Source organism: Allobosea sp., from assembly GCF_051860145.1.
Taxonomy (GTDB): Bacteria; Pseudomonadota; Alphaproteobacteria; order Rhizobiales; family Beijerinckiaceae; genus Allobosea.
The window spans coordinates 1-55,499 of the sequence record NZ_JBHYEM010000012.1 but is presented as its reverse complement, the minus strand read 5'-3'; the positions used below and the strand labels follow the sequence as shown (position 1 = coordinate 55,499).

Below are 55,499 nucleotides of genomic sequence, written 5' to 3'. Positions count from 1 at the left end.
GGTTTTTTGTCTTGGACTGAGCCGGAGCGGCGCGCTCTAGTCGCGCGGGCCGAATAGCGCTTTGGGAGAACGCCATGCCGCTCTTGCGAATCGAGCCGGTCGAGGATCCGCAGACCGGGCGCTACGCGATCGAGATCTTCTATCCGGCCGATGCGGAGCGCCCGCTGGTGACGACCGCGCCGCGCTACAAGAGCGCCGCCGCAGCCGAGCAGGACACGCTCGCGATCCTGGCCGCTGCCGCCAACAACCCGCCGCCGGCCGAGCCGCCTAACCGGCGCTGACGCCGTCGCGCAGCGCGATCTCGCGGCCCGTCCGCGCCGATTCCAGGATGGCGAGGCAGGCCGCCAGCGTCGCCATGCCCCATTCGCCGGAATGCAGCGGCCGCTCCCCTCGCCTCACCGCGGCATAAAGCTCATCGACCACCTCGGCGCGCGGCACCTGCGGCGCCGCCAGCGGCTCGAACCGCCTCGTCTCGTCGGCATAGATCATGACGCCATTGGCCACGGGGCGGAGATCGGCCTTGTCGCAGGAGACGACGATCGGGCCGAAATGATTATGCGCGGCCAGCGCCGTCGCGGCTGCCGCCGTGCTCTTCGCGACGCCATAGGCACGGGTGTTCTTGAGGGCCGCCTCCTCCTCGGGCGACGCGACTGCGGCGAGGCCGCGGCGCGCGGCGCCGTAGCTCTCGGGATCGCGGCTCTGGCCGAGTTCGCCGATCCAGCCGAGCTGCTCGTCGCTGTCGTAGCGGCCATAGCCGCTATAGGTCAGGCTGGCGCTGGCGCCGTTCGCGAAGGTGAGGAAGGCCTGATAGGCGCCTTCGGTCGGGCGTGAGGGGTCCCACCGCCCGGTGATGGCGCGCAAGGTCGCGATCTCGCTGCCGGCAAGGAGCCTGACGACGTCGAGCTGATGCGCCGCCTGGCTGAAGACGACACCACCGCCCTGCGCGGTGTCGAGCTCCTCGGGCCGGCGCGGGCGATAGAGGAAGTCAGTGAAGTTGAGCGCCGTGATCATGCGGACAGCGCCGAAATCGCCGCTGCGAACGAGCTCGGCGGTCCGCAGATAGGGCGCGTCATAGGAATGACTGTGGCCGACCAGAAGATGGATGCCGGCCTCGCGCGCCGCAGCGATCATCGCGGCGCAATCGGCAAGCCGCAGCGCCATCGGCTTCTCGACCAGGATGTGCTTGCCGTGCCGTGCGGCGAGACGGACATGCTCGACATGGAACTGATGCGGCGAGGCGATATAGACCGCCTCCACCGACGAGTCGGCGCAAAGCGCTGCGACGTCGTTGAAGCCCTGCGCCGAGAACTCCGTCTCGAACCGCGCCCGCGCCTCCGGCCGCGGATCAGCCGCGGCGACCAGCCGGACGCGCGGATGCTGCGCCAGGGTCGGCAGCATCAGCATGAAGGCGCGGCCGAGGCCAATGACGCCGAGACGCAGCGGTTCGTCCATGACCTCGGCTCCTAAAGGTCCAGCACCAGCTCGGACGATTTCGCCCGCGAGACGCAGATCATGATGTTGCGGGCCTTCTCATGCTCGGACAAGGCAAGGTCGCGATGATCCGCCTCGCCCGAGACGAGCTTCGTCCTGCAGGTGCCGCAGGTGCCGCTCTCGCAGGAGCTCGGCAGCGCCTTGCCGGCCTCGCGCAGCACCTCGAGGATCGACTTGTCGACCGGCACGTCGAAGCTTTCGCCGCTCCTGGCCAGCTTCACCGTGAAGGGCGTGTTGTCCTCGGGCCGGGCCTTGGCCGCGCCGAAATCCTCGAAATGCACGGCGGAGGAGGACCAGTGCCCGGTCATGTCGCGCACCGCCTCCATCAGGCCGCGCGGACCGCAGCAATAGAGATGCGCGCCTTTCGGCTCCTCCAGCACGGGCCAGAGATCATAGGCCTTGTCCGGATCGCCGCCATCGTGATGGATCACCACCTTGCCGCGGAACTCCGGCCCTGAGAATTCCTCGCGGAAGGCCATCATCTCCGGCGTGCGGGTGAAATAATAGAGCTTGAACGGCTTCGCCCGCGTCGCCAGCAAATGCTGGATCATGGCGCGGATCGGCGTGATGCCGATGCCGCCGGCAATGAAGATGTAGCTTGCAGGGCCGGGCTTCAGCTCGAAATCGTTGCGCGGCGCGGTGATCGCGATCTCGTCGCCGATCTGCGCCTGCTCGATCAGGCTGACCGAGCCGCCGCGCCCGCCATGCTCCTTCTTGACCGCGATGACATAGCGCTCGGTCTCGGCCGGGTCGTTGCAGAGCGAGTATTTGCGCGTCTCGCCATTGGGGACACGAACGCCGAGATGCGCGCCGGGCGTGAAAGGCGGCAATTCGCCTCCCGCGAGCGGTTGCAGCTCGAACATGCAGATGTCTTCGGCGATCAGCCGCTTATCCGTGATCCTGACCTGAACGGTCTGCGCTTCGTCCGCCATTTACGTGCCTCCGCTCGCCTCTCTCGACAAGCGTTTCGAACCCGACTAACCTCAGACTTAGATAACTAAGTAATTTGGCGCTGGCTAGAGCCCGGGCGCCATCGGGACGGAGGCCGCCATGCTGAACCATGAAGAGAACGAGCTCCTCTGCCGCGTCGAGGGCGATGCGCCGATGGGGCAATTGATGCGCCGTCACTGGGTGCCGGCGCTGCTGTCGGAGCAGCTCATCGAGAGCGACGGTGCGCCGGTCCGCGTCCGGCTCTTCGGCGAGGATCTGGTGGCCTTCCGGGACACTGACGGGCGCATCGGCGTGCTTGGCGAATATTGCCCGCATCGCAAGGCCTCGCTGTTCTTCGGCCGGAACGAGGAATGCGGGTTGCGCTGCCTCTATCATGGCTGGAAGTTCGACGTGGACGGCAAGGTGCTGGAGATGGTCTCCGAACCGGCCGAGAGCGGTTTCGCCGACAAGGTGCAGCACAAGGCCTATCCGACGCAGGAGGCCGGCGGCTTCATCTGGGTCTATATGGGCCCGAAGGAGGCCATGCCGGAATTCGAGGCTCCGCCCTGGGCGCCGACGCCGGAGGCCAGGGTCTCGATCGTCAAGATCGACCTGCCCGTCAACTGGGCGCAGATCATGGAAGGGCAGATCGATTCCGCCCATTCCTCCAGCCTGCACTCCTCCGACATGAAGCCGGCGCGCGTCGCCACGGCCGGCGCGACAGCGACGCACTGGACGCGGCCCTCGACCGACAAGAACCCGCGCATCCAGGTGCAGCTCACGAATTACGGCTTCCGCTACGCCGCGATCCGCCGGCCGATCACCAATGCGCAAACGCATGACTACATCCGGCTGACCGTCTTCGTCGCCCCGTTCGCGGCGCTGATCCCGCCCAACGCCTCCTACAATGTCGCGACCGTGATCGTGCCCAAGGACGACGTCTCGAGCTATTTCCACTTCATCGCCTGGGGCAATGACGACTGCATCGACCAGGAGGCCTGGCGCAAGTTCTGCGTGGCGCAGGTCGGCATCGACCTCGACAAGACCTACAAGCCGATGCTGCGCCACAAGGCCAACAACTACCTGCAGGACCGCAAGGCGATGAAGCTCGGCGACTTCACCGGCGTGCCCGGCATCCCGAACCAGGACATCATGATGTGGGAATCGATGGGGCCGATCGCCGACCGCACCAGCGAGCGGCTGGGCGCCAGCGACATCGCGATCGTGCAGTTCCGCCGCGTGATGATCGATGCCGCCCGCAAGCATGCCGAGGGCGGTGAGGCGATCGGGCTGATCACGCCGCATCTGCCGCAGGCGCAGCTGCGCTCCTATCAGGGCATCGTCCCGAAGAGCGAGGACTGGCGAAAGCTCGGCGCCTCGAACGAGGAGATCGCCATGCTCGACGGCATGGAGCAGGACGAGACCGAGGCGGAGATGGCCGGCGCGGCCGGCGGCTGATCCCGCCGAAAGCTTTCGGCATCGGACTTCAAACGGGAAAGTCTTGGAGGCCGCCGCGATCATGCAGGATGGTGCGGCGGAACGCCCGAACAGGCTGAGGTGAGAACATGCTCGACAAGCCCGCTCCCGCAGGCCGCAGCCTCTATTTCGGCGGAACCTGGCATCATCCGGTCTCCGGGCTCTATGCCGCGACGCTGAATCCCGGCCTGAACCAGCCGATCTGCGAGGTCGCCGAGGCCGGCGCGGCCGATGTCGACGCCGCCGTCGCGGCCGCGCGAGCGGCCTTCAGGGATTGGCGCAAGGTGCTGCCGCTGGAGCGCGGTCGGCTGCTCAAGGCCATCGCCGAGATCGTCCGCAAGAACGCGCGCGAGCTCGCGGCGCTCGACGCCGCCAATTGCGGCAATCCGGTCAGGGAAATGGTGGGCGATGCCGCGATCGCGGCCGCCCAGCTCGATTTCTTCGGCGGCCTCGTCACCGAGATGAAGGGCGACACCATCCCGATGGGGCCGGACGCGCTGAACCTGACGCTGCGCCAGCCGCTCGGCGTCGTCGCGCGCATCCTCGCCTTCAATCATCCCTTCATGTTCTGCGCCGGCAAGATGGCGGCCCCGCTTGCCGCCGGCAACACGATCATCGTCAAGCCGCCCGAACAGGCGCCGCTCTCCTCCCTGCGGCTGGCCGAGCTGCTGGAGGGGCTGCTTCCTCCCGGTGTCTTCAACGTCCTGCCCGGCGGGCGCGAGGCGGGTGGCGCGCTGGCGAGCCATGCCGGCGTCGACAAGGTCGCGATCATCGGCAGCGTCAATGCCGGGCGCGCCGTGATGCGGGCGGCGAGCGAGACGACCAAGCCGGTGCTGCTCGAGCTCGGTGGCAAGAACGCGCTGATCGCCTTCGCCGACGCTGATCCCGACGCGATCGCCGACGCGATGGTCGGCGGCATGAACTTCACCTGGTGCGGCCAGTCCTGCGGCTCGACCAGCCGCGCCTTCGTGCATGAGGCGATCTACGACGCCGTCCTGGCGAAGCTGCCGGGGAAGGTCGCGCGCTTCGTGCCCGGCCTGCCGACCGACGACGCCACGACCATGGGCGCGATCATCAGCGGCGTGCAGCATGAGCGGATCATGGGCTTCATCGCCTCGGCGAAGAGCGAAGGCGCGAGGCTGATCAGTGGCGGCAAGACCCCCGACGATCCGAAGCTCGCCGGCGGCTTCTATGTCGAGCCGACGATCTTCGCCGACGTCACGCCCGCCATGCGGATCGCCCGCGAAGAGATCTTCGGCCCGGTTCTCGCCGTGGCCTCCTGGTCGGACGAGGTCGCCATGCTCGATCAGGTCAACAGCGTCGAATACGGCCTGACCTGCTCGATTTGGACCCATGATCTCGTCAAGGCGCACCGCACCGCGATGGAGGTCGAGGCCGGTTTCGTCTGGATCAACGAGGTCTCGAAGCATTTCCTCGGCGCACCCTTCGGCGGCTGGAAGCAATCGGGCATCGGGCGCGAGGAATGCCTCGGCGAGCTCATCTCCTTTACCCAGGAGAAGAACATCCATGTCAGCCTGAAACAGGCGAAGGCCTGACCGACGCCCAAAGAAATCGAGTTGGCTGCCAAACCCAATCTCGGCGTTCCGGCGGCGGCGCGGCTGTGGGATCAATGGAAGAACCGGCTCGCGCCCTGACGCAGCCAAGCGACAAGACGGGCCCGTGAGGACGCCATGACCGATTCCCCCCTGACCGGCATCGACGCGCCGGTTCCCGCCAGCGACAACGGCGTCTGGGGCAGCGATGTCGTCGCCCATATGCTGCGCGCCCTCGACATCCCCTATGTCGCGCTCAATCCCGGATCGAGCTTCCGTGGACTGCATGACAGCCTGGTCAACCATCTCGGCAACGAGCGGCCGCAGATGCTGCTCTGCCTGCACGAGGAGCATGCGGTCGCGATCGCCCATGGCTATGCCAAGGTGACCGAACGCGCCATGGGCGTGATCCTGCACAGCAATGTCGGGCTGATGCACGGCACGATGGCGATCTATAATGCCTGGTGCGACCGCGTGCCGATGCTGATCCTGGGCGCGACCGGCCCGGTCGACGCGGCCGAGCGCCGGCCCTGGATCGACTGGCTGCACACCGCCAAGGACCAGGGCGCGCTGATCCGGCCTTACGTGAAATGGGACGACCAGCCGGTCTCGGTCACGGCCGCGATGGATTCGCTGATCCGCGCGGCCAACCTCGCCCGCATTGCGCCGCGCGCGCCGACCTATGTCTGCCTCGACGTGTCGATGCAGGAGAAACGGCTCGACGAGATGCCGGCCTTGCCCGATCCGGCGCGCTTCGCCGTCGCGTCCGCGCCGGTGCCAGCAGAAAAAGACATCGAAGCCGCCGCCGCCCTGCTGCGCGAGGCCAAGAACCCGCTCATCCTGTTCGGCCGCGTCTCGCGCAGCCCACGCGACTGGGCGCGGCGCGTCGCGCTGATCGAGGCGCTGAAGGCGCGCGTGCTCACCGACATCAAGACCGGTGCGAGCTTCCCGACCGACCATGCGCTGCACGTCACCAAGCCCGGCTTCTTCCTCGACGAGGCGGCGGCCGACGCGATCCGGGCCGCGGACGCGATCCTGGCACTGGACTGGGTCGATCTCGGCGGCACCTTCCGCCAGGCCGGCGGCGTGCCGAAGGCGAAGGTCGTCAATGTCTCGCTCGACCATCATCTCCACAATGGCTGGAGCATGGACCATCAGGCGCTCGCCCCGGCCGATCTCCATCTCGCCTGCGAGCCCGATGTCGCGCTGCATCTGATCGCGGACGCACTCGAGGTCGGCCCGGGCACCGAACCGCAGGCCCTGCCGGCGCGGCCGGCTCTCGCTGTCGACGACGACCGCCCGCTCGATGTCGTCTCGCTGGCGGCGGCAATGGGCGTGGCGCTGCGCGAGGAGGTGATCTCGCTGGTGCGCCTGCCGCTCGGCTGGGCCGGCGATGCCTGGCATTTCCGCCACCCGCTCGATTATCTCGGCATCGATGGCGGCGGCGGCATCGCGGCCGGCCCCGGCATGCTGGTCGGCGCGGCGCTGGCGCTGAAGGGAACGGGCCGTCTGCCCGTCGCGGTGCTCGGCGACGGCGACACGCTGATGGGCATCTCGGCGCTGTGGACGGCCGCGCATTACAAGCTGCCCTTCGTCGCCATCGTCTCGAATAACCGCTCCTTCTTCAACGACGAGATCCACCAGGAGCGCGTCGCGAAGCAGCGCCAGCGGCCGGTCGAGAACAAATGGATCGGCCAGCGCATCGCCGAGCCCGATATCGACATCGCGGCAATGGCGCGCGCGCAGGGGCTCACCGGCATCGGGCCGGTGACGACGACGAAGGAACTCGCGGCGGCGGTGGCGGAGGCCGTCAGCGCGGCAAAGGCCGGCGCCTCGGTCCTGATTGATGCGCGTGTGAAGCCCGGCTACAATCCGGCGATGGCGGCGGGCATGACGCGCCATGGCGGCGAGCCCGCCAAGGGCTGATCAGCCATCCTCGTCGGCGGCCGGCTCGGGCTGGAGCTCGGCCAGATTGCGCTGCACCGCCGCGAGATAGCCGAGGAAGCGCACGCGATCCTCGGCGGAGAAGCCCGCCGTCGCCTGCTCGATCACCTCGGTCGCCAGAGGCAGCAGCACCGCCTTCAGCGCCCTGCCCTTCGGCGTCAGCAGGACATTGAGCTTGCGCCGGTCGCTTTCGTGGCGTGCGCGGGTGACGAGGCCGATCTTCTCCATGCTGGCGATCGCGGTCAGCGTCGTCGGCTCCATCGTGCCGATCCGCCGCGAGAGCTCGCGCTGGGTCAGCCCGTCCTCCTGCCAGAGCGCGCGCAGGAAATACCACATGCCCGGTGTGACGCCGTGGGGCTCGATCTTGGCCTGCAGGTAGCGCTGCGTCGCGCGATTGGCCATGCGGATCTGGTAGCCGACGCTGTTCTCGAAAGGCAGTTCATGCTGCTCCGCGGCCTGCTCGGTCGCGATGATGTCCTTCGTCCCGGCCATGGCGATCCCGCATCCGCGCCTCGTCGCGCGAACTCAGTATAGCGACGCCGCCCGGCCGCGTATCCCCGCACGTGAGCCGCCTGAAGATTCCGCCCATCTGTAAAAGTTTGACAAGGCCAAGCGAGATAATCTTGGACCTTCACGCGCCCGGCCCGCTACCTTCGGATCATACAGGCCGCCACATCAGAAGAGCGGCCGCTTTGGGGACGACAGAGATGCCGCCGCGTTCGACGGAGCTTGAGGCTCGCACAGGTTCGGGCCGCGCCTTGCGCTCAAGGCACGGAACGCGCCTGCGCCGGCAGGCCCGATGACCGGCGATCAGCCCGAGGACGACAGCTTCATGGCCGCTTCCACCGCCAAACTGCGCCTGGCCGCGCAACGCAGCGAGACCGATCTCGTCATCGACGACGTGACCATGCGCTTCGATACGCGCGAGGGCACCGTGACGGCGGTGGACGGGGTGTCTTTCACCGTCGAGCGCGGCGAGTTCGTCTCGATCATCGGCCCGTCCGGCTGCGGCAAGTCGACCCTGTTCAACATTCTCGGCGGACTTGTCGGCGGCTATCAGGGGACGGTCAGCGTCGCCGGGGAGACGATCTCGGGCCCGCATCCCTCGATCGGCATGGTCTTCCAGGAGGAATCGACCTTTCCCTGGCGCTCCGTCATCGACAATGTCGCCTTTCCGCTCGAGATCAAGGGCGTGGCGAAGACGGAGCGTCATGCGGTCGCGCGCAAATTCATCGACATGGTCGGGCTCGGCGGCTTCGAGCAGCGCTATCCGTCCGAGCTCTCGGGCGGCATGCGTCAGCGCGTCGCCATCGCCCGGACGCTGGTGTTCGAGCCCAAGATCCTGCTGATGGACGAGCCTTTCGCCGCGCTCGACGAGCAGACAAGGCTCCTGCTCGGTGACAAGGTGCTGACGATCCAGCAGGAGCTGAAGCAGACCACGCTGCTGATCACCCACAACATCACCGAGGCCGTCCAGCTCTCGGACCGGGTGGTGATCATGACCTTCCGCCCCGGCAAGGTGAAGCGCATTGTCGATATCCGCCTGCCGCGCCCGCGCCGCGGCGACGTTGTCGGCAGCGACGCCTTCGGGCGCTATGTCGCGGAAATCTGGAACGACCTGCGCGAGGAGGCTTCGCGCGGAATGGCCGAGTCGGAAAAGGGCGCGCTCGGGCGCGCCGGGCACTGAGCCATGCCGCGCTTCGGCTTTCCCCCGATCCTGGTCGGCCTGGCGAGTGTCGCGCTGTTCCTCGGCCTGGTCGAGGTCCTGCTGCTGCTCAAGGTCCTGAACCAGTTCGTGATCCCCTTCCCGTCGGCGGTACTCGGCAGCTTCGGCCGGCTCTTCGCCGAGGAGGAGCTGTTCCACCGGCTGATGCTGACCGGGGCCGAGGCGCTGGCGGCGAGCCTGCTCGTCAGCATCGTCGGCATCTCGCTCGGCGTGCTGCTCTACAAGCAGCGGATCCTGCGTCTCGCGACCGAGCCCTGGGTCGCGGCGGTGGCGGCGGCGCCGATCGTGCTGGCCTATCCGCTCTTCCTGGTGATCTTCGGGCGCAGCGCCGTGACCATCGTGGCGATGGGTTTCGTGGCCGGGCTCGGACCCGTCATCCTGAAGACGCTGGAAGGGCTGACCGGCGTGAAGAAGAGCCTCATCAATGTCGGGCGCAGCTACAACCTGACGCCCTCCCAGCAATTCTGGAAGATCCTGCTGCCGGCGGCGGTGCCGACCATCTTCGTCGGCGTCCGGCTCGGGCTGATCTTCGCGCTCATCAACCTGATCGGCGTCGAGTTCCTGATCAATTTCGGCGGCCTCGGCCAGCTCATCAACGATCTCGCCGAGCGCTACGACCTGCCCGGCATGTTCGCGACGATCATCTTCGTCATCCTGGTCAGCGTCGTGATCTTCGCCGCGCTGGAACGCATGGAACGCTGGTTCAGGCCCGTCCGGTAGAGCGCGCGCAGCCGCCTGCGACCGAAGCGCATGCCGGCGAGCCTTGTTGGCGGCCGGGACGCGTCCCATAGTGCCTGAAAGCAAGAGGCGCCCCGGGAGGCCGCGATCAATCTCAGACAGTTACGCTACTTCGTCAGGATCGCAGAAGTCGGCAACATCACCCGGGCGGCGGAACAGCTCAATGTGGCGCAGCCGGCGCTGGGCCTGCAGATCCGCCAGCTCGAACAGGACCTGCGGACAGAGCTCCTGCTGCGCCATTCGCGCGGCGTCGTCCTGACCGAGGCCGGAAAGCTCCTGCTCGAACGGGCGCGCCGCATCCTCCAGGAGGTCGAGGATGCCAGGCGCGACGTCCAGGCGCTGTCCGGCAGCGACCAGGAGATGCTGGCGCTCGGGCTCACGCCCAGCATCATGCTGCAGATCGGCCCCGACCTGCTGCTCGACGCCAAGGACGTCATTCCCTCGGTCTCGCTCAGCCTGGTCGAGGAGCTGAGCCACGGGCTCGTGCTCGCTCTCGAACGCGGCGAGATCAATGCCGCCTTCGCCTATGGCGTCGACGAACCGCGCGCCGGAATCGAACGCCGGGCGATCTTCGAGGAAGAGCTGCTCTTCGTCACCGCCGCGACCGGCGAGACGCTGCCGCCGACGATCACGCTGGCGGAGGCGCTGAACCACGACCTCGTCCAGGCCGGAGAACGCGACATGGTGCAGAGGCTGCTGAAGATCGCGGCCGAAAAATTCTCGATCCCGCTGCGCGTCCCCTACGAGGCCCAGTCGATCCCGGCGATGCGCACGCTGGTCGTCAGAGGAGCCGCCGCCAGCGTGATGCCCTACGGCACCGCGATCGAGGAATTGCGCGCCGGCAAGCTCGTGGGGCGGCGCATCTCCGACCTGCCGGTGAAGCGGACGCTCTATCTGATCAAGGCCAGCAACGCCCCGGCGCTGCGCCAGCAGGAGGCGATCGACCAGTTCCTCGAGACGATCACCGAGCATCTCCTGGAGTCGCTCGGGCCTTTGGCTAGGCGGGTGGGTACCTAGCCTTCTGGGAATTGGCCACCCGCCAGCCATACCGGCGGCGTCTCACTCTCATTTCGCGGAAGTCTTTGTCGCGGCGGCCGGGCGGCGGCATCCTCCCATCAAAATCGCATGGCGCATTGCGCGCCAGCCGGGAGGAAGGCTTGTCGAACCTGCGCCTGTCCGTCGCCATCGGCGACTATGACCGCAACCGTCCGCTGATCGACGGCACTGTCCAGATCGACGGCGTCGATCCGGTCTTCATGAAGCTCGCGCCGGAGGAGATCTTCTTCCGCGCCTTCCGCCATGCCGAGTTCGATGTCTGCGAGGCCTCGCTGTCGAGCTTCACGGTCAAGACCGCGCAGGGCAGCAACCCCTATGTCGGCGTGCCCGCCTTCCTGTCGCGCGCCTTCCGCCATACCGGCATCTTCATCCGCACCGATCGCGGCATCGCGCGGCCCGAAGACCTCAAGGGCAAGCGCATCGGCTGCCCGGAATACCAGCTCACCGCCTGCGTCTGGATCCGCGCCATGCTGGAGGAAGACTATGGCGTGAAGCCCTCCGACGTGATCTGGGTGCGCGGCGGCATCGAGCAGCCCGGCCGGGCCGAGAAGATCTCGGTGCAGCTTCCGCCGGAGATCCGGCTCGAGCAGGCGCCCGCAGACCGCTCGCTCAACCAGATGCTGGCGGCCGGCGAGATCGACGGCTTCATCGGCCCGCGCTCGCCCTCCTGTTTCGACGAGGGCCATCCGGATATCGGGCGGCTCTTTGCCGAGCCGACGGCGGCGGCCTCCGACTATTATCGCCGCACCGGGATCTTTCCGATCATGCATGTGCTTGGCGTGCGCCGGAGCATCGTCGAGCAGCAGCCCTGGCTGCCGGCGGCGCTGCTCAAGGCCTTCGAGCAGTCGAAGGCGGCGGCGCTCGTCAAGCTCGGCGACACCTCGGCGACCAAGGTGACGCTGCCCTTCATCGAGGAGCAGCTCCAGGCGGCGCGCGCGCTGATGGGGCCGGATTTCTGGTCCTACGGCGTCGCGCCGAACAAACATGTGCTCGATGCCTTCCTGAAGGCGCATCATCGCCAGGGGCTGTCGCCGCGGCAGCTCGGCATCGAGGAGCTGTTTCATCCGTCGACGCTGGAGGGGTTCAAGATCTAGCCTCAGGCTGGATCGGATCGACGCTGCAGGCCCGTCGACAGAAGCGGGACGCGGCGAAACGGGACAAAAGCCGGCCTGACCGGCGCGATCAACGGGAGGATCACATGAAACGCTTCGGACAATTCGGGCTGGCGCTGGTGGCGCTCGGTCTCGCGATGAGCCTGACGCAGGGCGCGCAGGCACAGGACAAGCTCAAGCTCGCCATCGGCCAGCGCGGCAACTGGGACACCTCGGTCGCCGAGATCGGCACCCGCCTCGGCATCTTCAAGAAACACAATATCGAGCTCGAGATGCTCTACACCCAGGGCGGCGGCGAGACCCAGCAAGCGGTGCTCTCCAACAGCGTCGATATCGGCGTCGCCGGCGGCATCATGGGCGCGCTCTCCGCCTTCTCGAAAGGCGCGCCGATCCGCATCATCGGCGCCGAGACCACAGGCGGCCAGGACCTGTTCTGGTATGTGAAGGCGGATTCGCCGATCAAGACGCTGCAGGACTTCAACGACAGGACAGTCGCCTACTCGACCAACGGCTCCTCGACCCATGGCGTCGTCAACGCCTTCGTCAAGGAGAATGGCCTGAAGACGCGGCCGACCGCGACGGGAGGCCCGGCGCCGACCCTGACGCAGGTCATGTCCGGCCAGATCGACGTCGGCTGGTCGGCGCCGCCCTTCGGTCTCGAGCAGCTCGACAAGAAGGAGATCCGCGTCATCGCCACCGGCAATGACACAAAAGCCTTCAAGAGCCAGACGGTGCGGCTGCTGATCACCAATACCAGCGTGCTGCAGAACAAGAAGCCCCTGGTCGAGCGCTTCATGCAGGCCTATCGCGAGACGATCGACGCGATGTATGCCAGCCCCGAGGCGATCAAGGCCTATGCCGCCTTCGTCGGCATTCCGGAGAAGATCGCCCTGCGCACCCGCGACGAATTCTTCCCCAAGGCGGCGCTCGATCCCGACCAGATCGTCGGGCTGGAGACGATCGTGCCGGACGCGGTCGCCTTGAAATACACGGCGCAGGCCATGACCAAGGAACAGCTCGCCGAGCTGATCCAGATTCCGCCGCGCAAGTGACGGGCCGGCGCTGGTGAAGGACATAAGGCGATGAGCATGACCGCGACCGCCAAAGGCACGGCAACGCGCCGGACAGGGGACGAGGCGCGCGCCGTGCTGCTGACCCGGCTCGGCATCGTCGCGGCCGTGCTCCTCTGCTGGGAGGCGATGGCCCGCTCGGGGCTGCTCTATCGCGACGTGGTGCCCTCGCTGGTCCGGATCGTCCGCGAATTCGCGCTGCTCTTCGTCGAGCGCGCCTTCTACGCCAATCTCGCGATCACCGCCGGCGAGGTGCTGCTTGCGATCGCGATTGGCGGCGGAGCCGGCATCGCGACCGGCATCCTGCTCGGGCGCAGCCGCTTCCTGCAGCGCGCCTACGAGCCCCTGCTGCATTATCTCGGGCCGACACCGAAGATCATCTTCTTCCCGATCATGATCATGTGGTTCGGGGTCGGGCCGGGCTCGAAGGTGGCGATGGGCGCGCTCTCCTGCTTCTTCCCCGTCGCGATCAGCGTGGCGAGCGCGATGCGCGAGATCGACCAGGTACTGATCCGCGTCGGCCTGAGCTTCCGGCTCAGCAGCGCCCAGATGGTCCGGCTGATCTATCTGCCGGCGATGCGCGCGCCCGTGATCAACGGCATCCGGATCGGCCTCGGCGTCGCCATCATCGGCACCTTGCTGGCCGAGACCAAGCTCGCCAATCAGGGCCTCGGCTATGCGGTGATCCAGACCTACGCCACCTTCAACATGCCGCGCATGTATGCGCTGCTCGCCGTCGTCTTCATCCTGGCCGTCGGCGTGAACACGGTGCTCGGGCGCTATACCGAGCTGCGCACGGTCCGGTCCGGAGCATGAGCACGGCCGGTCAGCCCCGATCCGCCCCACCCGCACAAGCCGGCACCGCGCCTGCCGCGCCGGCCTCCGCCTACCTGCTCGCCGTGCTGCCGCCGTTGTTCTGGTCGGGCAATTTTCTCTTCGCGCGGCTGATGCGCGACCAGATCCCGCCGATCCAGATGTCGTTCTGGCGCTGGACGCTGGCGCTCATCATCCTGCTGCCGTTCTGCCTCGCGCCGCTCCGGACCGACTGGCCGCGCATTCGCGGCAATCTGCCCTTCCTCGCCCTGCTCGGCGCGATCGGCGTCACCGCCTTCAACTGCTTCGTCTATGCCGCCCTGCATTACACCACCGTGGTCAACGCGGCGCTGGTGAACTCGCTGCTGCCGATCGTCACCTTCCTGCTCGCCTATCTGATCCTGAAGCAGCGATTGTCGGGCCTGCAGATCGGCGGAATCCTGGTCTCGCTCGCCGGAGCGGCCGTGGTCATCGCGCGCGGCGATCTCGGCACGCTGTTGCGCCTCTCGATCAATCACGGCGACCTGCTGGTCTTCGCCGGGATGAGCTTCTGGGCGCTCTATACGGTGCTGATCCGCTGGCGTCCCGCGGGCCTCAATCCCATGGCCTTCCTGGGCATCACCGTCGCCTTCGGCGCGGCGTTCCATCTGCCCTTCGTCGCCTGGGAATACGGCCTGCGGGGCGGCTTCGCGCTGACGCCGCAGACCGCTGGCGCGCTCGCCTATTTCGCGGTCTTCCCGTCGATCCTCGCCTATATCTTCTGGAACCGCTCGGTCGCCGTGCTCGGCCCCGGCAAGACCGGCATGTTCATGCATCTCCTGCCGATCTTCAGCGCCATTCTCGCGACGCTGTTCCTGGGCGAGCGGCTGGCGCTCTATCACGCGATCGGCTTTGCGCTCGTGGTCGGCGGCATCCTGCTGGTGACGCACCCGAAGCGGGCGGCATGACAGGCCGGATCAGACCGGCGCCTCACAGCACCGAGAGCATGCCGCCATCGACATAGATGATCTGGCCGTTGACATAGTCCGAAGCCGGTGAGGCCAGGAAGACCGCCGCGCCGACGAGCTCCTCCGGCCTGCCCCAGCGCCGGGCCGGCGTGCGGCCCTTGACCCAGGCGTCGAATGCCGGGTTCTCGATCAGCGCCTGGTTCATGTCGGTGATCATGTAGCCGGGGCCGATCGCATTGGCCTGGATGCCATGCTCCGCCCATTCCGCCGCCATGGCGCGGGTTAGCATCTTGATGCCGCCCTTAGCGACCGTGTAGGGCGCGACCGTGGCGCGGGCGAGCTCGCTGGTCAGCGAGCCGATATTGATGATCTTGCCGGATTTGCGCGCGATCATGCGCTTGGCCGCCTCGCGCCCGATGACGAAGGCGCTGGTGAGATTGGTGTCGATGACGCGCTGCCAATCGGCCGTGTCGAGCTCGACCATCGGCTTGCGGAACTGGATGCCGGCATTGTTGACCAGGATGTCGACCGCGATGCCGGCCGCGTCCAGTTCCGCGAAGGCGCGGACGACCTCTGGCTCGGAGGTCACGTTGAAGGCCGCGGCATCGGCCTGATGCCCGGCCGCCCTGAACTCCTCCACCGCAGCGGCGACGCGCGCCGGGTCGGTGCCGTTGATCAGCAGCCCGGCGCCGGCCTTCGCCAGCCCCTCGGCCATGGCGCGCCCGAGGCCACGCGACGAGCCGGTGACGAGGGCGGTGCGCCCGGCCAGGTCGAACAGGGGATTGGTCATATTGCTCCCCTCAAAGATTGCTGCGCCGGACGGTCAGGTCCGGGCGCTCATAGACGGCGGGTAGCAGTTCGAGGCCGAGGCCCGGCCCCTCCATCGGATAGACATAGCCGTCCTTCATCACCGGGATCTCGGTGACCAGCTCCTTGTACCAGCCGGTATAGAAGGCGCGCACCGATTCCTGGATCAGCGTGTTCGGCTGGCTGAAGGACGCATGCACCGCCGCCGCGAAGCCGACCGGGCCGATGCAGTCATGCGGGGCGAAGGGGCGATGATAGGTCTCGGCCATGGCGGCGATCTTGCGCCCTTCGGTCAGGCCGCCGGTCCAGCACAGATCGGCCATGACGATATGCATCGCATCGCGGTCGAGCATGTCCTTGTAGGGAAAGCGCGAGCCGAGCGTCTCGCTGGCGCAGACCGAGACGGTGGTCGAGCGCGCATATTCGGCGAGCGCCTGCGGCGAGTTCATCCGGATCGGGTCTTCGTACCAGGTCGGAGCATAGGGCTCGAGCGCCCTGGCGATCTTGATGGCGGTCGGCAGGTTCCAGAGCGAGTGGAACTCGACCATGATCTCCATCCTGTCGCCGACCGCCTTTCGGATCTTCTCGAAGGGTTCGATCGCCTTCCGCATCTGCTCGGCCGAGATGAACAGCCCCTGGTTTTCGATCGCGGGGGGATCGAACGGCCAGATCTTCATCGCCGTGATGCCGCTTTCCAGCAGGCTTTCGGCCACCGCGTCGGCCCGGTTCATGAAACCGTCCAGATCCTCATAGGGACCCGTCGCCTCGCCCAGATTCCAGGTCGAGACCGGCTTGATGTTGTGCGAACGGACATATTTGTAGCCGGCGCAGGTGTTGTAGATGCGCTGCTTGTCGCGGCACAGGCCGCCGAGCATCTGATGGACCGGCTGGCCGCAGACCTTACCGAAAATGTCCCAGAGGGCGATGTCGACGGCCGAGGTCGCGCGCGACTCCACCCCGGTCGAGGATTGCGCCATCGGCAGGTTGGTCATCTCCCGATGCAGCGCCTCGATATGCAGCGGGTTCTTGCCCAGGAGGCGCATCGCCAGCGTGTCGTGGAGATGGGCCTCGACGGCGCCGGCGCCATAGAAGGTCTCGCCCAGCCCGATCACCCCGGCATCGGTATGGACACGAACCCAGAGGACGTTCGCGAATTCCTCTGTCCGCAGGGTCTCGATCGCGGTTATCTTCAAGGCCTGCCTCCCTTTGGCGGCGCCGCGCCCATCGCCAGACTGCGCTGGCTGGACGCTTGTGTTTCTTGAGGTTCTGCTCGCTCCGGGCTGTATCGCCGCGCCCGCCACGGGACCATATGGAGTCTTGTAAAATATCACAACATGTTTATGGTGACCTCAAGATGGCACCGCTCAACGAGTTCCATCACGGGAGAATGCGCGAGATGGCCAGGTCGAAAAGCCAGCCAACACTTGTCGAGGTCACGGAAAACGACGTCCCGAGACGGCGCAACCGCATCAATTTCTTCGAGCTCGCCTATCAGCGGATCGAGGAGATGCTGGTCACCTGCGCGTTGCAGCCCGGGCGCTTCCTGACGATGCAGGACCTTCAGGATATGACCGGCTTCGGCCGCACGCCGGTCCACCACGCCGTCAACCGCCTGGCCGCCGATACGCTGATCGTCATCCGCCCCCGGCACGGCCTGCAGATCGCGCCGATCGACCTCGCCCGCGAGCGCGTCCTGCTCAGGCTGCGCCGCGACATCGAGCGCTTCGTCATCCGGCTCGCGGCCGAACGGTCCGGGCCGTCGCATCGCAACCAGATGCTGCATATGGAGCGGCTGCTGCGCGACAAGCGCGACAGCCTGACGCTCGCCGAGTTCAACACGCTCGACCGCCGGATCGACCAGATGATCCTCGCCGCCGCCGGCGAGCCCTTCCTCGAGCACACGCTGCGGCCGCTGCACACGCTGTTCCGGCGCATCGGCTTCATCCATCACAGCTATATGGCCGGCGATGCCAGGCTGGACGGCACCATCGACTGCCATATCGCGGTGCTCAACGCCGTCGCCAACCGGCATGTCGAGCGCGCGGTCGAGGCCTCCGATACCCTCATCGCCTTCGTCGATGGGATGTTCGACGTGATGGAGACCCGGATCGACCCTTCTCTTTTAGACTGCAGCGTCGAGCCCCTGCTCGGCGCCTGACCCGACGAAAGCCCGCCTAGACCATGCGCATCATCTTCCACGGCGAGAATGCCGCTTCCTTCAGCACAGGCTTCGCCGAGCTCATCGGGCCGAAGGCCGATATCCGCCTCCTGCCCGACGCGCTCGCGCCGGGCGCCGACCAGCGCAGCTATGCCGAGGCCGACGTCATCATCGGCACGAAGTTCAACGCAACCCTGCCCACCCCCTCCCGGCTGAAGCTCTTCCACGTGCCCGGCGCCGGCTATGACGCGGTCGATCTCGACCGGCTGCCGGCGGGCGCCGCCGTGTGCAACTGCTTCGGCCACGAGCAGGCCATCGCCGAATACGTGATGAGCGCGCTCTTGGCGCGCCATGTGCCGCTCGCGGATGCCGACCAGCGGCTGCGCAAGGGCGACTGGGCCTATTGGGCCGGCGCGCCGGAGCGCATCCATGACGAGATCGCCGGCAAGAGCATCGGCCTGCTCGGCTTCGGCCATATCGGCAAGGCGATCGCGGCGCGCGCCAAGGCCTTCGAGATGCAGGTGCATGTCGCCAACCGCAGCGCCGTGCCGAAGTCCGGCCTGGTCGACCGCTCCTTCACGCTCGACCAGCTCGGCGAATTCTGGGGCAGCGCCGATTTCATCGTCGTCTCGGTGCCGCTGACGCCCGACACGCAGGGCATCGTCGGCACGGAAGCCTTCGCCGCCATGCGCCCGGGCGCGGTCGTGGTCAATGTCGGGCGCGGGCCGACCATCAATGAGGCGGCGCTGTTCGAGGCGCTCAAGACCGGCAGGATCGGCGGCGCGATCATCGACACATGGTATCGCTACCCCAGCGCCGGCCAGCCGGATATCCTGCCCTCCGCACTGCCCTTTCACGAGCTGCCCAACGTGGTGATGACGCCGCATATGTCAGGCTGGACCAGCGGCACGATCCGGCGCCGGCAGCAGACCATCGCCGACAACATCAAGCGAAGCTTCGACGGCGCGATACTCGAGAACGTCGTGCGGGAAGGACGACCCACAGCCTGATCTTCAAGCAACCGGCCGCACGAAGCCGGGCCAACAACGACGCGCGCAGTCCGCGAAACAAGGAGACGACCCATGAACCTGTTCAAGCATCTGAGAATCGCGGCCGCCATCCTGGCGCTCGGTGCCGGCGCGCTCGCGGCCGGCCAGGCCGCCGCCCAGTCGGTCACGGACATCATCAAGCGCGGCTCGGTCCGCATCGGCGTGCTGATCGGCGCCCCGCCCTATGGCTCTGTCGACTCGCAGGGCAACGCGATCGGCTATGATGCCGACGTCATTGCGCTGATCGGCAAGTATCTCGGCGTCAAGGTCGAGCTGGTGCAGCTGACCCCGCCGGCCCGCATCCCGGCGCTGGAGGCCAACAAGGTCGATTTCCTCGTTGCGACGCTGGCCCCGACCCCCGAGCGCGCCAAGGCGGTGATGTTCTCCATCCCCTACAGCGCCTTCCAGACCGGCATCTACGCCAAGAAGAACGTCGCCATCAAAACCTGGGAGGACCTCAAGGGCCGCAAGGTCGGCGTCAATCGCGGCTCGAGCGTCGAGCGCGAATTCACCAACCGCGAGAAGGAGCTGAACCTCACCATCCTGCGCTTCGAGGATGACGCCACCACCATGCAGGCGCTGTTCTCCGGCCAGGTCGAGGCGATCGCCGGCCCCGACGCCCAGGCCAACGCCGCCATGAAGGCGCGCGGCGAAACCGAGACCGAGCTCAAGTTCGTCTTCGGCCTGCAGCCGAATTCGATGACGATGCGCAAGGACGCCTACGAACTGCGCCAGTGGCTGAACAACTTCATCTACTACGTCAAGCAGAACGGCGAGCTGAACGCGATCTCCGAGAAATGGGTCGGCGGCCCGCTGCCGGCGCTCCCGACCTTCTGATCCGACTGGAGGCCGTACGGAAACACAGCCCTCATCCTGAGGAGGCCGCGTAGCGGCCGTCTCGAAGGATGATCCAGCGCCCTCTGAAACATCCTTCGAGACGCGATCTGCGATCGCTCCTCAGGATGAGGGCTCCGGGGCTTTCGATCACCCAATCACCGGCGCGACATACGCGATGTCGCGCCGGTCATCCTCGACCTCGCAGGCCGAAGGAACGCGCCGTTGCTCTTCCAAGACGTCATTTCAAAATGGCCGATGATCCTGAACGGGGTCTGGCTCACCATCGCGCTCTCCTTCGTCGCGATCGTGCTCGGCCTCATTCTCGCGACGCTGATGAGCGCGCTGCGCAGCCTCGCGGGCAGCTGGGCCGGCACCATCGTCGACGCCTATGTCGAGCTGATGCGCAACACGCCCTTCCTCGTGCAGCTCTTCATGATCTTCTTCGGGCTGCCCCAGATCGGCATTCGCATGAACGGCCTCGAAGCCTCGCTGCTGGCGATGACGCTCAACCTCGCAGCCTATGCGACCGAGATCATCCGCGCCGGCGTCGACTCGATCCACAAATCGCAAATCGAAGCTGGGCTGTCCCTGGCGATGAGCCGGCGCCAGGTCTTCCAGTATGTCGTGCTGCAGCCGGCCTTCGCCCGCGTCTGGCCGGCCCTGTCGAGCCAGTTCGTGCTGATGATGCTCGCCTCCAGCATCTGCTCCTTCGTCTCGGTGCAGGAGCTCTCCGGCACCGCCGCGATCATCGAGCAGGACACGTTCCGCAGCTTCGAGACCTATATCATCGTCACCGCGATCTACCTCGTGCTGGCGCTCTCGCTGAAGCTCTTCCTGAACTGGCTCGGCCGCAGGATCTTCCCCCAGGTCTCCGGGCTCGCCGGCGTCACCGATGCGCATGGAGAGGCCGCCTGATGCAGACCTTCGGTTGGCCAGAGGCCTATTTCATCCTCCGAGCGGCGGGCTGGACGCTGGCGCTCACCGCCATCGCCTTCGGCATCGGCGGCGTCATCGGCGGCATTTTCGCGATCATGCGCCTGTCGCGGATCAGGGCGCTGCGCCGTTTCGCGGCGGGCTACATCCTGGTGATCCAGTCGATCCCGGTGCTCATGGTGCTGTTCATGAGCTATTACGGGCTCTCGGCCATCGGCATCGCGTTGCCGCCCTTCCTGGCGGCCTCGGCCTCGCTCGCGATCTATGTCTCGGCCTATCTCGCCGAAATCTGGCGCGGCTCGATCGAGTCGGTGCCGCGCCAGCAATGGGAGGCCTCGGCCTCGCTGGCGCTGACACGCGGCCAGCAATATCGCTACATCATCCTGCCGCAGGCCGCGCGCATCTCGCTGCCGCCGACGGTCGGCTTCCTCGTCCAGCTCGTGAAGAACACCTCGATCGTCCAGGTCGTCGGCTTCGTCGACCTGATGCGCGCCGGCATGCTGGTCAACAACGCGACCTATCAGGCCTTCCAGATCTTCACCCTGGTGGCGGCGATCTATTTCGCCATCTGCTTCCCGCTTTCCAGGCTCAGCCGACATCTCGAAAAGGTGATGAATGCCAGCCGTAGTCATTGAAGACGTCCACAAGAAGTTCGGCAATCTCGAAGTCCTGAAAGGGGTCTCGCTTTCGGTGGAGGCCGGCCAGGTCGTCGCGATCATCGGCCGCTCCGGCTCGGGCAAGAGCACGCTGCTGCGCTGCATCAACGGGCTCGAGGTCTTCCAGTCGGGGCGCATCGAGGTGGTCGGGCACAATCTCGACCAGGATCCGGACCATCTGCGCAGCCTGCGCAAGGATGTCGGCATCGTCTTCCAGAGCTACAACCTCTTCCCTCATTTGACCGTCGGCCAGAACATCATGCTGGCGCCGCGGATCACCAAGGGCGTCTCCAACGCCGAGGCGAAGAGCCTCGCCGACGAGGTGCTGGCCCAGGTCGGCCTGTCCGAGAAGATCGACAGCTATCCCGACAACCTTTCCGGCGGCCAGCAGCAGCGCGTCGCGATCGCGCGCTCGCTGGCGATGCGGCCGAAGGTCATGCTGTTCGACGAAGTGACCTCGGCGCTCGATCCCGAGCTGACCGGAGAGGTGCTGCTCGTCATGGAAAAGCTCGCCGAGGGCGGCATGACCATGCTGCTGGTCACGCATGAGATGAGCTTCGCGCGGACGGTGGCCGACACGACCGTCTTCATGCATCAGGGCAAGGTCTGGGAAGCAGGCCCGTCCAGCGAGCTCTTCGCCGCGCCGAAGACGCAGGAGCTGCGCAACTTCATCGGCGCCAGCAAGCACTGAGCCCAAGCCGGAATCCAAGCCGCGCTCAGCTATAGGCCAGCCGAAGCCCGGCCTCGTGGCAGCAGGCCTTCAAGGCCGTGAGGATCGCCTTCTCATCGGTGCTGACGCCGTGCCGCTGCAGGCAGGGCACCAGGATCGCCGCCTGGGCATGGCCCGCCGGCCCGATCACCGGGCAGGCGATGTCGGTGACCGCGAGAATGTCCCGGCTCGGGGCGATCTGATGGCCCTGCTCCCGTATCCTGGCGAGCGCCGCCATGGTCTCGAGACTATCGAGACCGGCCCGCTCGGCCGGCGCGGCGTCGTTCATCAGGACCCTGCGCCGCGTCTCGGACTGGAAGGCGAGGATGAGCAGGCCGGAATTGGCCTCGAGCGCCGGGCGGCCATAGCCCGGGCGCACGGTGACGGTCGCGTCGAGATGGCCTGACGTCGTCGCGAGCACCACGGTCTGCGCCCGGCTCAGCACGACGAGATGCGCCGCCTGCCCGCTCTCCTCGCTGAAGCGCTCCATCAGCGGCAGCACGACCGAGGTGAGCTGGCGGCCGCTCGGCGTCCTGATGCCGAGGTCGAAGAGCCGCCGCGACAGCGCCAGCCGGTCGGTACCCGCCTCGCGGGCGAGATAACCGCGCTGCTGCAGCACGAAGACCATGCGGAAGATCTCGCTCTTCGAGCGCTGCAGCCGCTCGGCGATAGTGCGCGTCGAGAGCGGCTCGCCGACCTCCGCCAGCAGCTCGAGGATGTCCAACCCCTTCTCCAGGGCCGGAGCGGAATAGGAGGCTTTTTCGCCGTCATCACTGTCGAGGGGATCGGACATGCCGCGTCGTTTCATATGTGAAGCTTGACATCAAATAAGAAGCCAACCTAGCCTCTTGTAAAGGGGAGGCTCAATGACAGCAGCGCTGACCGGTCCGTCGCATTGTTGCGCACCTGCCGTCACGGCGCGCGCCGGCATGACGGCCCGAGCGCGATGAAATACGGCCTCCAGTTTCGCGACGTCTTTGCGGCCTGGGAGTCGCTTCTCGACGGCGTCTGGATCACGCTCCTGCTTTCGGCCTGCACGATGCTTGGCGGGCTCGTCATCGGCGTCGCCTGCGCCGCGGCCCGCGTCTACGGGCCGGGCTGGCTGAAGCGGATCGTCGGCGGCTATGTCGAAGTCATCCGCAACACGCCGCTGCTCGTGCAGCTCTTCCTGATCTTCTTCGGCCTGCCGGGCTTCGGCGTCCGGCTCGACGGGCTGACGGCGGCGATCATCGCGCTCGTCATCAATCTCGGCGCCTATACCACCGAGATCGTCCGCGCCGGGCTGGAAGCCGTGCCGAAGGCGCAGACCGAGGCCGGCCATTCGCTCGGCCTCTCCGGCCTGCAGGTCTTCCGCTATATCGTGATGTTCCCGGCGCTGAAGGCGATGTTCCCCGCGCTCGCCAGCCAGTTCGTGCTCCTGATGCTGGCGACGAGCGTGGTCTCGCAGATCTCAGTCGAGGACCTGTTCCACGCCGCCTCGATCGTGCAGTCGCGCACCTTCCGCGATTTCGAGGTCTATACGGTGATCGGCGTGCTCTATCTCGCCCTCGCCCTCGCCTTCCGCGGCCTGTTCGCCGGCATCTATTACTGGGCCTTCGTCAGACGATGATCCGCTCCTTTGGCCTCATCGATGTGATGTATCTCGTCGCCGCGGCGCGCTGGACGCTGGCGCTGACCGCGACCGCCTTCACCGGCGCGGCGCTGATCGGCATCACGATCGCGATCGCCCGGATCCTGCCGGTCGCGCCGCTGCGCTGGCTCGCGGCGGCCTATATCCACATCGTCCAGGGCACGCCGCTCCTGGTCTGGCTGTTCCTGATCTTCTTCGGCCTGCCGCTGATCGGCATCTCGGTGAATCCGTGGCTGGCGGCCGCCGTCGCCTTCTCGATCTATGGCAGCGCCTTTCTCGGCGAGATCTGGCGCGGCGCGCTGGTCTCGATCGCCAAGACCCAATGGGAGGCCGGGGCCTCGCTCGGCCTGTCGCTCTGGGAGCAGCTGCGCCACGTCATCGTGCCGCAATCGATCCGGGTCGCGATCCCGCCGACGGTCGGCTTCCTCGTCCAGCTCATCAAGAACACCTCGCTCGCCGCGACGATCGGCCTGGTCGAGCTCACCCGCGAAGGCCAGCTCACGGCGGCGGGAACCTACAAGCCCTTCGCCGTCTACATCACGGTCGCCGCGATCTATTTCCTGATGTGCTTCCCTCTCACGCAATGGAGCCGCTCGCTCGAGCGGAAGCTCGATGTCGCTCGTTGAAATCAAAGGGATCAGCAAGAGCTACGGCTCCGTGCAGGTTCTCAAGAATGTCTCGCTCGACATCGCCAAGGGCGAGGTCGTCGCCGTGATCGGCCGCTCCGGCTCGGGCAAGAGCACGCTCCTGCGCTGCGTCAACGGGCTGGAGCCGATCCAGGCCGGCTCGATCAGCGTCGACGGCGTCCAGGTCAACGATCCCAAGACCAACCTGCGCAAGCTCAGGCAGGAGGTCGGTATCGTCTTCCAGAGCTTCAACCTGTTCCCGCATCTCTCGGTCAGCGACAACATCACGCTGGCGCCACGCGTGGTGAAGAAGCAGGCGCCCGACGCCGCGCGCGAGATCGCCCGCGACGTGCTGCGCCGCGTCGGGCTGGAGGAGAAGCTCGACGCCTATCCTTCTGAGCTCTCCGGCGGCCAGCAGCAGCGCGTCGCCATCGCCCGCTCGCTGGCGATGCAGCCGAAGCTGATGCTGTTCGACGAGGTCACCTCCGCGCTCGATCCCGAGCTGACCGGCGAGGTGCTGAAAGTGCTGGAATCGGTGGCGCAGGAGGGCATGACCATGATCCTCGTCACGCATGAGATGGGCTTCGCGCGCCGTTTCGGCTCGCGCGTCGTCTTCATGCATGAAGGGCGCATCCACGAAGAAGGCCAGGCCGCGGCGGTGCTCGCCGAGCCGAAGACGCCCGAACTGAAGACCTTCCTCAGCGCGGTCCTGCACTGAGGAAGCGTAGCCAGAAGTTTAGCCAGTCCAGTTGCTCAACGAGGGGAGACGGAACATGCGTTCACTGTTTGCAGGCCTGGCCGCCTTGGCCATCGCGGTCGTCGGCGCAGCGGAAGCCCGCGCCGACAAGCTCCAGGACATCCTGTCCAAGGGCGTGGTGCGCATCGGCGTGCCGCTCGACGCGCCGCCCTTCGGCGCGCAGGACGAGAACCGCAAGCCCATCGGCTTCGACATCGAGATGGCCGAGATGGTCGCCAAGGGCCTCGGCGTGAAGCTGGAGATGCAGCAGATCACGGGAGCAAACCGCATCCCGTTCCTGCTCACCGACAAGGTCGACATCGTCATCTCGGTGATGGGCCTGACGCCGGAGCGCGCCAAGCAGATCATGTTCACCGCGCCCTATGCCAACACCTTCCTCGCCGTCTACGGCCCGAAATCCTCGACGGTGACGAGCCCCGAGACGATCGGCTCGGCCCGCGTCGCCGCCGCCAAGGGCACGACGCAGGAGCTGGCGATCTCGGCGAGCGCACCGAAGGCGAGCCTGATGCGGACCGAGGACGACGCCACGGCGGCGGCGGCCTATATCACCGGCCAGGCCGACCTGCTCGCGACCAACTCGATCGTCGCCCAGGCGCTCGCCAAGCAGAACCCGAGCAAGGAGTTCGAGCGCAAGTTCACCATCCGCCGCAGCCCGGCCCATATGGGCGTGCAGATGGACCAGCATAACCTGGTGCGCTGGCTCGACGGCTTCATCTTCTTCAACTCGATGAATGGCGAGCTCGACCGGCTGCATCGCAAATATCTCGACATGCCGATGGACCCGCTGCCGACGCTGTAAGCGGAACACCCGTCATTCTCGGGCGAAGCGAAGCGCAGACCCGAGAATCTCAGGACGAGAAGCGCCTTTGGAGCATCATTCGGCCTGAGATGCTCGGGTCAAGCCCGAGCATGACGGCCTGTCCTACCCCTCTCCTTACAGGAGAGGGGTTCCCCGCGACCTTTCCTGAAATCCTGAGCCCAACTCCACCGAGCCCCGCCATGACAAGCCCCCGCGAGAAGTCCCCGCCCCGTCCCTCCGCCGCCTTCCTCACCGTCGATCCGGACAAACACGGCAAGCAGGTCGGCTTCGTCATGATCCCGCATTCGCCGCATGACGATGCCTGGGGCGCGACGCGGATCCCGATCGCGATCATCAAGAACGGCTCCGGCCCGACGGCGATCCTCGAAGGCGGCAATCATGGCGACGAGTACGAGGGGCCGATCGCGATCTGCGACCTGATCCGCGACCTCGATCCGGCCCGTGTGCAGGGCCGGCTGATCCTGATGCCGGCCAACAACTCGCCGGCCGTGGTCGCGGGGCAACGCACCTCGCCGGTCGATGGGCTGAACTTCAACCGCACCTTCCCGGGCGATCCGCGCGGCACCATCACCCAGCAGATCTCGGCCTATGTCAGCGATCATATCCTGCCGCTCGGCGACGCCTTCCTCGACCTGCATTCCGGCGGCTCCTCGCTCGACATCATCCCGAGCGCGATCGTCGAGCCGACCGACGATCCCGGCCTGCATAAGCGCAATGTCGCGGCCGTGCAGGCCTTCGACGCGCCGATGACGGTGGTGATCAGCAATCTCGGCGAGCCCCGGACCGCAACGGCGACCGCCTGCCGGCAGGGTCTGGTCACGGTCGGCACCGAGATGGCCGGCGGTGGCACCGTCTCGCTGGAGGCGCTAAAAGTCTGCCGGCGCGGCGTCGCCAATGTGCTCGACCATCTCGGCATTGTCGCCCGCGACAAGCCCGAGCCGAAGCGCGGCGACGGCCAGATCCTCGAACTGCCCGGCACCTCGGCCTATGTCTATGCGACGGCCGATGGCATCTTCGAGCCCTTCCATGCCAATGGCGAAAAGGTCAGCGCCGGCCAGCCGGCTGGGCGCATCCACTGCACCTGGGACCCGGCACGTGCGCCCGAAACGCTGCATTATGCCGCCGACGGCATCCTCTACGGACGCCGCCAGCCCGGTCGCGTCAGGCCCGGCAATTGCTGCCTGATCGTAGCCGCGCCTTATCGCGGAACGCTGTCTTAGCCAGCTAGTAACCCGCGGCCCAGCGCGCCAAATCGCCGGCGCTCTCCTCGCCGGCGAACATGCCGAGGATGCGCTCGCCGAGCAGCGGCCCGAACTTGAACATCTGCCCGTCGCAATTGGTGACGACGAGGCCGCGCCCGGTCTGTTCGACCGTGAAGCGGCGCGCGGCGTCGAGCACGTAATAACCGACCTGGATGCGCGTCGGCCGGTAGGCGTCGAACTCGCGGAAATAGGGCCTGAAGGCGCCGAGGATCGCCTCGCTCTCGCTGGCGAGATCGGAGCCGAAGCCGTCGCACTCCGGCCGCGCCGCGCGGCGATGGGCGGAATAGCCGATCTTCAGCCCGGCGCCGCGCCTGTCGGGCAAGGTATAGCCGGTATGATCGCCGAGGCAGGCGATGGCCGGCGCCTCGCGCCAGGACTGCTCGTATTGCGCCGGCGGCTCGACATAGCAGAGCCCCTGGCGATAGACGCTCGCCTCGCCGAAGCGCTCCGGCATGAGCGCCGGCAGCCAGGCGCCAGCCGCGACCAGCAGCAAATCGCCCTCGACTTGCGAGCCGTCGGCGCGGGTGGCGACGCCCTGCTCCAGATCGACGCCGGCGACCCGGCAATCATGCTCGATCACGCCGCCATGGGCGCGCACCCAGTCGGCGAGCTCGGTGACGATCCGGCTCGCGAAAAGCGGGCCGCCGGGGAAGGAGACGACGCCCCAGGCGCCCTCCGGCAAGGTGAGATGCGGGCAGAGCCGCTCGACGCCCTCGCGCGTCAGAACCTCATGCGGCAGGCCGATCGCCTTGAAGGCGTTCAGCGTCTTCTCGGCATAGTCGCCGGGCGCGAGCGAGATCGCGATCGAGCCGGTATTCTCGAAATGCACGGTGCCAAGATCGTTCCAGAGCCGGTCCCAGGCGCCGAAGGCGTCGGTGACCATGCGCGTATAGCCCTCGGCCGAACCGTAAGGGTAGCGGATCATCCGGTGGAGATCGAAGGAGGCCGATTGCGGGTTGGGCGCGGGACCTTGCTCCAACACAGTCACCTGATGGCCGTGCTTCAGTGCGGCGCGCGCGACAGAGAGGCCGACGATGCCGGCTCCGATGATGACGATTCGGCTCATGCTCTCTTTCCTGAAGATTTCGGCTGTGCCTACGCGCCGCGATCCGCGAGCGTGACGGTGTCGCCCGCGCGAATCTCGGCGGGAGACAGCACGTCGCAATAGATCCCGAAATTGCGCTGGAAGCGCTTCACCACCGTCCGCAGCACCTCGACATCGAGCGGCAGCCCGTCCTGCTCGATGGTGACGAAGCCGCAGCGCCCGCAAGGCGCGCGGCCGCGCAGCACGAGATCGCCGATGCGGATCTCGCGGCCGAGCCAGAGATGTTCAGGGACCTCCTCCGCCTCGTCGGGCCAATCGACCAAGATGTTGGGACGAAAGCGGCGCGCGTCGATGGTGCTGCCCGGCATCAGCCGTTCGAGGCTGCGCAGCGCAGCGGTCGTCAGCAGATGGATCGGCGCGCGGTCGTAGCGCGGCTTGAAGCCCTGCTCCTCGTTTTCGCGAAAGGGCTGCAGCTTCGCCGGAAAGCCGAAGAGCACTGAGAGCTCGTCGAGGACAGACTCGTCGTCGGGATCGCGCCAGACGTGCCCGTCAGCCGAGACCTCGACACCGCCGGCTGCCAGCCAGCGCGCCTGGCCTCTCGGCACGCCGATGAAATGCTTCTCGCGGCCGGGGGAGGCGATGCGCTCGGTCGTTCGGTCGACGACGCCCCAGATGCGGTCGCCGACCACGCCGCTGGCGTCGATCGGCGCCGCCTGCAGCGGCTCGCCGGCCATCGAGCTGACGGGATAGCGCCAGAGCGCCGCGACGCGACCGGTCATGGCAGGTCCATCCTTGGATCGAGCGCGTCGCGCAGCCCGTCGCCGACGAAGTTGAAGCTGGTCACCGCAAGCGTGATGGCGGCGCCGGGCAGGATCGCGAGCCAGGGCGCGCTGGTGAGGTAGCTCTGAGCGTTCTCCAGCATGTTGCCCCAGCTCGGCGTCGGCGGCTGGATGCCGTAGCCGAGGAAGCTGATATAGCTCTCGGCCAGGATCGCATGGGCGACGTTCAGGGTCGCGGCGACGACGATCGGCGCGATCGCGTTCGGCAGGAGCTGGCGGACCATGATGCGCCGGTTGCTCGCCCCCATCGCGACCGCCGCGACCACGAAATCGCGCGTCCGCAGGGAGCGCATCTGCGCCTCGACGACGCGCGCCACTTCCATCCAGGAGGTCATCGCGATCAGCATCACGATCGAGGGAACCGAGGGCGAGATCAGCGCCGAGATCGCCAGCAGCAGGAAGATCGAGGGAAAGCACAGCATGGCGTCGACGAAGCGCATCAGCAGCGCGCCGACCGCCCCCTCGTAGAAGCCGGCGACCATGCCGACGCAGATCCCGATCGCCATGCTGATCAGCATCGCCGAGAAGCCGACCGCGAGCGAAATCCGTCCCGCCATCAGCAGGCGGGCAAGGACGTCACGCCCGAGCGGGTCGGTGCCGAGCACATGCGAACCCGAGAAGGGCGGCGCGAAACGCTGCCTGATGTCGATAAAGGTGTCGCTATAGGGCAGCAGCATCGGCCCGAAGATGCAGGCGAGCGTCATCGTGACGATCGCCGCCGCGCCGAAGACCGCGAGCCTGTGGCGGCGGAAGCGGCGGAAGCCCGGGCGGTTCCAGAACGAGGGTTGCGGCGCCAGCAAGGCCGCGGACGCGTTGGTGAGATCGCTCATCAGCCGCTCCTCGCGATGCGCGGGTCGGCGAGCCCGTAGAGCAGGTCGGCGATCAGGCTGCCGAGCAGCACCAGCACCGCCGTGAACATCAGGATGCCCATCACGACGGGGTAGTCGCGGTAGCTGATCGAATCGAGGAAGAGCCGGCCCATGCCGGGCCAAGTGAAGACGGTCTCGGTCACCAATGCGCCGCTGAGTAGGGTCGGGACATGCAGGCCGGTGATGGTGATCATCGGCAGCAGGGCGTTGCGGAAGGCGTGGCGCAGTATGATCTGCCGCTCCGGCACGCCCTTGGCGCGGGCAGTGCGGACATAGTCCTGGTTGATCACCTCCAGCATCGAGGAGCGCATGTAGCGGCTCCAGACGGCGGTCGAAACCAGCGCCAGCACGATGCAGGGCCCGATCAGGTGGTGGATGCGGTTGATGAGCGAGCCGTCGCCAATGGTGTAGCGGTTGCCGGAGGGCAGCCAGCCGAGCCCGACCGAGAAGACATAGATGACGACGAGCCCGAACCAGAAGGTCGGGATCGAGAGCGCGATCATGGCCCCGACCGTGGCGAGCGAGTCGAACAGCGAATAGCGCCTGACCGCACCCAGGATGCCGACCCAGGCGCCGATCAGCATGGCGAGCAGGGTCGAGGTCAGCATCAGCTCCAGCGTCGCCCCGATATGCGAGGCGATGACGTGGAGGACCGGCTGCTGGTCACGATAGGAGGCGCCCCAGTCGCCGCGCAGCATGCGCCAGAGCCAGTCGAGATACTGGATCGGCAGCGGCCGGTTGAGGCCGAGCTGCTCGCTCAGCCTGTCGAGATCGGCCTGGGTCATGTCGCCCCCGGCCGCGAATTGCGAGAGCGGCCCGCCCGGGGCCAGATGCAGGATGGCGAAGCCGATCATCGAGACGATGAGCAGCAGGCCGAGCGCCTGCAGGAACCGGCGTGCGAGGAAGCCGCTCATGGCGCGAGGCTCCGGGCGGACACGGGCATCGGCTCAGCGCGCCCAGTACCAGCTGCCCATGTTCCAGGTGTTCTGGCGCGCGTTGATGTTGGGCTCGTAGCCGACCAGACCCTCCTTGTATCCCTCCACCGGAGCGTATTGGTAGATCGGCAGGATCGGCAGCTCCTCGCGGACGATCTCCTGCAGCCTGAAATAGATCGCCTTGCGCTTCGCCTGGTCGAAGGTGGTCTGGCCGTCCTTCAGCAGCTGGTCGACCTCGGCATTCTGCCACTGCATGTAGTTGCCGCCGCTGCCGCCCTTGACCGGAATGGCGTCGCTGGCGAAGCGCGTCGCCGGATCGGGATCGATGCCGGTCCGGAAGGCCGTGCCGACCAACAGCGACTGGAACTTGGAGCGGACATAGAACTCGCCCCAGATCACCGCCGCCGGCATGTTGTTGATCTTCATCGAGACGCCGACCTGCTGCCAGTCCTGCATCATGAGCTGCTGGCACTGCTCGCGCAGCGAGGAGCCGGTAGTGGTCGAGACGGCGAATTCGAGCGGCACGTTGTTCTTCATGCGCACGCCGCTGCCGCTGCGCTTCCAGCCGGCCTCGTCGAGCAGCTTGTTGGCTTTGGCGAGGTCGTAGCTCTGCTGCGGCAGGTCGGGATTGTAGGCCCAGGATTCTCGCGGCGCGAAGGATTCGGTCGGCTTGTGCAGGCCGTAGAAGATCACGTCGATGATCGCCTGCTTGTTGATCGAGGCGTAGAGCGCCTGGCGCACCGCCTTTTCCGAGAGCGCCGGATGCTCGAGATTGGGCATCAGGATCTCGAGCGAGGCGTTGGGCACGGTCGCGACCTTGCGGCCCGGCAGCTTCACTGCCTCGGCATAATAGTTCGCCGGGATGCCGGTGCCGATCAGGATGTCGACCTGGCCGGTGCGGAACTGGGCGTAGAGCGCGACCTGGTCCGGCACGTATTTCAGCACGGCCTTTTCGAGATAGGGCCCCTTGCCGTGATAGCGCTCATTGGCGACGAGCACGATGTTGTCGCCCGGCGTGCGCTGGCCCCAGCGGAAGGGACCGGTGCCGACCGGACTGGAGTTGAAGGGCGCCGTGTTCGGGTCGCTCGCCTTCTCCAGCAGGTGCTTGGGGACGATATAGGTGTTGGCGAGGAGGGCGAGATAGGGCGCATAGGCCTTCTCCATCCGCCAGGAGATCTCATGCGTGCCGGTGACCTTGATGTCACGGACGAGGCTGTGGCCGACGCGGGTGCGGCTCTTGAAGCCCGGCGCGTTGATCAGCTCGAGCGAGTATTTCACGTCCTCGGCAGTGAAGGGCGTGCCGTCCTGCCAGACGACGCCTTCGCGCAGCTTGACCTTCCAGGCGAGACCGCCTTCGGAAATGCCGCCATTGGCCTCGCTCGGCACCTCGACCGCGAGATCGGGCATCAGATTGCCCTGCGGATCGGCGAGCCACATCGTGTTGAAGATCTGCATCCAGACCGTCTCGTCGACCTCGATGCCGGGCATCAGCGGGTTGAAGACGGTTGGCTCCTGAGAGAGACCGACGACGACCTGCCCGGTCGGCTTGGCCGGCGGTGGCGGGACCGGCTTGCCAGCGCTCTGGGCGCGAGCGCCCGAGGCGGCGAAGAGCGCGCCGGCGCCCAAAGCCAGCACGTCGCGCCGGCGCAGGGCGGGAGCGGGAAGGCGGAGGAACGAGTTCTGATCGGAATGGTCGGCCATGCGTGAAACCCCTCTGTTGTTGTGTTGATCACCACTTCAGCGCAGTCCTGACCCGCGACGGGCCTGAAAAATACGGTCTCCTTCCGCTCCTTTGGACAGCGCTCGGCAATGGCCGCGATGCGGAGCCGGCTCCCCCGCCAGCGTCCCAGCGATCATCCGCCTCGGGCTTCGATCCTACGAGCCGGCGTCAGCCGATGGACTGCCGATCCCCGCAGCGGCCGAAATAGAATCTGCCGATTAGAGCAGCCGGCCCGGCATAGGCTGCCGTGCCCACGTGTCGCGCCTCGACACGCCCGAACCACTGCCGGCACGCCGGCGAGGAAAGAAAATCCAATCCATCCGACGGCGTTTCGCGCTAGCCACGGCCGCTCCAGGCAACCGGCAGGACGGGTTCAGCATGTCTCCCAGACTCGAGCGGATCGCGAGCGACGACAGGCTGCCGGAGCGCGTCGACGTCGCCGTGATCGGCGGCGGCATCGTCGGCAGCGCCGCGGCTTATTTCCTCGCCAAGCGGGGCCTTTCGATCGCGCTCGTCGAGAAGGGCGTGATCGGCGGCGAGCAGTCGAGCCGCAACTGGGGCTGGTGCCGCCAGCAGAACCGCGACGCGCGCGAGCTGCCACTCGCCATGCGCGGGCTCGAGCTCTGGGACCGGCTCGGCGGCGAGATCGGCCGCGATCTCGGCTTCAGGCGCACGGGCCTGCTCTATGCCAGCAACGACGCGGCCCAGATCGCGCAATGGGAGCGCTGGCGCGAGACGGCAAAGCAGTTCGGCGTCGAGACGAAGATGCTGAGCGGGGCGGAAACCTCGGCCCTGACCTCCTCCTCCGGCCGGCAATGGCTCGGCGGCGTGCATTCGCTCAGCGACGGCAAGGCGGAGCCAGCCCTCACCGCGCCGGCGCTCGCCCATGGCGCGCGGCTGAACGGCGCGACCATCCTGCAGGGCTGCGCGGCGCGCGGTCTCGACATCAGCAATGGCGCGGTCAGCGGCGTGATCACCGAAAAGGGCCTGACCCGGGCCGGCGCCGTGCTGTGCTCGGGCGGCGCCTGGGCCTCGGCCTTCTGCCGCCGCCACGGCGTCCCGTTCCCGCAAGCGAGCGTGCGCTCGACCATCCTGCGCACGAAGCCGGCGCCCAACCTGACCGAGGCGCTCTACACGCCGGACTGCGCGCTGACCCGCCGGCTCGACGGCAGCTACACGCTGGCGATCAGCGGCAAGGCGACGCTGGAGGTGACGCCGCAAGGTCTGCGCTATGCGCGCCAGTTCCTGCCGATGTTCGTGAAGCGGCTGAAGGCCGTCGAGCTCGGCATCGGGCGGTCGTTCGTTTCGGGGCCGGAGGCCCTCGGGAGCTGGGGCATGGACGAGGTCTCGCCCTTCGAACGCATCCGGGTGCTTGACCCCGAGCCGAACGCCCGCGCCGTCGCGCTCACGCTGGCCCGCGCGCGGGCCCTGTTCCCGGCGCTGCAAAGCGTCGAGGTCGCCGAGAGCTGGGGCGCCTATATCGACAGCACGCCAGATGCGGTTCCGGTGATCTCACCGGTGGCGGCGCTGCCGGGCTTCTTCCTCGCAGCCGGCTTCAGCGGCCATGGCTTCGGCATCGGCCCGGCGGCGGGGCACCTCGCGGCCGACCTGATCTCCGGCGCTGAGCCGATCGTCGATCCACGCCCGTTCCGGCATGCGCGGCTCGTCGACGGCTCGAAGCCGGGTGAGATCGGCGAGTTCTAGGAACCCGCCTCGACCACCTGCCAGGCCGTCGCCCTATCGTAGAAGAAGCGTTCCTCGGCGACGCGGTCACCATCCCAGCGCTGGAAGGCGAGTTCCTCGAGGCGCCGGGTGACGCCCTGCTGGTCGGTGGCGTCGAAGATCCAGCGGATCACGACATGGTCGCCATCCACCAGCACCGCGCGCGGCGGATGGGTGTGCATGCGCTTGAGCCGGGCCAGCGCCCGCGCCTCATGCGCCATCAGCGCCTCGCGGCCGCGCCGCGGTTCGCCGGCGTTCTCCTGCATCGAGGCGTCCTCATGGTAGAAATCGCGGATCGCGGCGACATGGTCGCCGCCCTCCACCGCAGCAACGAAAGCCTCGACGCGGGCTCGATCGGGCATGCTTGCCTCCTTCAGACTTGGCCGGTCCCAGCTATGCCGGGTTTCGGCCGGCCGGCACAGGCCCGGCGCGACAGCGCCTGTCAGGATTGAGAGCTGCCGTCACGGCAATCCATGCCGAGCCGGGCGGCACGATCGGCAGATTCTGTGCCGCAGCGGGCGCGATTCCGGCTCCGCACGCGCGGAGGCACCTTAATCTGAGGCGATCGGCGGATCGTCTCCGCCCAACCTGGCGAGCGAAAACCATGACCGGCTTCCGTCCCAAATACGTGACCTTCGACTGCTACGGCACCTTGATCGATTTCGAGATGGCGCCGGCAGCGCGGCGGGTCTATGGCGCACGGCTCACTTCGGAGGTCATGGATGGGTTCTGCGAGAGCTTCCGGGGCTTCCGCCTCGACGAAGTGCTCGGCGCCTGGAAGCCGTTCGACGAAGTCGTCCACAATGCCGTCGAGCGCAGCTGCAAGGCCTGGAACATCGCCTTCGACCCGGCCGACGCGCAGGCGATCTATGACGAGATCCCCAGCTGGAGCCCGCATCCGGACGTGCCGGCCGGGCTCGCCAAGGTGGCGAAGGAAATTCCCCTCGTCATCCTCTCCAACTCGATGACCGACCTGATCCCGCATTCGGTCGCCAAGCTCGGCGCGCCCTTCCATGCCGCCTATACGGCGCAGGAAGCACAGGCCTACAAGCCACGCCTGCAGGCCTTCGAATACATGTTCGACATGCTGGGCTGCGGGCCGGAGGAGGTCATGCACTGCTCCTCCAGCCTGCGCTACGACCTGATGAGCGCCCATGACCTGAAGATCGGCCAGCGCGTCTTCGTCAACCGCGACCACGAGCCGGGCATCCCCGCCTATGGCTATCAGGAGATCAGGAGCATCGGCGAATTGCCGGGCCTGCTCGGGCTCTGAGGCCATGCGCGATTTCGATCCCGCCGAAATCCGTTTCGCCGCCGGCCACTATATCGCGGGGGCCACCGTCGAGGCGCCCGGCGAGCGGATCGCCGTCGCACGCCCGTCCGACGCGCAGGTCTATGCCGAACTGCCTGTCGCCTGCGCCGAGACGGTCGACCGCGCCGTCTGCGATGCGGCGGCCGCCGTCAGGCGCAGCGGCTGGGCGAGCCGGCCGCCGCGCGAGCGCGCCCGCGCCATGCGGCGCTGGGCCGAGCTGATCGAGGAACGGGCCGAGGAGCTCGGCCGGCTTGAGGCGCTCGGCTCGACGCGGCCGATCGCGCAGGCCATCGCCGGCGACGTCGCGGGCACGGCCGAAGGCATCCGCTTCTTCGCCGAATGGGCCGACAAGCTCGGCGGCGAGGTCGTGGCGACGCGCAGCGATCATTTCGGCATGATCGTCTCCGAGCCCTATGGCGTGGTCGGCGCGATCACGCCCTGGAATTTTCCGCTCAGCATGGCGTCCTGGAAGGTCGGGCCGGCGCTCGCCGCCGGCAATGCGATCGTGCTGAAGCCGTCCGAGCTGACGCCGTTCTCGACCGTCAGGCTGGCCGAGCTCGCGGTCGAGGCCGGCATCCCGGCCGGCATCTTCAACGTCGTGCAGGGGACGGGAGCCGTCACCGGCGACGCGCTCGCCCGCCATCCCGGCATCGGCAAGCTCTCCTTCACCGGCTCGACCCGGACCGGCGCTGCGATCATGACCGCGGCCGCGCAGTCGGGGATCAGGCCGGTCACGCTGGAGCTCGGCGGCAAGAGCCCGCAGCTCGTCTTCACTGATGCGGCCGATCTCGGGAAGGTCGCCGATTGCATCGCCGGCTCGCTGCTCGCCAATGCCGGCCAGGCCTGCGTCGCCGGCTCGCGCCTGATCGTGCAGCGGCCGGTCCGCGACGCGCTGCTCGACAAGCTCGCCGCGCGCCTCGCGCCGATCAGGCCGGGGCCGACCTGGCGGGAGGCGACGAATTTCGCGCCGATCATTTCCGAGCCGCAGGCTGCCCGTATCGACGCGATCCTTGCCCGCAGCCGGTCGCAAGGCGCCGAGATCCTGCTCGGCGGCGGCCGCATCGAAGGGCTCGGCGGGGCCTTCTACCAGCCGACGATCCTCGCCGGCCTCGCGGCCGACAACGCGGCAATCCGCGAGGAGATATTCGGGCCGGTGCTGACGGTGCAGGATTTCGAGAGCGAGGAGGAAGGCTTCGCGCTCGCCGATCATCCGGATTACGGGCTGGCGGCGGGCGTCTATACCGCCGATCTCGGCCGGGCGCTGCGGGCGGTGCGCGAGATCAAGGCGGGCACGGTCTGGATCAACCGCTACAGCCGCACGCTCGACTTCATCCTGCCGACGGGCGGCTACAAGAGCTCGGGCATCGGCAAGGATCTCGGCCGCCAGGCCGTCGAGGCCAATCTGCGCCACAAGAGCGTGCTGATCGACATTGCAGCGCCGGGCTGAGGCCGTCAGTGCCGCCAGTCCTGAAAACGGTAATAGGCGCCGACGAAGGGCAGGAACCAGGGCGGGCCGAGATGGCCCGGGACCGCCGGCCAGTCGAGGCCGGCCAGCGGATTGGCCGCCGGCTCGCCGGTCATGACCTTCGCCATGGCATGCCCCATCAGGACGGACATCTGCGTGCCATGGCCGCTATAGCCGAGCGCGTAGAACAGCCCGTCGCGCTCGCCGGCGCGCGGCAGCCTGTCGGCGGTCATGTCGACCAGCCCGCCCCAGCAATAATCGATCGGCGTCCCAGTGAGCTGCGGGAAGAGCTCGAGCATGCGCGCTTCCAGGATTGCGCCGCTCTTGGCGTCGGAGCGTGGGCTGGAGAGCGCGAAGCGGGCTCGCCCGCCGAAGATCAGCCGGTTGTCCGGTGTCAGCCGGAAATAGTTGCCAATATTCATCGTCGTCGTGGCGGTCCGCCGCTTCGGCAGGACCGAGGCGGCAAGCTCGGCCGAGAGCGGCGCGGTGGCGATGATGAAGCTGCCGACCGGGACGATGCGGCGACGAAGCCAGCCGAAAGGGCCATGCTGCGAGGCGCCGGTGGCGAGCAGGACCTGACCGGCCTCGATCATGCCGCACCCGGTCGTGACCAGATGACGATGGCCGCCGAGCCGTTTCAACGTCGTGACCGGCGCCTGCTCGAAGATGCCGGCGCCATGGCGCGCCGCGGCCTCGGCGAGGCCGACACCGAAGCGGCCCATATGCATATGCGCGCTGCGCGGGAAGACGAGGCCGCCATAGAGTTTGTCAGAGCCGATCTCCCGGCGCATCTCCTCCGGCGGCACGAGTTCGAGATCGGGCTCGACCTCGCGCGCCAGGATCTCGGCGCTCTTGGCGAGCTTGGCATAATGCGCGGGCTTGGCGGCGAGCTTGATCTTGCCGGTGCGGCTGAAATCGCAGTCGATCCCCTCCTCGCGCACCAGCGCCTCGACGCGGTCGACGCCGGCATCGAAGGCGCGATAGAGCGCGACGGCCCGCTCCAGCCCGATCGTCGCGGCGAGCCCGCCGAGATCATGCGCCAGCCCGTTATTGCAATGCCCGCCATTGCGGCCGGATGCTTCGCCGGTCACGCGGCCTGCTTCCAGCACGACGACGTCCGCGCCCTGCCGGCTGAGCGCGAGCGCCGCGGACAAGCCGGTGAAGCCGCCGCCGACGATGACGATATCGGCCTTGCCGGCGACCGGGCCGGCCTGCCCTGTCTGCAGTCGCGGCGCAGTATCGAGCCAGTATGAATCCATCTTCATCGAGCGCTTCACTTCACGATTCGTGCGAGCTTGTCGGATTTGCGCATTGCAACATGAACTCGACGCGGAACTTCCGGCCCATGAGCGGGTACAGGACAGCGAACATAAGCAACTCTCGTCCAGAAGAGCCCTGAAAGACACGGCTGGAGCGGCAACCTTCAGCATGTCATCTTTTTCGACTGTCGTATTGTATGAATTTAGCCGTTCTCAAACTATCTCGGCGCGGCTATAGCTTTCCTGCGAAAGGACGTTATCCGTGCGGCACAGGGCGCTCAGGCGACAGCTCGACCACCAGGGCTTCACGATCAGGCCGATGACCGAGGCGGACCTGCCGCAGGCGCATCAGCTCTCGGTCGAGGTCGGCTGGCCGCACCGCCCCGACGACTGGCGCCTGATCTTCGGGCTCGGCGAAGGCTTCGTCGCCTGCGACGAGATCGGCCGCGCGCTCGGCTCGGCGATGTGGTGGCCGTTTGGCGATCGCTTCGCCACCGTCGGCATGGTGATCATCTCGCCGCGGCTCCAGGCGCAGGGCGCCGGACGGCGGCTGATGGATACGATCTTCGCGCGCGTCGGCAGTCGCGACCTGCGGCTGAACTCGACGGCGGCGGGCTACCGGCTCTACCGCTCGCTCGATTTCGAGCCGATAGGCCGCATCTTCCAGCATCAGGGCCGGGCGATCGTGCCGATCGACGAAGTCGCCGGCCGCGCCCATGTCAGGCCGCTGATCGAGGGCGATCACGGACGGATCACGGAGCTCGACCGCGCCGCCTATGGCGCCGATCGCAGCCGGGTGATCGCGGCGCTGCTCGCGCGCTCCTCCGGCGTCGTCTACGAACGCGCGGACAAGATTGTCGGCTTCGCGCTGGCGCGGCCTTTCGGCCGCGGCACGGTGGTCGGCCCGATCGTCGCCGAGGATGACGAGATGGCGATCGCACTCGTGGCGCCGCATGTCGAGGAGCATGCCGGAACCTTCCTGCGGGTCGACACCGCCTTCGAGGAAGGGGCGTTCGGGCAGTACCTCGAGAATGCCGGCATGCCGGCCTTCGACACCGTCGAGACCATGGTGAAGGGCAAGCATCATCGGCCGAAGGGTCCGGCCCGCATCTTCGGGCTGGTCACCCAGGCGCTCGGCTGAAGCGCTTCTCAGACGTCGAACAGCGTGCGCAGCGGATATTCCGATTTCTGGATCGGCGACTTGATTACGATGTAGCTGAAATATTTCGAGATCCCGATATTGCGGTCGAGCATGTCCTCGATCAGCGACTGGTAATGGGTGAGGCCGCGCGTCACGAACTTGACGAGATAGTCGTAGCCGCCGCTGACCAGATGGCACTCCACCACCTCCTCGACGCGCTTCAGCGCCGTCTCGAAGCGGATGAAATATTCCTTGGTGTGGTCGGTCAGGGTGATCTCCGTGAAGACGGTGATCGTCTCGCCGAGCTTGGGCAGGCTGATCGTCGCGCCATAACCGGCAATGTAGCCGGCCTGCTCCAGCCGCTTGACGCGCAGCAGGCAGGGGCTCGGCGACAGGCCGACGGCGTCGGCCAGGTTCACATTGGTGATCCTGCCGTTCTTCTGCAGCTCGACCAGGATCTTCATGTCGATGCGGTCGAGACGCGGGCCCGGGGTCACGGCGAAACCTCTGAAAAGAGACGATGACGGCCGAGCCCGGGAGCCCGCGAATGAAGCTTAGCCGATCACGACCGCATCGCCCAAGCGAGGATCATGCCGAACCGGGGGCGGTCAACGCAGGCCCGCCCTGACCTCGGGCAAAGCCAGCACGTCGTCGAGCGTCTTCTCGAGGCGCTCGACGACGAGGTCGATCTCGCTTTCGCTGCAGCAAAGCGGCGGCGCGAGCCCGATGATATCATCGGCAAAGGCGCGGAAGATCACGCCATTGGCGTAGCCGCGCGCGAAGAGATGATCGGCGAGCTTCGCCTCGCGCGGGAATTTATCCTTGCTGGCCTTGTCGGCGACCAGCTCGACACCCGCCAACAGGCCGCGCGCCCGAACCTCACCGACCAGCGGGTGGCTAGAGAGTTCCGCGAGCCGCTCCTCGAAATGCGCACCGGCGCGCTGGCCGTTGGCGAGGATGCCTCCTTCCGTATAGAGGCGCAGCACCTCGAGCCCGACGGCGGCGCTGACCGGATGCCCGGAATAGGTGTAGCCATGACCGATCGGCGCGCCGGGCGGGGCGTTGTCGGCGATGGCGCGATAGATGCGCTCGCTGATCGCAAGCGCGCCGAGCGGCGCATAGCCGGAGGTCAGGCCCTTGGCCATGCTCATCATGTCCGGCACGACCTCTTCGGCCTCGCAGGCGAACATCGGCCCGGTCCGCCCGAAGCCGGTGATGACCTCGTCGGCGACGAAGAGGATGTCGAGCTCGCGCGCCGTCTCGCGCATCGCCCTGAGCCAGCCGCGCGGCGGCACCACGACGCCGCCAGAGCCCTGCACCGGCTCGCAGAAGAAGGCCGCGACGGTGTCGGCGCCGAGTTCGGCGACCTTGGCGCGCAAGGCGGCGACGCTGGCGGCGATGACGGCGTCGGCATCGGAACCGGCCGGGTTGCGATAGGGATAGGGCGAGGGGATGTAGTGCTGGCCCTCGGCCGGCAGATCGAAATGGAGATGGAAGGCCGGCAGCGCGGTGACGCCCGCGCCGGTCGAGCTCGAGCCGTGATAGCCGCGCTCCAGCGAGATGATCTGCTTCTTCGCCGGCCGCCCGGTGACGTTGTAATAGTAGCGGATCAGCCTGAGCGCGCTGTCGACCGCGTCCGAGCCGCCGAGCGAGAAATAGATGTGGTTGAGGTCTCCGGGCGTGAGTTCGCCGAGCCGCGCCGCGAGCCGGATCGCCGGCTCGCTGCCGAAACTGAAATAGCCGGTGGCGTAAGGTAGCTCGCGCATCTGGGCGGCTGCGGCCTCGACGATGCTGTCATGGCCATAGCCGACATTGACGCACCAGAGCCCGGCGAAACCGTCGATCAGCTCGTGCCCGCTCGCGTCGGTGACGAAGGCGCCGCGCGCCGATTTAAGCACGGTGACGCCGCACTTCTCGTGCCCGGCCCAGGAGGCGACAGGGTGCACCCAGTGCCGGCGGTCCAGCGCTTCGAGGGAGTTCACGGTCATGGCAGGCTCTTGGCTGGCGTGGAAGGCGAAGGATCAGGCGATGATGGCGGAGGCATAGCCGCGCCTGCCGGGATCTCCCGGCGACTGGTGGCGCAGCTCATGGAGATAACGGCCGGGCGTGATGCCGCACAGGTTCTTGAAGTGGCGGGAGAGGTGGCTCTGATCGAAGAAGCCGGCCTCCATCGCCACCATGGCGAGCGGCGTGCCCTCGCGCAGCAGCGCCTTGGCGTAGCGGATGCGGCGGTGGCAAATGAAGCGATGCGGCGTCAGCCCGACCTGGCGGCGAAAGACCGTAACGAAGCGGCAGACGCTGAGCCCGGCGAGAGCGGCGAGATCGTCGAGATAGATGCTCTCGGTGAAATTGCGCTCGATATGGTCGAGGGCCAGCCTGATGCCGGGGCTCGCGCGGCCGGGAGCAGCCTCGTCGCCGCCGGGAGATCGCTGCATGTCCATGGGCCGGCCCTCCAGCGCCGAAGGCGCGGAAACGCGCCTGCCGGTCTCAGGCTAGAGAGAGGTGGGCGATCTGTTGGCGCGGACGCAGGGCGTGCGCCGGTATCCCATGCGCAATTCGACCGCTTCGGCGGCAGATCATGCTTGGAGCGGCGAGCCGCCTGCCTTCAATAGCCCCGGCCGCGATCGACCAGCCCGACCAGCGGCTCGCCGGCGCGATGACGCTTCAGGTTGTCGAGCACGACGTCGACCGCGGTCTCGGGCTGGGTCATGCTGGCGATATGCGGCGTGACCAGGATCTGGGGATGGTTCCAGAGCGGGTGTCCGGCCGGCAGCGGCTCGGGATCGGTCACGTCGAGCACCGCCGCCGAGATCCGCCCGCTGTCGAGCGCGGACAGGAGCGCATCCTGGTCGAGATGGCCGCCGCGGCCGCAATTCGCCAGGCGGGCGCCCTCGGGCAGCATGGCGAACAGATCGGCGCCGAGAATGCCGCGCGTCTCGGCGGTCAGGGGCAAGAGGCAAACGAGGATGTCGCTGCGCGCGAGAAAAGCCTTCATCTCGTCGGCCCCGGCATAGCAGGTGACGCCCTCGATGGCGCGGCGCGAGCGGCTCCAGCCCGCGACCGGAAAGCCGAAGCCGGCGAGCTTGCGGCTCACCGCCTCGCCGAGCGTGCCGAGCCCGAGGATGCCGACGCGCCGCTGCGCGGCCGGCCGGACCCTGATCTGCCGCCAGACCTGCTCGCGCTGCTGCGCGGCATAGGTGACGAGATCACGATGCAGCGCCAGCACGGCGAGCGTGGCATATTCCACCATGCTGTCGATGATGCCGGGCTCGACCATGCGGACCACCGGCAATTCCTGCGGCAAGGCCGAGAAATCAAACTGGTCGACACCGGCGCCGACCGAAAAGAGCAGCTCGAGATTGGGAAATGTCGCCATGATCTCGGCCGGCGGCATCCAGGCGGCCAGGAAGCGGACCTCGCCGGGATCGCCGACATCCGGCCAGATTCGGAACGGCAGCTCGGGCGCCTTCTGCGCGAAAAGGCGGGCCCATTCGAGCCCGCGGGTGGGATCGGACTTGTAGAGGAACGTCATGCAGCCTCTCTCCGGCCTACAGCATCGGCTTTTTTTTTCGAAAACCGCATGCCACTTTTCGGGCCGATGCTCTAGCCGAGCGCCTGATTGACCAGCGCGAAGAGGCGCGTCGGGCCCATGGGAGCCGGCGGCACGCCGCGCGTCATGGAGGAGACCACGCCGACACGCGGCAGGCCGCGTTCGCCGAGCCAGTCACCGAGGCCGGAGCCACCAGTTACATCGATCCGGACGAACTGGCCACGCTGCTCGTGCAGCCAGTGAGAGACGAGCAGCCGGGCCGCGTCTTCATCCGCCGCGACCACGGGACCAATCGTGAGGCCGCGGCCGAAGGGGCGCAACACGGCAAAGCCGGCCGGCTCGCCGTTCCGCTCCAGCACGATCGCCTCGCCGACCTGCAGCAGCCGCTCGAGCACGTGCCGGCGCTCTAGCCCGGTCGCATCGGCGTCGAGGCGTGCGAGGACCGGCAGGTCCGGCATCGCGGCGAAGCGGATGGCCTCATGCGCGGCGAGCGCCGGCGGCGGCGATGCCGGGAGCACGCCCTGATGCTGGTGGATTTCGCCGCCGGGGCGAAAGCCGTTCTTCTCATAGAGCGGCACGCCTTGCGGAGTGGCATTGAGCATCAGCGTCCGGGTTCCGGCCTGATCGAGCAGGGCCTGCATCATTACCTTGCCGATGCCGGCACCCTGATGCTGCGGCGAGACGATGATCAGGCCCAGCGTCGCGTAACCCTCGCCATAGGGCCACCAGAACGCGGTGCCGCGGATCTCTCCGTCAGCCACCGCAGCAATGCCATGGCCGAGCCCGAGCGCGAAATCCCAGTCCTCGGCCCGATGCAGCCAGCCGACCGCCTGGGACAGGCGATGCGCAGCCGGAATGTCGGCGGACACGAGCGGGCGCAATGTCAGCCCCGCAACGGGTTTCGTCGCGCCTTGGGCCGGTTCCGGAGGGGGCATTCTGTCAGGACGTGGCACGCGCGGATTCCTCAATCGCCGCTCTGAACGGCATAGAATTTGACGACATGCTCCCGGCTCAGCCAGGCGCCAGCCGCGCCGCGCGCGACGAAGGCGGTGTCGCCCGCCGCGACATGCACGACCTCGCCGTCCGCCGCCGTCAGGTCCACGCTGCCCGCGAGCAGATGCATCAGCTCGTGGACCGGATGCGGCCGCGCGATCCGGTGATAGGGCGTCGAATCCCAGAGTCCAGCCCGGAATCCCGCCGCGGCATCGGTGAAACCATTGTGGCTGCGGCAGCGCGGCACCTCGCCGATCAACATCTCGGTCGGTGGTGCCGCCGACGGGGTGAGCGCCGAATCCGCCGAAAGCGCGTGCAGCCCGGCGGCCGCCTGATCATGCGCCGGCGCTGCGCAGAACGCCCAGCGCGTGCCACTATCCGCCTCGGCGTCGAAAACCGTTCCGGATCCGATCACGGCGCCCTGCCCCGGCTGGAGCACGAGCGACGATCCCTGCGACGCGAGCCGCAGCCGGCCGGCATGGAGCACGATCATCTCGGTCCGGGTCGCGCGCGCTGCCGACTGGCGCCCGCTCCAGGTCACGCGGCCCGCTACGACGCCATCGGCGCCGCTCCAGGCGATCTCGCGGCCGGCGGCAAAGGGATCGGCCTCGTCGAGCCCGCCCGGCGTGAACCGGGTCGTCACGGGCGCATCGTCGGCGCGGGCTAGAAGCATTGTCGCAGGCGTCATGGCTGTTCCAGTCGAAAGACGGGTGCAGCTAGCGGGAAAGCGCCCGGCTTGGATTGGACAGTCTTTTCGGGACCTGCCTCGGTTCGCCGCCTCAGCCGCCCAGGCAGGCGCGCATCGTGGCGTTGACCGTCCCAACGATCGCTGCCGGCGCCGCGCGCTCGCGCAGTGCGGCGGCGATCGCGAGCGCCGATTCGTGCTGGAAGCGCATATAGCCGTCATGGCGGGGCCGCAGCAGCGCGCCTTCGAGCGTGGCGCGCGTCTGCGAGTAGAAGCCGTTGGCGGCGCGATCGACGGTCTCGTCCAGCCAGGCCGCGCCATGGCCCGGCTGACCGCCGGCGGCGCTGTAGGGCCCGGCCTGGATCTCGGCGCTGGTGATCCAGTAGGTGAAATCGACAGCCTCTTTGGGGAAAGCTGTGCGGGCCGAGACGGCAAGCCCCGTGCCGCCCAGAACCGAGCCGAGCGGGCCGGTCGAGCCGAGGCAAGGTATGTCGGCGAAGGCGAGGCGACGGGGCCGGAAACCGGCATGGGCATAGCTGGCATAGCCGTAGACCAGCGGGCAGCAGGCCAGTTCGTCATTCGTCGCCAGCGCATCGAGCGCTGCGATGGGGTCGAGCTCGAAGCAGCGCGGATCGAGATTGGCGACCAGCTCGCCGAGCTGCGCCATCGCCTCCTCGCCGATCGACGCCGGCAGGAAATCCTCGCTCGGGCCGCCGGGCTCCCAGCCGAGATTGGCGGCGAGCGTCATCAGGCACATCAGCGAATGCGGCGCGCGCAGCGGCAGGACCACCGCCCCCTTGCAGCCCTGCTCCCGCACTTCGGCCCAGGTTTCGGGCGCCCTCTCCAGCCTGTCCTGCCGCCAGGCCTGGACCTGCGTCGCGGCATCGAGCGGCAGCGCCCAGAGCCGACTGCGATAGAGATAGCTGTGATAGGAAAGACCGACGGAATCCGCCAGCAGCGCCCGCCTTTGCGCCTCGAACCCCGGCTGGTCGAGCGGCAGCAGGCAGTTCTCGCGCACGATCTGGCCGACATGGGGATGGTCGATCACGATCAGGTCGTAGCGCCGCGCCAGATCCTCGACCGGGTAGGATTCGAAATCCTGCAGCGAACGCTTGTCCCAGTCGATCTCGATGCCGATCTGCTCCCGATAGAGCGCCGAACAGGCGATCAGCGGGTCATAACCGCGCGGGTGATCCCATGTCATGCCGCGCAGGCGGATGGCCGTCATCGTCCGATGTCCTTGTTTTCAGTTTGCGCGCAGCGCCGCCGCATAGGCGTCGTTCAGCCAGTCGACGAGCGCACCGGCACTACTTTCCCCGCGCAGGAAGGCATTGGTGCGCAGGCCCCCCTCCTCGAAGAAGGGAACATAGCCGGCAAAACGTGGCCGCAGATATGCCGAACTAAGGGTCCGCAGCGTTCCCGAGAAGAAGCCGTCGCTTTGCGCATCCAGCGCCGGATCGGTCCAGGCCTGGAGCATGCCGGGCTGGCCGCCATCGTCGAAGTAATGCGTGCGCTGGTAGTCCGGAGCGCAGAGCCAGAGCCCGTAGCGCACCGCCTCCGCCACGTTGCGGCAGCGCGTGGTGACGCCGAAGCCGGCGCCGCCGAGCAAGGTGCCACAGCTGGCAACGTTGCCCGCGGCGACGATGTCGGCGAAGCGCAGCGGCTTGTCGACGCCGGGGCGGCAGTAATTCGTGTAGCCGAAAGTGTAGGGGATATAGGCGACCTCGTCGCTCGTCGCCGCCAGATCGAGCATCTGGATCGGGTTGAGGCGGGTCGAGGCGGGATGGCTCAGCGAGACCAGCTCCCTGACGCGCTCGATCACCTCGAGGCCGAACTCGCGCTCCAGGAACGGGGCTCTATCGGTCGGCACCGGCCGACCCAGATTGGCGGCCAGCGTGATCACCATGCACATCGCATCGATCGGCACGGCCGGAACGCCGACCCAGAGCCCGTCCGAACGCAGGTCGCGGGCGAGCTGAAGCAGCTGGTCGAAGGTCGCGGGCGGCTGGCGCTGCGCCCTCGCCATCAGGTCCGGACGATAGGCCGCGACCTGCGCCGCCGCATCGATCGGCAGCCCGTAGATGCCGCCCTGCCAGTGATAGGAGCGCCAGGACGGGCCGACCGCGCCGGCATCGAGCCAGGCCATGGCGTCGGCGGGGATATGCGGCGTGAGATCGGCCAGGAGCCCGCGCTTCGCCGCCTGCCCGACGAAGGGGTGGTCGAAGACGATCAGGTCGAAACGCTCGGCCAGCGCCTCCAGGGGCAACTCGCCGAAATCCTTGAGGCTGCGCGCCGTCCAGCTGATCGCGACATCGGGGCGCTCGCGGCGATAGCGTTCGATGCTCCGCTCCAGCGGCGCGCGGCCGCGTGGATGATCCCAGGTCATCCCGTCCAGGGTGATCGTCACGCCTTGGTCCCTTCAGCCTTCTTGCGCTCCGAGCGCGCCACGAAATCGCGGATGCGCTGCATGCCGTCCCCCGTGAGGAAAAGGGCGCAGACGGCGTCGCGCTCCTCGGCGAGCCCCGCATCGAGGCTGGTTTGCCAGGCGGTCTGGTTGAGCCGCTTCAGGTCGGCGAGCGCGCCGGCCGGATAGCGGGCCATCTGCTCGGCGAGCGCGAGCGCTTCGTCGAGCGCAGCCTCCGCGACGCGGTTGACCACGCCCCAGGCCTGCATCTCCCCGGCCTCGGCGAAGCGGCCGGTCATCAGCAATTCGGCGGCCCGGTTGGGGCCGAGCTTGCGGGCGAGGCGCTGCGTGCCGCCGCCGCCCGGCACGAGACCGAGCTTGACCTCGGGCAGGCCGAGCCTGGCCTGCGGATGGGCGACGATCATGTCGGCCGCGAGCGCGATCTCAAAACCACCGCCGAGCGCATAGCCCTCGATAGCGGCGACAACCGGCTTCGGCAGGGCCTCCAGCGCGGCATAGACGCGCGCCGCGCTCTCCTGGAAATCGCGAAAAGCCTCGGCGTTCTGCTCGGCATAGGCCTTGACGTCGGCGCCGGCCATGAAGTTGCCGCCAGCCCCGTGCAGGACAAGCGCCCGGACGGCCTCGTCGCGGGCGGCCTCGGCAATGCCCGCGACGATCTCCTCGACCATCGCGCCGTTCATGGCGTTGAGCTGGTCGGGACGCGCGAAGGTCAGGATCGCAACGGCGCCGCGCCGCTCGAACCGGGTCAGAGCCGCGCTCATGCCGCCTCCGCCCGGGGATGGACCCAGACCGCGCCGGAGGCGCGCAGCGCCTCGATCCGCTCCGCGTCGAAGCCGAGCTCGCCCAGCACCTCCAGCGTGTGCTCGCCGACCATCGGCGCGTGGCGCTCGATCTTGCCGGGCGTCTCGGACAGGGTGATCGGGATGTTGACCGTCTTCACCTCGCCGATCACCGGATGCTGGTAGGAGGTGAAGGCGTTCATGTGCCTGACCTGCGGGTCGTCCGGCACCTCCTCCTGGCGCAGGACCTCGCTGCACCAGAGGTCGAAGGAGAGCAGGCGCTCCATCCAGGCCGCGGTCGTGCGCGTTTCGGTCACGGCCTCGATCGCGGCATGGACCTCGTCGCGCCGGTCGAACAGCGCCTCGGGATCGTCGAAGCGCATGAGGTCCGGCGCTTCGAGCGCCTCGACCAGCCGCGCGAAGGGGTTCATCGCGATGTTGAGGAAGCCGTCCCTGGTCCGGTAGACGCCGAAGGGCGCCGGCATGCCGGGATGGGCGATGCCGGAATTCGGGCGCTCGAAGACGCGGCCGGTATTCAGCGTCGTGACGAATTCCTGGGTCTGGTGGGCGATCAGGGCGCGGAAGAGATCGACCTCGATCTTCTGGCCGCGCCCGGTCTTCTCGCGGTGATAGAGCGCCGCCAGGATGCCGTAGACCATGTGATAGGAGCCGAGCTGGTCGGCGATGGCGACGCCGAGCGGCGTCGGCGAGACGCCGGCGCGGCCGGTGACGGACATGATGCCGGAGAGGCCCTGCAGCAGCAGGTCCTGGCCCGGCCGCTCGAGATAGGGGCCGCTCTCGCCATAGCCGGAGCCGGAGCAGTAGATCAGGCGCGGATTGAGCTTCGAGAGCTCCTCATAGCCGAAGCCGAGCCGGTCGAGCACGCCCGGACGGAAGTTCTGGACGAAGATGTCGGAGGTCGCGGCGAGCTCCTGCAACAGCTTCTTGCCGTCGGGGTTCTTCAGATCGACCGCGAGCGAGCGCTTGTTGCGGTTCCAGGCGAGAAAGCTCGGGTTCTCGAAATCGCCGACCTTGCGATTGAAGAAGGGCGGCAGGTCCCGATAGAGGTCGCCGCTGACCGGCCGCTCCACCTTGATGACGTCGGCGCCGAGATCGCCGAGCATCTGCGTGGCGAAGGGCCCGAACAACAGGTGGCTGAAATCGAGGACGCGCAGTCCTGCGAGCGCTCCGCTCATGCGGCTTCTCCTTGGGGATCGGTGGCCTGGCGCGGGTCGCGCCAGCCGAGCGCGGCCGAGATTCCGACCGCTGTGGTGGCGACGTCGCGCTCCGCCTGATCGGCGTCGACCGAGAGGCCGGTCTGGGCGAGGAAGGGAATGGTCAGCGCGGCAACGATGCTGCCGCGATGGTCGAAGACCGGGCGGGTCAGGTTGGTCACGCCGGTGACGACGAGGCTGGCGCGGCGCTCGCCGCCGGTGGCCAGCACGGCCTCGACCCGCTCGGGCAGGCCGTCGGCGAGGTCCGGCGTCGAGGCGATCGCGGCCTCCAGCAAAGCCTGTCGGTGATGCTCCGGCTGATAGGCCAGCAGCACGGCGCCGGAGCTGGTCTCGGCGAGCGGGAACTGCGCGCCAAGACGGACCGCGTAATGCATCGGGCGCGGCGCATCGACCTGCGCGACGATCAGGACGCGCGCGCCGCTCAGCACCGCGAGGTGGCAGGATTGCTGCGCACTGGCCGCGAGCTTCTCCATCAGCGGCAGCGCGACCGAGAGCAGGCGATTGGTCGGCGGATTCTCGTGCGAGAGCTCGAACAGCTTGAGCGTCAGCGCATATTGGTCGGAGTCCTGGTCGCGGCGGATATAGCCGCGCGCCTCGAGCGCCAGCGCGATCCGGTAGATCTCGCCCATCGAGCGGCCGAGCGTGCTGGCGATGACGGTCAGTGACATGCTGCTCGACGAACTCGCCAGCAGCTCGATGATGTCGAGCCCCTTTTCGAGCGCCGGCGCACGATAACGGCTGGCGGCGTCACCCTCTTCGCTCACGATCAGGCTCCGGTGCTTGTGGAGCGCGCCCATGGCGGCGCGCTCCCACGGTGGGGTTAGGGGATCAGCGCCCGAGCTGCTTGCGGATGTCGGCGACCAGGTTCGGCGACCAGGTCGGGAACGCCTTCTGGATCGAGTCGGCCGCCTTGGCGAAGGCATCGCGATCGACATCGTTGACGATGGTCATGCCGCGCTTCTCGAGCTCGGCGACCGAGCTGTCATAGACCTTCTCGGATTCGGCCGACATCCAGTCGCAGGCGGCGTTGGCCTCGGTCTCGAGCGTCTTCTTCTGCTCGGCATTCAGCGCGTTGAAGGCGCGCAGGCTCATCACGACCATGGCCGCGTCGAGGATGTGGTTGGTCTTCATGTAGAACTTGGCAGTCTCGAAATGCTTCTGGTCGATGATCGCGTTGGGCGGCGCCTCGGCCGAGTCGATCACGCCCTGCGAGAGCGCGCTGTAGACCTCCGGCCAGGGCATCGGCGTCGGCTGCCCGCCCATCGACTTCACCATCTCGGTATAGATCGCGACCGGCTGGACGCGGATCTTCAGGCCGGCGGAATCGGCCGGCGTCTTGACCGGCTTGTTGCGGGTGTAGAGGTCGCGCGTGCCGAAATTGAAGAAGCAGAGCGGCTTGATGTTGTGCTTGACGAGATCCTTCTCCCAGCCCTTCACCAGCGGGGAATCCGCGACCTTCTTCACCTCGGCCCAGTCCTTGAACAGGAAGGGGTGCACCATCACCGAATAGTTCGGGACATATTGCGCGATGGTGCCCGGACCGACCTGGGTGATGATGTTGGAGCCGAGCGTCAGCTGCTCCAGCACGGCCGAATTCTCGCCGAGCTGCGCGCTCGGGAACAGGTCGATCTGGACCGGCCCGCCCTGCGCTTTCTCCATCGCCGCCTTGAGACGCTGCCCGCCAAGGTTCACGATATGGGTCGGCGAGTTCATGTGGCCGAAGCGCAGCACCGTCGGCTTCTGCTGGGCCTCAGCGGGTGCGCCTGCGAGCAGCAGCCCGGTCAATGCGGCCGAGGCCGCAATCGTCTTGAACATCATCGGTAGTCCTCCCGTTTTGTCGTTGTTGGTCTTCTGGTCTTCTCTCAGAGATAGCCGAGCCAGGTCGCGGTGCCGGGTACGGCCGCGATCAGCGCCGCGATGGCGAGCAGCATCACGAGCCAGGGCAGCGATTCCTTGACGAAGTCCTGGAGCGGCACGCGCGTGATCGCGCAGGTCGTGAACATGATCGTCCCGACCGGCGGGGTGATGCCGCCGAGATGGATCATGTAGACGAAGAAGATGCCGAAATGGACCGGATCGACGTTCAGCTTCGCCGCCGCCGGCGCGAACATCGGCGCCAGGATCAGGATCAGCGCCGTGCCCTCGACGAACATGCCGGCGATCAGCAGCAGCACCGCGACGATCATGAACAGCGAGAACTGGTTCGACGAGGAATCGACCAGCATCTCGGCAACCTTCTGCGGCAGTTGCTCGAAGGACAAGGTCCAGCTCAGCGCCGCCGAGGCCGCGAGCACGATCATGATCACGCTGGTCGTGCTGGCGGTCGAGGCGAGCGCGTTGGCCAGGTCCTTCCAGGAGCATTCGCGGTAGACGACGCAGAAGATCAGCGAATAGACGACCGCGACCGCGCCGGCCTCCGACGCCGTGAAGATGCCGCCGCGAATGCCGAGCACGATGATCACCGGCATCAGCAGCGCCGGCAGCGAGCCGAAGAACGTGCCCCACATCTCGCGGCGCGAGACCGGCGCGCTGTCGCGGCCATAGCCGCGCCGCTTGGCGACCCAGTGCGCCATGATCATCATGGCGGCGGTCATGATGAAGCCAGGCAGGATGCCCGCCATGAAGAGCTGGCCGATCGAGGTGTCGGTGACGAAGCCGTAGAGGATGAGGCCGATGCCGGGCGGGATCATCGGCGCGATCAGCGCCGAGGCGGCGGTCACGACCGAGGCATAGGCCGCGCTGTAGCCGCGATTGACCATCTCGGGCACCAGCGTCTTGGCGTCCATCGCGGCATCGGCATTGGCCGAGCCCATCATGCCGGCCTTGAGCGTCGAGAGCACGATATTGACCTGGGCCAGGCCGCCGATCATGTGCGCGGTCAGGGCCGAGGCGAAATCCATCAGGCGGCGCGTGATGCCCGAGGCGTTCATCAGCTCGCCGGCGAGGATGAAGAGCGGGATCGCGATCAGCGGGAAGGACTGCGTCCCGACGATGACGTTCTGGATATAGGCGACCTCGAGGATGTCGGGGTCGGCCATGGTCATGGCGATGCCGGTGCCGAGCAGCACGAAGGCGATCGGCAGGCCGATGACGGTCAGCGACAGGAAGACGCCGAGAAGCGCGGTCGGGCTCATGCGCCCTGCCTTTCGATCGGGCGGCCGAGCGCGCTCATCGCGAGCGACCAGGCCTCGTAGGCGGCGAAGACGGCAAAGCCGACCGGCATGGCGAGATAGACCCAGATCATCGAGATCCGCATCGAGGCGATCTCCATGCGGGTGCGCATGGCGAGATCCCAGGAATAGACGATCAGGAAGAGCGCGATCGCGAGCATCAGCAGGCGCACGACGATGGCGAGCGGCCTGGCGACGCCTTCCGGCAACATCGCGGTGAACAGGTCCACTGCCATATGCGAGCCCTCATGCGCCGCCTGGGCGAGGCCGAGGAAGACGAGCCAGACGAAGAGGACCGTCGCCAGGTCGAAGCTGAAGATCAGCGGCGAGTTGAGGACGTAGCGAAAGAACACCGCGATCGAGACGATCACGACGATCGCCGCCACGAGCCCGATCAACAGGGCCCGGTAGGCGGAAAGGACGATTTGCAAATGGCGTCTCCTGACGAGGCGCCATTCTGTTGCAGCGCTCTTCCCATCCATGAAATCAATTTTCATAGACGAAAGCAAGAGCGAACTCGGCCGCCAATGAAAAAGGCCGCACCTCGCGGCGCGGCCTTTCCATCATGGCCCTGGGGAGCGCCGTCACATGGCGGGGCTCATTTCTTCTCGACGTTCCAGAACAGCATCACCGGCGCGGGCAGGACGCCCGAGACATTGGTGCGCCGGGCATAGGGCTGGTCGAACTGGCCGAGCACCCGATAAGGCTGCATCTCGGCGAGCCGGCGATGCAGCGCCTCGACGGCGAGCTTGCGGCTCGGCTCGTCCGGCGCGTCGACGACCGCGCCGCGCAGCTTCTCGGCCTCGGCGTCGCAGGGCCAGCCGGCCCAGGCCTTCTCGCAGGCCATATTGGTGCCGATATTCGTCATCGGCGACTGCATGGTCGCGCCCGAGGCATAGGTGACGAAGAGGTTCCAGCCGCCCTGCTCCACTGTGCCACGGTTCTGCTGGCGGGTGGTGACCGTGCCCCAGTCGGCGAACTGCACCTCGACATTGAAGCCGGCGGCCTTCAGCGACTGCGCCGCAACCTCGGCCATGCGGCCGATCGGGGCGATGTCGTTGGACGAGCTCAGCACCAGCTTCTCGCCCTTGTAGCCGCTCTCGGCGAGGAGCTTCTTCGCCATATCGAGATTGGGCTTGGCATAACCTTCGGTGCCGATTTCGGTGCCGTTGGGCCCGCCGCAGACGAAATAGGCGTTGCAGCGCTTCCACCATTCCTCGTCACCGAAGCCGGCGGCGAGGAAATCCGCCTGGTCCGTGGCATAGGCCATGGCGAGGCGGGCCTTGGGATTGTCGAAGGGCGAGTAGAGGCTGTTCGGCCGCAGCATCACCTGGTTGGCGAGATTGGAATAGCGCTCGACCTTGATCTCGCGATTGGCGGCGACGATCGGGATCAGGTCCTGGCTCGGCTGCTCCCAGATGTCGATCTCGCCGGTCTGCAGCGCGGCGGCCGCCGTCGCCGGATCGGGCATGATCACCCATTCGACGCGGTCGACCTTGACGACGCGGCCGCCCGCCAGCCCGTCGGCGGGCTCGCTGCGCGGGACATAATCGGGATTGCGGTCATAGACGACCTTGGCGCCGCTGCGCCATTCGGCGCGGTTGAACTTGAACGGGCCGGAGCCGATCGCCTCGGTGACCGGCTTCATCGGGTCGCTCGCCGCGTCGCTCTCGCGCATGATCACCGGGATCTGGCCGACCGCCGAGCCGAGTGCGAAGGGCACCAGCGCCATCGGCCGTTTCAGCTTGAGCGTGAAGGTGCGGTCGTCGACCACCTCCATGCCTTCCGTGTATTCGCCGAGCTTGCCGCCGATCGTATCGCGCACCATCCAGCGCTTCAGCGAGGCGATGACGTCCTTGGTCGTCACCGGCTGACCGTCATGGAACTTCAGGCCCGGCCGCAAGGTGAAGCTCCAGGACAGCTTGTCCGGGGCGGTCGAGAAGCGCTCGACCATTTGCGGATGCGGCTGGAGCTTCGAATCCCAGGCGAACAGCGTCTCGTAGATCATCAGCCCGTGCATGCGGGTGATGACGATCGAGGCGGCGACCGGATCGAGCGTCTTGAGATCGGCATGCGGCGCGACGCGCAGGACACGATTGGGGGCCGGTTGCGCCTGCGCGCCCAAAGGCAGGGCAAAAGCAGCCGCGCAGAGCAGCAAGCCGGCAAGACGGGATCGGATCATCGGAGGTCTCCAGCGTCGTCGATACGGTTGAAATGCAGGACGCGCGCCCTGTGGCTGGCGAGGCGCAGCGAGCCGTCCGGCTGCAGCCACAAGCAAGGCCGGTGCCGCCAGGGGCCGTGGCTCAGATCGGCCAGAGCACGCCCGCCGGGCAGCGGAGTCAAGCGCGTCGTCGTGCCGATCGGCGCAGCCCAGGGCCATTGGGCGATACCATCGGCCGCCACTGCGAGATCGATCCCGAAGGTCCGCTCGCGCCAGCGCCCGACCAGGCGCGGATCGAGCGGGGTCGCGGACGGCACGCGGACCAGGCGGCGCGCGACGCCGCCGATCCGGCCATGGATCTCGTTCTCGGCGACGTGGTCGAGCGTGATGTCGAGATAGGAGGGCAGGCTGCGCAGTTTTCCGCCCTCGCCCGTGACGAGACGCTCATAACCACCCATCACGCTGATCGAATCGCCGGCGAGCTCGGCCCAGAACGGCCCGTCCTCGCTAACGAACAGGCCGCGCGGCCCGTCCTTCGGAGGGACCGGGAGGTCCTCTCCGAGCAGGGCGGCGAGCACGCGCAAGGCCGGCCAGAGCGCCTCCTCCTCGCGATTGGTGAGCACCACGGCGCCGACGCCATGCTCCGGCGCGAGGAGAAAGTGGTTGCGGTAGCCGGTGAGCGAGCCGCCATGGCCGACCAGCCGTGTGCCCAGAAGCTGCGTGCTGACGAGGCCGAGCCGGTAGCCGCTCTCGCGCCCGTCGCTGAACTGGCGCGGTGCGGCGAGCTGGTCGAACAGACCCGCCAGGTGCCCGCGCCCGGCCATCAGCACCGCCAGCCAGCGCGCCAAAGCCGAGGCGCTGGCGACGAGGCCGCCGGAGGCCGAGAACTGGAAACCGTAGCGCCCGCGCCGCCAGTCGGGGCCGTCGCGCCAATAGCCGGTGGCGAGGCCGGGCACGATCTCGCTCTCGTCCTCGGGGAAGACGAAGGGCAGGCCGAGCGGGGCGAAGAGCCGCCGCAGCGCCTCGCGATAGGTGATGCCGCGATGGGCCGGCAGGACCGACTGCGCCAGCCGCCAGCCGGTATTGGAATAGGC

At 67.4% G+C, this 55,499-nt stretch carries 55 protein-coding genes; 26 read left to right on the top strand and 29 right to left on the bottom strand.

What is annotated here, in order from left to right:
* Nucleotides 1-74: 74 nt before the first annotated feature.
* Entirely contained in the window at nt 75-281 is a 207-nt protein-coding gene (locus tag ACTIF2_RS18730) for a hypothetical protein (protein WP_439498620.1), read from the top strand.
* Here the strand turns inward: ACTIF2_RS18730 and ACTIF2_RS18725 are convergent.
* Together ACTIF2_RS18725 and ACTIF2_RS18720 are read right to left on the bottom strand one after the other, a co-directional pair.
* On the bottom strand, nt 268-1,452 hold the full coding sequence (locus ACTIF2_RS18725; RefSeq protein ID WP_439498619.1) for a Gfo/Idh/MocA family oxidoreductase: 1,185 nt from the start codon (nt 1,450-1,452) through the stop codon (nt 268-270). The genes ACTIF2_RS18730 and ACTIF2_RS18725 overlap by 14 nt on opposite strands.
* A gap of 11 nt (nt 1,453-1,463) precedes the next feature.
* A complete protein-coding gene (locus ACTIF2_RS18720) occupies nt 1,464-2,423 on the bottom strand; it encodes a PDR/VanB family oxidoreductase (protein ID WP_439498618.1) in 960 nt (319 codons plus the stop codon).
* 118 nt (nt 2,424-2,541) lie between these two features.
* Here ACTIF2_RS18720 and ACTIF2_RS18715 point away from each other — a divergent pair, with 118 nt between their 5' ends.
* The 3 genes from ACTIF2_RS18715 (at nt 2,542) to ACTIF2_RS18705 (ending at nt 7,376) form a co-directional block, all read left to right on the top strand.
* Nucleotides 2,542-3,879, top strand: a complete 1,338-nt coding sequence (locus tag ACTIF2_RS18715) for a Rieske 2Fe-2S domain-containing protein (RefSeq protein ID WP_439498617.1) — start codon at nt 2,542-2,544, stop codon at nt 3,877-3,879.
* A gap of 107 nt (nt 3,880-3,986) precedes the next feature.
* A complete protein-coding gene (locus ACTIF2_RS18710; protein ID WP_439498616.1) occupies nt 3,987-5,453 on the top strand; it encodes an aldehyde dehydrogenase family protein in 1,467 nt (488 codons plus the stop codon).
* Between the two features lie 135 nt (nt 5,454-5,588).
* Nucleotides 5,589-7,376, top strand: a complete 1,788-nt coding sequence (locus ACTIF2_RS18705; RefSeq protein ID WP_439498615.1) for a thiamine pyrophosphate-dependent enzyme — start codon at nt 5,589-5,591, stop codon at nt 7,374-7,376.
* Here the strand turns inward: ACTIF2_RS18705 and ACTIF2_RS18700 are convergent, their stop codons facing one another.
* On the bottom strand, nt 7,377-7,886 hold the full coding sequence (locus ACTIF2_RS18700; RefSeq protein ID WP_439498614.1) for a MarR family winged helix-turn-helix transcriptional regulator: 510 nt from the start codon (nt 7,884-7,886) through the stop codon (nt 7,377-7,379).
* Nucleotides 7,887-8,193: 307 nt separating this feature from the next.
* Here ACTIF2_RS18700 and ACTIF2_RS18695 point away from each other — a divergent pair, with 307 nt between their 5' ends.
* The 7 genes from ACTIF2_RS18695 (at nt 8,194) to ACTIF2_RS18665 (ending at nt 14,856) form a co-directional block, all read left to right on the top strand.
* Complete coding sequence (locus ACTIF2_RS18695; protein WP_439498613.1) at nt 8,194-9,081, top strand: ABC transporter ATP-binding protein; 888 nt, start codon at nt 8,194-8,196, stop codon at nt 9,079-9,081.
* A 3-nt stretch (nt 9,082-9,084) separates the two neighbouring features.
* A complete protein-coding gene (locus ACTIF2_RS18690; protein ID WP_439498612.1) occupies nt 9,085-9,840 on the top strand; it encodes an ABC transporter permease in 756 nt (251 codons plus the stop codon).
* 105 nt (nt 9,841-9,945) lie between these two features.
* Nucleotides 9,946-10,875 (top strand): LysR family transcriptional regulator, encoded by a 930-nt coding sequence (locus ACTIF2_RS18685; RefSeq protein WP_439498708.1) that lies wholly within the window; start codon nt 9,946-9,948, stop codon nt 10,873-10,875.
* A gap of 140 nt (nt 10,876-11,015) precedes the next feature.
* On the top strand, nt 11,016-12,008 hold the full coding sequence (locus tag ACTIF2_RS18680) for an ABC transporter substrate-binding protein (RefSeq protein WP_439498611.1): 993 nt from the start codon (nt 11,016-11,018) through the stop codon (nt 12,006-12,008).
* A gap of 104 nt (nt 12,009-12,112) precedes the next feature.
* Nucleotides 12,113-13,078, top strand: coding sequence for an ABC transporter substrate-binding protein (locus ACTIF2_RS18675; protein ID WP_439498610.1), 966 nt, complete (start codon nt 12,113-12,115; stop codon nt 13,076-13,078).
* 30 nt (nt 13,079-13,108) lie between these two features.
* Entirely contained in the window at nt 13,109-13,912 is an 804-nt protein-coding gene (locus ACTIF2_RS18670) for an ABC transporter permease (RefSeq protein ID WP_439498609.1), read from the top strand.
* Nucleotides 13,909-14,856 (top strand): DMT family transporter, encoded by a 948-nt coding sequence (locus ACTIF2_RS18665; protein WP_439498608.1) that lies wholly within the window; start codon nt 13,909-13,911, stop codon nt 14,854-14,856. The genes ACTIF2_RS18670 and ACTIF2_RS18665 overlap by 4 nt, the downstream gene beginning before the upstream one ends.
* Before the next feature lie 22 nt (nt 14,857-14,878).
* Here ACTIF2_RS18665 and ACTIF2_RS18660 read toward each other — a convergent pair whose 3' ends face one another.
* Together ACTIF2_RS18660 and ACTIF2_RS18655 are read right to left on the bottom strand one after the other, a co-directional pair.
* Nucleotides 14,879-15,646 carry an SDR family oxidoreductase gene (locus tag ACTIF2_RS18660; RefSeq protein WP_439498607.1) on the bottom strand — a complete coding sequence of 256 codons (768 nt, stop codon included), beginning with the start codon at nt 15,644-15,646 and terminating at the stop codon, nt 14,879-14,881.
* 10 nt (nt 15,647-15,656) lie between these two features.
* Nucleotides 15,657-16,856, bottom strand: a complete 1,200-nt coding sequence (locus ACTIF2_RS18655; RefSeq protein ID WP_439498606.1) for a mandelate racemase/muconate lactonizing enzyme family protein — start codon at nt 16,854-16,856, stop codon at nt 15,657-15,659.
* 203 nt (nt 16,857-17,059) lie between these two features.
* Here ACTIF2_RS18655 and ACTIF2_RS18650 point away from each other — a divergent pair, with 203 nt between their 5' ends.
* The 6 genes from ACTIF2_RS18650 (at nt 17,060) to ACTIF2_RS18625 (ending at nt 21,987) form a co-directional block, all read left to right on the top strand.
* Nucleotides 17,060-17,821: a GntR family transcriptional regulator gene (locus ACTIF2_RS18650; protein ID WP_439498605.1), complete on the top strand. Its 762-nt coding sequence runs from the start codon at nt 17,060-17,062 to the stop codon at nt 17,819-17,821.
* Between the two features lie 23 nt (nt 17,822-17,844).
* Nucleotides 17,845-18,831, top strand: coding sequence for a 2-hydroxyacid dehydrogenase (locus tag ACTIF2_RS18645; protein ID WP_439498604.1), 987 nt, complete (start codon nt 17,845-17,847; stop codon nt 18,829-18,831).
* A 72-nt stretch (nt 18,832-18,903) separates the two neighbouring features.
* A complete protein-coding gene (locus tag ACTIF2_RS18640; RefSeq protein WP_439498603.1) occupies nt 18,904-19,707 on the top strand; it encodes a transporter substrate-binding domain-containing protein in 804 nt (267 codons plus the stop codon).
* Between the two features lie 255 nt (nt 19,708-19,962).
* On the top strand, nt 19,963-20,622 hold the full coding sequence (locus ACTIF2_RS18635; RefSeq protein WP_439498707.1) for an amino acid ABC transporter permease: 660 nt from the start codon (nt 19,963-19,965) through the stop codon (nt 20,620-20,622).
* On the top strand, nt 20,622-21,275 hold the full coding sequence (locus ACTIF2_RS18630; protein ID WP_439498602.1) for an amino acid ABC transporter permease: 654 nt from the start codon (nt 20,622-20,624) through the stop codon (nt 21,273-21,275). Before ACTIF2_RS18635 ends, ACTIF2_RS18630 begins: the two co-directional genes overlap by 1 nt.
* On the top strand, nt 21,256-21,987 hold the full coding sequence (locus ACTIF2_RS18625; protein WP_439498601.1) for an amino acid ABC transporter ATP-binding protein: 732 nt from the start codon (nt 21,256-21,258) through the stop codon (nt 21,985-21,987). The genes ACTIF2_RS18630 and ACTIF2_RS18625 overlap by 20 nt, the downstream gene beginning before the upstream one ends.
* A gap of 25 nt (nt 21,988-22,012) precedes the next feature.
* Here the strand turns inward: ACTIF2_RS18625 and ACTIF2_RS18620 are convergent, their stop codons facing one another.
* Nucleotides 22,013-22,798, bottom strand: a complete 786-nt coding sequence (locus tag ACTIF2_RS18620) for an IclR family transcriptional regulator (protein WP_439498600.1) — start codon at nt 22,796-22,798, stop codon at nt 22,013-22,015.
* A 153-nt stretch (nt 22,799-22,951) separates the two neighbouring features.
* On the opposite strand from ACTIF2_RS18620, the gene ACTIF2_RS18615 reads away from it, so the two are divergent.
* The 5 genes from ACTIF2_RS18615 (at nt 22,952) to ACTIF2_RS18595 (ending at nt 27,058) form a co-directional block, all read left to right on the top strand.
* Nucleotides 22,952-23,614 (top strand): amino acid ABC transporter permease, encoded by a 663-nt coding sequence (locus ACTIF2_RS18615; RefSeq protein ID WP_439498599.1) that lies wholly within the window; start codon nt 22,952-22,954, stop codon nt 23,612-23,614.
* Nucleotides 23,611-24,261, top strand: a complete 651-nt coding sequence (locus ACTIF2_RS18610; RefSeq protein ID WP_439498598.1) for an amino acid ABC transporter permease — start codon at nt 23,611-23,613, stop codon at nt 24,259-24,261. Before ACTIF2_RS18615 ends, ACTIF2_RS18610 begins: the two co-directional genes overlap by 4 nt.
* The gene (locus ACTIF2_RS18605) at nt 24,248-24,979 is read left to right on the top strand and encodes an amino acid ABC transporter ATP-binding protein (RefSeq protein ID WP_439498597.1); all 732 of its coding nucleotides are present in this window, start codon (nt 24,248-24,250) and stop codon (nt 24,977-24,979) included. The genes ACTIF2_RS18610 and ACTIF2_RS18605 overlap by 14 nt, the downstream gene beginning before the upstream one ends.
* 55 nt (nt 24,980-25,034) lie before the next feature.
* Entirely contained in the window at nt 25,035-25,817 is a 783-nt protein-coding gene (locus ACTIF2_RS18600) for a transporter substrate-binding domain-containing protein (RefSeq protein WP_439498596.1), read from the top strand.
* Nucleotides 25,818-26,017: 200 nt separating this feature from the next.
* Nucleotides 26,018-27,058 (top strand): succinylglutamate desuccinylase/aspartoacylase family protein, encoded by a 1,041-nt coding sequence (locus tag ACTIF2_RS18595; protein WP_439498595.1) that lies wholly within the window; start codon nt 26,018-26,020, stop codon nt 27,056-27,058.
* Nucleotides 27,059-27,062: 4 nt separating this feature from the next.
* On the opposite strand, the gene ACTIF2_RS18590 is transcribed toward ACTIF2_RS18595, so the two are convergent.
* The 5 genes from ACTIF2_RS18590 to ACTIF2_RS18570 are packed head-to-tail and all read right to left on the bottom strand — an operon-like array spanning nt 27,063 to nt 32,489.
* Nucleotides 27,063-28,166 carry an NAD(P)/FAD-dependent oxidoreductase gene (locus ACTIF2_RS18590; RefSeq protein WP_439498594.1) on the bottom strand — a complete coding sequence of 368 codons (1,104 nt, stop codon included), beginning with the start codon at nt 28,164-28,166 and terminating at the stop codon, nt 27,063-27,065.
* Nucleotides 28,167-28,195: 29 nt separating this feature from the next.
* Nucleotides 28,196-28,924, bottom strand: coding sequence for an MOSC domain-containing protein (locus ACTIF2_RS18585; protein WP_439498593.1), 729 nt, complete (start codon nt 28,922-28,924; stop codon nt 28,196-28,198).
* Nucleotides 28,921-29,814, bottom strand: a complete 894-nt coding sequence (locus ACTIF2_RS18580; RefSeq protein WP_439498592.1) for an ABC transporter permease — start codon at nt 29,812-29,814, stop codon at nt 28,921-28,923. Before ACTIF2_RS18580 ends, ACTIF2_RS18585 begins: the two co-directional genes overlap by 4 nt.
* Nucleotides 29,814-30,767 (bottom strand): ABC transporter permease, encoded by a 954-nt coding sequence (locus ACTIF2_RS18575; protein ID WP_439498591.1) that lies wholly within the window; start codon nt 30,765-30,767, stop codon nt 29,814-29,816. Before ACTIF2_RS18575 ends, ACTIF2_RS18580 begins: the two co-directional genes overlap by 1 nt.
* 33 nt (nt 30,768-30,800) lie before the next feature.
* Complete coding sequence (locus tag ACTIF2_RS18570) at nt 30,801-32,489, bottom strand: peptide ABC transporter substrate-binding protein (RefSeq protein ID WP_439498590.1); 1,689 nt, start codon at nt 32,487-32,489, stop codon at nt 30,801-30,803.
* Nucleotides 32,490-32,886: 397 nt separating this feature from the next.
* Between ACTIF2_RS18570 and ACTIF2_RS18565 the strand changes: the two genes are divergently transcribed.
* Nucleotides 32,887-34,212 (top strand): NAD(P)/FAD-dependent oxidoreductase, encoded by a 1,326-nt coding sequence (locus tag ACTIF2_RS18565; RefSeq protein ID WP_439498589.1) that lies wholly within the window; start codon nt 32,887-32,889, stop codon nt 34,210-34,212.
* Here ACTIF2_RS18565 and ACTIF2_RS18560 read toward each other — a convergent pair.
* The gene (locus tag ACTIF2_RS18560) at nt 34,209-34,592 is read right to left on the bottom strand and encodes a nuclear transport factor 2 family protein (protein WP_439498588.1); all 384 of its coding nucleotides are present in this window, start codon (nt 34,590-34,592) and stop codon (nt 34,209-34,211) included. The two genes, ACTIF2_RS18565 and ACTIF2_RS18560, sit on opposite strands and share 4 nt — an antisense overlap.
* Nucleotides 34,593-34,834: 242 nt before the next feature.
* Between ACTIF2_RS18560 and ACTIF2_RS18555 the strand changes: the two genes are divergently transcribed.
* Complete coding sequence (locus ACTIF2_RS18555; protein WP_439498587.1) at nt 34,835-35,503, top strand: haloacid dehalogenase type II; 669 nt, start codon at nt 34,835-34,837, stop codon at nt 35,501-35,503.
* Nucleotides 35,504-35,507: 4 nt separating this feature from the next.
* A complete protein-coding gene (locus ACTIF2_RS18550) occupies nt 35,508-36,989 on the top strand; it encodes an aldehyde dehydrogenase family protein (protein WP_439498586.1) in 1,482 nt (493 codons plus the stop codon).
* Between the two features lie 5 nt (nt 36,990-36,994).
* Here the strand turns inward: ACTIF2_RS18550 and ACTIF2_RS18545 are convergent, their stop codons facing one another.
* Nucleotides 36,995-38,272, bottom strand: a complete 1,278-nt coding sequence (locus ACTIF2_RS18545) for an NAD(P)/FAD-dependent oxidoreductase (protein ID WP_439498585.1) — start codon at nt 38,270-38,272, stop codon at nt 36,995-36,997.
* A 256-nt stretch (nt 38,273-38,528) separates the two neighbouring features.
* Here ACTIF2_RS18545 and ACTIF2_RS18540 point away from each other — a divergent pair, with 256 nt between their 5' ends.
* Entirely contained in the window at nt 38,529-39,407 is an 879-nt protein-coding gene (locus tag ACTIF2_RS18540; RefSeq protein WP_439498584.1) for a GNAT family N-acetyltransferase, read from the top strand.
* 8 nt (nt 39,408-39,415) lie between these two features.
* Here ACTIF2_RS18540 and ACTIF2_RS18535 read toward each other — a convergent pair whose 3' ends face one another.
* The 16 genes from ACTIF2_RS18535 to ACTIF2_RS18460 form a co-directional block, all read right to left on the bottom strand.
* On the bottom strand, nt 39,416-39,904 hold the full coding sequence (locus ACTIF2_RS18535) for an Lrp/AsnC family transcriptional regulator (RefSeq protein ID WP_439498583.1): 489 nt from the start codon (nt 39,902-39,904) through the stop codon (nt 39,416-39,418).
* A gap of 111 nt (nt 39,905-40,015) precedes the next feature.
* The gene (locus ACTIF2_RS18530) at nt 40,016-41,395 is read right to left on the bottom strand and encodes an aminotransferase class III-fold pyridoxal phosphate-dependent enzyme (RefSeq protein WP_439498582.1); all 1,380 of its coding nucleotides are present in this window, start codon (nt 41,393-41,395) and stop codon (nt 40,016-40,018) included.
* A 33-nt stretch (nt 41,396-41,428) separates the two neighbouring features.
* Nucleotides 41,429-41,848 (bottom strand): helix-turn-helix domain-containing protein, encoded by a 420-nt coding sequence (locus ACTIF2_RS18525; RefSeq protein WP_439498581.1) that lies wholly within the window; start codon nt 41,846-41,848, stop codon nt 41,429-41,431.
* Nucleotides 41,849-42,012: 164 nt separating this feature from the next.
* The gene (locus tag ACTIF2_RS18520; RefSeq protein ID WP_439498580.1) at nt 42,013-42,939 is read right to left on the bottom strand and encodes a 2-hydroxyacid dehydrogenase; all 927 of its coding nucleotides are present in this window, start codon (nt 42,937-42,939) and stop codon (nt 42,013-42,015) included.
* Nucleotides 42,940-43,010: 71 nt separating this feature from the next.
* Entirely contained in the window at nt 43,011-43,826 is an 816-nt protein-coding gene (locus ACTIF2_RS18515) for a GNAT family N-acetyltransferase (RefSeq protein ID WP_439498579.1), read from the bottom strand.
* A 95-nt stretch (nt 43,827-43,921) separates the two neighbouring features.
* On the bottom strand, nt 43,922-44,638 hold the full coding sequence (locus ACTIF2_RS18510) for a cupin domain-containing protein (protein WP_439498578.1): 717 nt from the start codon (nt 44,636-44,638) through the stop codon (nt 43,922-43,924).
* 91 nt (nt 44,639-44,729) lie between these two features.
* Entirely contained in the window at nt 44,730-45,863 is a 1,134-nt protein-coding gene (locus tag ACTIF2_RS18505) for an extracellular solute-binding protein (protein ID WP_439498577.1), read from the bottom strand.
* Between the two features lie 18 nt (nt 45,864-45,881).
* Nucleotides 45,882-47,042 carry an ABC transporter substrate-binding protein gene (locus ACTIF2_RS18500; RefSeq protein ID WP_439498576.1) on the bottom strand — a complete coding sequence of 387 codons (1,161 nt, stop codon included), beginning with the start codon at nt 47,040-47,042 and terminating at the stop codon, nt 45,882-45,884.
* Complete coding sequence (locus ACTIF2_RS18495; protein ID WP_439498575.1) at nt 47,039-47,821, bottom strand: enoyl-CoA hydratase/isomerase family protein; 783 nt, start codon at nt 47,819-47,821, stop codon at nt 47,039-47,041. Before ACTIF2_RS18495 ends, ACTIF2_RS18500 begins: the two co-directional genes overlap by 4 nt.
* On the bottom strand, nt 47,818-49,035 hold the full coding sequence (locus tag ACTIF2_RS18490) for a CaiB/BaiF CoA transferase family protein (RefSeq protein ID WP_439498574.1): 1,218 nt from the start codon (nt 49,033-49,035) through the stop codon (nt 47,818-47,820). Before ACTIF2_RS18490 ends, ACTIF2_RS18495 begins: the two co-directional genes overlap by 4 nt.
* Nucleotides 49,032-49,838, bottom strand: a complete 807-nt coding sequence (locus ACTIF2_RS18485) for an IclR family transcriptional regulator (protein WP_439498573.1) — start codon at nt 49,836-49,838, stop codon at nt 49,032-49,034. The genes ACTIF2_RS18490 and ACTIF2_RS18485 overlap by 4 nt, the downstream gene beginning before the upstream one ends.
* 64 nt (nt 49,839-49,902) lie before the next feature.
* Nucleotides 49,903-50,892, bottom strand: a complete 990-nt coding sequence (gene dctP / locus ACTIF2_RS18480; RefSeq protein WP_439498572.1) for a TRAP transporter substrate-binding protein DctP — start codon at nt 50,890-50,892, stop codon at nt 49,903-49,905.
* Between the two features lie 44 nt (nt 50,893-50,936).
* Nucleotides 50,937-52,208, bottom strand: a complete 1,272-nt coding sequence (locus ACTIF2_RS18475; RefSeq protein WP_439498571.1) for a TRAP transporter large permease — start codon at nt 52,206-52,208, stop codon at nt 50,937-50,939.
* A complete protein-coding gene (locus tag ACTIF2_RS18470; RefSeq protein ID WP_439498570.1) occupies nt 52,205-52,675 on the bottom strand; it encodes a TRAP transporter small permease in 471 nt (156 codons plus the stop codon). Before ACTIF2_RS18470 ends, ACTIF2_RS18475 begins: the two co-directional genes overlap by 4 nt.
* A 167-nt stretch (nt 52,676-52,842) precedes the next feature.
* Nucleotides 52,843-54,426, bottom strand: a complete 1,584-nt coding sequence (locus ACTIF2_RS18465) for an ABC transporter substrate-binding protein (RefSeq protein WP_439498569.1) — start codon at nt 54,424-54,426, stop codon at nt 52,843-52,845.
* Nucleotides 54,423-55,499: serine hydrolase domain-containing protein (locus ACTIF2_RS18460; protein WP_439498568.1), on the bottom strand; the 1,077-nt coding region annotated here is incomplete at its 5' end. The genes ACTIF2_RS18460 and ACTIF2_RS18465, both read right to left, overlap by 4 nt.

Bases quoted from the DNA above. Each gene is read 5' to 3' on its own strand.
- ACTIF2_RS18730 (WP_439498620.1), top strand. From the start codon at position 75: ATGCCGCTCTTGCGAATCGAGCCGGTCGAGGATCCGCAGACCGGGCGC.
- ACTIF2_RS18725 (WP_439498619.1), bottom strand. From the start codon at position 1,452: ATGGACGAACCGCTGCGTCTCGGCGTCATTGGCCTCGGCCGCGCCTTC.
- ACTIF2_RS18720 (WP_439498618.1), bottom strand. From the start codon at position 2,423: ATGGCGGACGAAGCGCAGACCGTTCAGGTCAGGATCACGGATAAGCGG.
- ACTIF2_RS18715 (WP_439498617.1), top strand. From the start codon at position 2,542: ATGCTGAACCATGAAGAGAACGAGCTCCTCTGCCGCGTCGAGGGCGAT.
- ACTIF2_RS18710 (WP_439498616.1), top strand. From the start codon at position 3,987: ATGCTCGACAAGCCCGCTCCCGCAGGCCGCAGCCTCTATTTCGGCGGA.
- ACTIF2_RS18705 (WP_439498615.1), top strand. From the start codon at position 5,589: ATGACCGATTCCCCCCTGACCGGCATCGACGCGCCGGTTCCCGCCAGC.
- ACTIF2_RS18700 (WP_439498614.1), bottom strand. From the start codon at position 7,886: ATGGCCGGGACGAAGGACATCATCGCGACCGAGCAGGCCGCGGAGCAG.
- ACTIF2_RS18695 (WP_439498613.1), top strand. From the start codon at position 8,194: ATGACCGGCGATCAGCCCGAGGACGACAGCTTCATGGCCGCTTCCACC.
- ACTIF2_RS18690 (WP_439498612.1), top strand. From the start codon at position 9,085: ATGCCGCGCTTCGGCTTTCCCCCGATCCTGGTCGGCCTGGCGAGTGTC.
- ACTIF2_RS18675 (WP_439498610.1), top strand. From the start codon at position 12,113: ATGAAACGCTTCGGACAATTCGGGCTGGCGCTGGTGGCGCTCGGTCTC.
- ACTIF2_RS18670 (WP_439498609.1), top strand. From the start codon at position 13,109: ATGAGCATGACCGCGACCGCCAAAGGCACGGCAACGCGCCGGACAGGG.
- ACTIF2_RS18665 (WP_439498608.1), top strand. From the start codon at position 13,909: ATGAGCACGGCCGGTCAGCCCCGATCCGCCCCACCCGCACAAGCCGGC.
- ACTIF2_RS18660 (WP_439498607.1), bottom strand. From the start codon at position 15,646: ATGACCAATCCCCTGTTCGACCTGGCCGGGCGCACCGCCCTCGTCACC.
- ACTIF2_RS18650 (WP_439498605.1), top strand. From the start codon at position 17,060: ATGGCCAGGTCGAAAAGCCAGCCAACACTTGTCGAGGTCACGGAAAAC.
- ACTIF2_RS18645 (WP_439498604.1), top strand. From the start codon at position 17,845: ATGCGCATCATCTTCCACGGCGAGAATGCCGCTTCCTTCAGCACAGGC.
- ACTIF2_RS18640 (WP_439498603.1), top strand. From the start codon at position 18,904: ATGAACCTGTTCAAGCATCTGAGAATCGCGGCCGCCATCCTGGCGCTC.
- ACTIF2_RS18635 (WP_439498707.1), top strand. From the start codon at position 19,963: ATGATCCTGAACGGGGTCTGGCTCACCATCGCGCTCTCCTTCGTCGCG.
- ACTIF2_RS18630 (WP_439498602.1), top strand. From the start codon at position 20,622: ATGCAGACCTTCGGTTGGCCAGAGGCCTATTTCATCCTCCGAGCGGCG.
- ACTIF2_RS18625 (WP_439498601.1), top strand. From the start codon at position 21,256: ATGCCAGCCGTAGTCATTGAAGACGTCCACAAGAAGTTCGGCAATCTC.
- ACTIF2_RS18620 (WP_439498600.1), bottom strand. From the start codon at position 22,798: ATGTCCGATCCCCTCGACAGTGATGACGGCGAAAAAGCCTCCTATTCC.
- ACTIF2_RS18615 (WP_439498599.1), top strand. From the start codon at position 22,952: ATGAAATACGGCCTCCAGTTTCGCGACGTCTTTGCGGCCTGGGAGTCG.
- ACTIF2_RS18610 (WP_439498598.1), top strand. From the start codon at position 23,611: ATGATCCGCTCCTTTGGCCTCATCGATGTGATGTATCTCGTCGCCGCG.
- ACTIF2_RS18605 (WP_439498597.1), top strand. From the start codon at position 24,248: ATGTCGCTCGTTGAAATCAAAGGGATCAGCAAGAGCTACGGCTCCGTG.
- ACTIF2_RS18600 (WP_439498596.1), top strand. From the start codon at position 25,035: ATGCGTTCACTGTTTGCAGGCCTGGCCGCCTTGGCCATCGCGGTCGTC.
- ACTIF2_RS18595 (WP_439498595.1), top strand. From the start codon at position 26,018: ATGACAAGCCCCCGCGAGAAGTCCCCGCCCCGTCCCTCCGCCGCCTTC.
- ACTIF2_RS18590 (WP_439498594.1), bottom strand. From the start codon at position 28,166: ATGAGCCGAATCGTCATCATCGGAGCCGGCATCGTCGGCCTCTCTGTC.
- ACTIF2_RS18585 (WP_439498593.1), bottom strand. From the start codon at position 28,924: ATGACCGGTCGCGTCGCGGCGCTCTGGCGCTATCCCGTCAGCTCGATG.
- ACTIF2_RS18580 (WP_439498592.1), bottom strand. From the start codon at position 29,814: ATGAGCGATCTCACCAACGCGTCCGCGGCCTTGCTGGCGCCGCAACCC.
- ACTIF2_RS18575 (WP_439498591.1), bottom strand. From the start codon at position 30,767: ATGAGCGGCTTCCTCGCACGCCGGTTCCTGCAGGCGCTCGGCCTGCTG.
- ACTIF2_RS18570 (WP_439498590.1), bottom strand. From the start codon at position 32,489: ATGGCCGACCATTCCGATCAGAACTCGTTCCTCCGCCTTCCCGCTCCC.
- ACTIF2_RS18565 (WP_439498589.1), top strand. From the start codon at position 32,887: ATGTCTCCCAGACTCGAGCGGATCGCGAGCGACGACAGGCTGCCGGAG.
- ACTIF2_RS18560 (WP_439498588.1), bottom strand. From the start codon at position 34,592: ATGCCCGATCGAGCCCGCGTCGAGGCTTTCGTTGCTGCGGTGGAGGGC.
- ACTIF2_RS18555 (WP_439498587.1), top strand. From the start codon at position 34,835: ATGACCGGCTTCCGTCCCAAATACGTGACCTTCGACTGCTACGGCACC.
- ACTIF2_RS18550 (WP_439498586.1), top strand. From the start codon at position 35,508: ATGCGCGATTTCGATCCCGCCGAAATCCGTTTCGCCGCCGGCCACTAT.
- ACTIF2_RS18545 (WP_439498585.1), bottom strand. From the start codon at position 38,272: ATGAAGATGGATTCATACTGGCTCGATACTGCGCCGCGACTGCAGACA.
- ACTIF2_RS18530 (WP_439498582.1), bottom strand. From the start codon at position 41,395: ATGACCGTGAACTCCCTCGAAGCGCTGGACCGCCGGCACTGGGTGCAC.
- ACTIF2_RS18525 (WP_439498581.1), bottom strand. From the start codon at position 41,848: ATGGACATGCAGCGATCTCCCGGCGGCGACGAGGCTGCTCCCGGCCGC.
- ACTIF2_RS18520 (WP_439498580.1), bottom strand. From the start codon at position 42,939: ATGACGTTCCTCTACAAGTCCGATCCCACCCGCGGGCTCGAATGGGCC.
- ACTIF2_RS18510 (WP_439498578.1), bottom strand. From the start codon at position 44,638: ATGACGCCTGCGACAATGCTTCTAGCCCGCGCCGACGATGCGCCCGTG.
- ACTIF2_RS18505 (WP_439498577.1), bottom strand. From the start codon at position 45,863: ATGACGGCCATCCGCCTGCGCGGCATGACATGGGATCACCCGCGCGGT.
- ACTIF2_RS18495 (WP_439498575.1), bottom strand. From the start codon at position 47,821: ATGAGCGCGGCTCTGACCCGGTTCGAGCGGCGCGGCGCCGTTGCGATC.
- ACTIF2_RS18490 (WP_439498574.1), bottom strand. From the start codon at position 49,035: ATGAGCGGAGCGCTCGCAGGACTGCGCGTCCTCGATTTCAGCCACCTG.
- dctP (WP_439498572.1), bottom strand. From the start codon at position 50,892: ATGATGTTCAAGACGATTGCGGCCTCGGCCGCATTGACCGGGCTGCTG.
- ACTIF2_RS18475 (WP_439498571.1), bottom strand. From the start codon at position 52,208: ATGAGCCCGACCGCGCTTCTCGGCGTCTTCCTGTCGCTGACCGTCATC.
- ACTIF2_RS18465 (WP_439498569.1), bottom strand. From the start codon at position 54,426: ATGATCCGATCCCGTCTTGCCGGCTTGCTGCTCTGCGCGGCTGCTTTT.